Raw genomic sequence first — 57,671 nt, forward strand, 5'->3', positions numbered from 1 at the left:
GCGCCCCGTACTACGACTCCAGCTGGGCGCCCGTCGCCCGGGTCTGGAGCGCCTACCGGGGCGGCGACACCCAGGCACTCATCGACGCCGCGGGCCCCGACATGTCGGACCTCGCGGGCAACGCGTCCGCGGAGAACGGCAACGCCGTGTACACGGCGGTCGAGTGCGCGGACGCCAAGTGGCCCACGAACTGGCAGCGGTGGGACCGGGACAACACCCGGCTGCACAAGGACTACCCGTTCATGACCTGGGCCAACGCCTGGATGAACCTCCCGTGCTCGACCTGGTCCGCCAAGCAGCAGACGCCGCTCGAGGTCAGGACGGGCAAGGGCCTGCCGACCGTGCTGATCGTGCAGGCCACGCGTGACGCCGCCACTCCGTACGAGGGCGCTGTCGAGCTGCACAAGCGCTTCAAGGGCTCGCGTCTCATCACCGAGAAGGACGCCGGTTCGCACGGCGTCACGGGCCTGCTCAACCCCTGCGTCAACGAGCGGGTGGACACCTACCTGCTCACCGGGGAGACCGACCGGCACGACGTGACGTGCGCACCGCACGCCACACCGAAGCCGTAAGCAGCACCGGGAACCGGGGGCGGCCGGGCATCTGTCCGGCCGCCCCTCACCCCGCCCCAGGGGCTCACGCGCCCCTGTCGTACTCCTTCAGCCAGGCGTCCTCCGCCGCGTAGTCGAAGATGTCGCCGTAGTTCCGCGCCATCTTCGGGAAGGCGTCCACCCAGTCCCGGCCGTCGAGCTGCCCCGCCAGCCAGGCCACCGTCTCCGGCAGGGACTCCGCGTAACCGGTCACCGGCCGGTAGCCGAGCTCGCGCTCCGCCGCCGTCATGTCGTACACGATGTCGTGCGCCGCGCTCCACGGGGTCTCCCCGACCCGGCCCGGGGCCGGTGCGCCCGCCAGCAGCACGGTCTCCGTCTCCCTGCCCAGCACCTCGTCCACGGCCGCACCGATCTCGGCGACCGTCGGAGCCTGGGGATCCGCCGCGTTGAGCACACGGCTGCCGGGCCGCAGGGCCGCCAGCCGGATCAGCTCCGCGACGTTCGACACATGGACGGGATGGAAGCGGCTCGATCCCCCGTAGGCCAGCACCCGGCGCGTGCGGCCGTCGACGGCGCGCTTGACGAAGTACAGCTCGCGCGGGGTGCGGCAGTACGGCCCGTGCACGGCCCCCGCCCGCAACAGGGTGACCGGAAGTGAAGGAGCGGCCAGCAGGTCCCGCTCCAGGCGGATCTTGCGCGTCGCATACGTATCGTCCCCCGGAGCCACGGTGGCCAGGGACTCCGGAATCGGCAGTGGGTACTGCGGGCCCCCGTCGGGGCGGTCCTGGGTGTCGAAGCTGCGGCCCCGCTCGTCCTCGTACACCGCCCCGCTGGAGATCACCACCGCCGAACCGATCCGGTCCGCGAGGCCGGTCAGCTGCCGGGCGTGCGCCCCGTCGTACGCGACCATGTCGACCAGGACGTCACAGCCCTCGCCCAGGGCCGCCGCGAGCGCCCCGTGCTCGTCCCGGTCGAGGCGCACGCTGCGCACCCCCTCGGTCCAGGTGGCGTCCCGTGTACCGCTGTGCGAGGCGGCCGTCACCTCCCAGCCGTCCTCGACGAGCGCCGTGACGGCCGCCCGGCCGATCTGGCCCGTCGCTCCCAGTACGTATGCGTGTCCTCTGCTCATGGGGGAGACGCTAGGGCGGGGACCGCCGACGGACCAGGAACCTTCGCTGAGCGCAGATGCGCGGACTCGCGGGTCCGCCGATCCGTGGAACGCGCGGTCAGCGCCGCAGCCGGGGGAACTTCTTCGGCTGGTCCGACTCCGCGGCCTTCACCTTGGCCGCGTACTCGTCGACGTACTCCTGGCCGGACAGGCCGAGGATCGCGTACATGATCTCGTCCGTCACGGCCCTGATCGCCGCCTTCCGGTCCTCCAGACCGGCGTACCTGGAGAAGTCGAGGGGCTCACCGAAACGGATCGTGACCTGCTTGATCCGCGGGACGACCTTGCCGGGCGGCTGAATCTCGAAGGTGCCGACCATCGCGCACGGAACCACCGGCACGCCCGCCCTGATCGCCATCACCGCGACGCCGACCTTGCCCTTGTACAGCCGCCCGTCGTGCGACCGGGTGCCCTCCGGGTAGATCCCCAGGAGCTCACCCTTGGCCAGTACACCGAGCCCTTCGCGGATCGCCGCCTGTCCCGCGTCCTTGCCCGAGCGGTCCACCGGAATCTGCCCCGCGCTGCGGAAGAAGGCGGCGGTCAGCCGGCCCTTGAGACCGGGGCCTGTGAAGTACTCGGCCTTCGCCAGAAAGGTGATGCGCCGCTTGATGATCGCGGGCATCAGGAAGTGGTCGGAGAACGACAGGTGATTGCCGGCGACGATCGCCGCCCCTTCGGCGGGAATGTGCTCCAGTCCCTCGATGCGTGGCCGGAACAACAACCGCAGGAGCGGTCCCAGCACAACGTATTTCAGGACGTAATAGAACACGGAGGGTGCACCTCGCTCTGCCGGTCGGCTCAGGGCTGTGTCGTGCCAGGTCATCGGTGGTGCGGGCAAACCGTCAGTCTAGGGCGCCCCTCGCAAGCGCGAGGCCGTACTGACGGGTCACCACGCCGGTTGCGGACCTCGACCGGTGGTGCGCCGCTCCGTGGAGCGGATCAGTTCTCCTGCGTGGCCGCCATGCCCAGCGTCGCCAGGCCCAGCACCACCCAGCCGAACCACAGCCAGCCGTTGCTCCCCAGCGCCACCGTGTACGCCGTCACGGCGACCAGCGTCCCGAGGGTGAGCACTCCCATGGTCTTCACGGATCCGGACATGCGCGCACGCTCCTCACCGGCCGCGCGGCCGTTGAGCCCATGGTCACCCCGTGGGGGCGCTCCGCGCTACTGTCCGCGCGCCTGCAAAGAGGCCAGGTACGCGTTGTAGGCGGCCAGCTCCTTGTCGCCGTCCCGGTCGGCCGCCCGGTCCGAGCGCTTCGCGATCCGCTGGTCGGAGCGGTACCACTGGAAGACCAGCGCGATCAGCACCAGCACCGAGGGGATCTCGCTGAACGCCCAGGCGATACCACCCGCCCAATTCTGGTCACTGAGCGGGTCGATGCCCAGCGAGGCAGGGGGGCTCTTGTACGTCTCCACCATCGGGGCGCTCGCCATCATCAGCGCGATGCCGAAGAACGCGTGGAACGGCATACCGGCGAAGAGCTCCAGCATCCGCATGAGATAGCCCGGCCGGTGCGGCCCCGGGTCGATTCCCATGATCGGCCAGAAGAACACCAGGCCGACGGCGAGGAAGTGCAGCATCATCGCGAGGTGACCCGGCTTCGAGCTCATCAGGAAGTCGAAGAGCGGGGTGAAGTAGAGCGCGTACAGGCTGGCGATGAAGAGCGGGATCGTGAACACCGGGTGCGTGATGATCTTCATGTACCGGCTGTGCAGGAGCATGAGGAGCACCTCACGCGGCCCGGTCCGGTCCCGGCCGGCGACCGGCAGGGCCCGAAGCATCAGGGTCACCGGCGCCCCGAGCAGCAGCAGGATCGGCGACAGCATGCTGATCACCATGTGCTGCACCATGTGCACGCTGAACATGACCATGCCGTAGTCGTTGAGCTTGGTGCACATCACCAGGGCGATGGAGAGCACGCCGATCACGAAGAAGACGATCCGGTTGACCGGCCAGCCGTCCCCCCGCCTGCGCAGCCGCAGCACGGCGTACGCGTAGAGCACGAGCGCGAGCACGCAGCCGGCCAGGAAGAACGGGTCCGCGGAGAACTCCAGCCCGCGTCCCAGCGTGAACGGCGGCAGATCCATGTTCATGCCGTGCCCGCTGTGCTCCATCTGTTCACTCCCGCTGGGGACATCCCCGTTTCGTGCCGCTTGTCCGGGTACAGAGTAGAACTGCCCCCGGCCGCAGCTGCGGCCGGGGGCAGTTCAGGGAGTCCAACGGGTCAGAGCACGCACTCGGCCTCGGCGTAGCGCTCCGCGGGAACCGTCTTCAGGGTCTCCACGGCCGCGGCCAGCGGCACCATCGTGATGTCCGTGCCGCGCAGCGCCGTCATCATGCCGAACTCGCCGCGGTGCGCGGCCTCCACCGCGTGCCAGCCGAAGCGCGTCGCGAGGACCCGGTCGTACGCCGTCGGGGTACCGCCGCGCTGCACATGACCGAGGATCACCGGGCGGGCCTCCTTGCCGAGCCGGTGCTCCAGCTCGATGGAGAGCTGCGTCGCCACCCCGGCGAACCGCTCGTGCCCGTAGATGTCCTTGGTGCCCTGGGCGAACTCCATGGAGCCCTCACGCGGCTTCGCGCCCTCGGCGACCACGACGATCGCGAACTTCTTGCCGGCGGAGAAGCGCCGGCCGACGAGCGTGGTGAGCTCGTCGATGTCGAAGGGGCGCTCCGGGACGACGATGGCGTGTGCGCCGGCGGCCATGCCCGAGTGCAGGGCGATCCAGCCGGTGTGACGGCCCATGACCTCGACGATCAGCACCCGCTGGTGCGATTCTGCCGTGGTCTTCAGCCGGTCCAGAGCGTCGGTCGCGACACCGACGGCGGTGTCGAAGCCGAAGGTCACATCGGTGGAGGCGATGTCGTTGTCGATCGTCTTCGGTACGCCGACGATCGGCAGACCTGCCTCGGAGAGCAGATTGGCGGCCTTCAGCGTGCCCTCGCCGCCGATCGGGATGATGGCGTCGAGACCGAGGTCGGAGACATGGCCCCTGGCCCGCTCGACACCGTCACGCAGATGGGCCGGCTGGACCCGGGAGGAGCCGAGGATCGTGCCGCCACGGGCGAGGATGCCACCGACGGCGTCGAGGTCGAGCTTGCGGTAGTCGCACTCGAGGAGGCCCCTCCAGCCGTCGTGGAAGCCGATGACCTCGTCACCGTGGTCCACCACCGCGCGGTGCACGATGGACCGGATGACGGCATTGAGGCCGGGGCAGTCGCCGCCGGAGGTGAGCACACCAATTCGCATTGCCCGGGAAACCTTTGCAACGTGGGGCCGACGACCGGACCACGTCGTCCGGTTTGATCCCCGCCACCCTACCGGCGCAGGGTGGCGGGACCGAACCCGGCGTCCGCCTGCTGGACTCCGCTCAGTTGAGCCGAAAAGGCCTCAGGCGGGCTGCGTCGCCGCGGCGATGCGCTCGGAGCGCAGCGCCTCGTACCAGCGGTCGTCCGTGGGCGGCAGCGCGTTCACGTCGAGGGCCAGTTTCAGCAGCAGATCCGCGATCAGCGGATTGCGTGCCATCACCGGACCGTGCATGTACGTGCCGAACACCGTGTCGTTGTACGCGCCTTCGGTGCCGTCGCCCGTGCCGTTGCCCCGGCCGAACTGGACCCGGGCGAACGGCCGTGCCGTGGGGCCGAGATGGGTGATGCCCTGGTGGTTCTCGAAACCGGTCAGGGGCGGCAGACCGAGGTGCGGGTCGATGTCCGCGAGCACGTCGCCGACGCACCGCGCGCCCTCGCCCCGCGTGGACACCACGTCGAGCAGACCGAGACCCGGCTCGCGCTCACCGAGGTCGTTGATGAACTCGTGGCCGAGGATCTGGTAGCCCGCGCACACCGAGAAGATGATCGCGCCGTTCGACGCCGCCCGGCTCAGCCCGCCGTCGCGGCGCAGCCGCTCGGCGGCGAGCCGCTGCGGCCGGTCCTCACCGCCACCGATCAGGTAGATGTCACCGGACGTGGGCACGGGCTGGTCGCTGCGGACGTCGACGCGCTGCACGTCGAGACCGCGCTGCCGGGCCCTGCGCTCCACCACGAGGGCGTTGCCCTGGTCGCCGTAGGTGCTGAGGAGGTCGGGGTAGACCCACACCAGCCGCAGGCTGTTGTTGCTCATGCTTCGTCCTCTCCGGAGGGGGCCGGGGCCGGGGTCAGTTGCCGACACGACGGCGCAGATCCTGGAAGGCGGTGTAGTTGGCAATGACCTCGATACGGCCGGGCGGCGCCAGCTGGACGGCCTCGTCCAGGGTCTCGCAGACCCGGAAGTCGAGACCGGCCACCTCAAGGCGTACCGCGAGGTCCAGCTTGCGGTCACCGAGCACGAAGATCGGGTGGCCGTGCAGCTGGGGGTAGTCGACGTCCCAGAGCCACGAGGTGTCGGTGCCGTCCGCGCCACGGGCGTTGACGGAGAGGATCACCGGCGTCGGCGGGGGATCGATCAGGGAAAACGTTTCGAGCCAGCCCGCCGGGTTCTTCGCCAGCAGGAGCCGCAGCTCACGGCCGAGGAAGGTGACGACGTCGTAGCGGCCCGCCACGGCCTGCACCTGGTACATGCGCTCCAGGGCGACCTGCGGCGGCACACCGAAGACGGCGGCGACCGCTGCCGAGCTGGTGGCGTTCGCCTTGTTCGCGCGCCCGGGCAGCTGCAGATGGATCGGCCAGGCCGATCCGTGCGGGTCCAGGACGTAGTCGCCGTTCAGCGCCCAGCTGGGGGCAGGGCGGCGGAAACCGCACTCGCCACAGAACCAGTCGTCACCGGGGCGCTGCATCACACCACCGCACGAGGGGCAGGACCAGGCGTCGTCCTTCCACGCCTGGCCGGCCGCCACCCACACCACGTTGGGGGAGGAGGACGCCGCCCACACGATCAGCGGGTCGTCGGCGTTGGCCACGATCACGGCCTTCGAGCCGGAAAGGCCCTCACGCCACTTCTCGGCCAGCATCCGGGTCTCCGCGGCGCGGTCCAGCTGGTCGCGCGAGAGGTTGAGCAGCGCGATCACCTTGGGCGTCGTGTCGCGGGCGACCCCGGCGAGGTACTTCTCGTCGACCTCGATCACGCCGTACTTCGCGTCGGAGCCACCGGCCAGCGCGGAGGTGATCCCCGCCGGCATGTTGGCGCCGAGCGCGTTCGAGACGACGGGGCCGGCGGCCCCGAGTGCCTCGGCGATCAGCCTGGTGGTGGTCGTCTTGCCGTTCGTCGCCGACACGAGGATCACGTCCAGGTGCTGCGCCAGCCGCCCCAGCAGGTCGGGGTCGAGCTTGAGCGCCACCCGGCCGCCGATCACCGATCCGCTGCCGCGCCCCGCAGCGCGCGACACCGCCGCCGCGGCCTTGCCCGCCGTCACGGCGAGCTTGGCCCGCGGCGACAACGGCTCCGTGTTGCCTGCCATCGTCCTTGATCCTCCTTGCATCGGTCCGCGCCCAGCCTATCGATGTCCCGTGCCACGACCGCACCGCGGCACCACGGGAAGGCGCGGCCCGCGGCGGAACGTACGCTTGCCGCCATGCGAAACCGCCCGATCCCCGGCAGTTCCGGACTCATTCGTGCCATGAGTCTGTTCGGCGACCCTGTCCTCCACAGCCCCTGCGAGGACGTCACCGACTTCGGGCCGGCCCTCTCCCGACTGGTCGAGGACATGTTCGCCACGATGTACGCGGCGCAGGGTGTCGGGCTCGCCGCCAACCAGATCGGCGTCCCGCTGAAGGTGTTCGTATACGACTGCCCGGATGACGATGATCTTCGTCACCTCGGACACGTAGTGAACCCGAAACTGATCGAGGTGGACGGCATTACCGTACGCGGACCGGAAGGGTGTCTTTCACTTCCGGGCCTGGAGGCAGGCACCGAGCGCTTCGACCACGCCGTCGTCGAAGGGGTCGACCTCGACGGAAATCCGGTGCGGATCGACGGCACCGGCTGGTTCGCCCGGTGCCTCCAGCACGAGTGCGACCACCTCGAAGGCGCCGTCTACACGGACCGGCTCACCGGACTGCGTCGCGCCAGGGCGATGCGCGCGGTCCGGCGGGCGCCGTGGGGGCCGACCGCCTGAGCGGGGTTTCAGAAGCCGGGGCCTCCCGGCCGGTCGCCCGCCTCGGCGAGCCTGCCCCAGAGCAGGTCGGCGAGGCTGTGCACCAGTTGGGCGCGTGAGCACGGACGGTCGCCCAGCCACCAGTCGCCCGCGGCGTGCATCATGCCGACGATGCCGTGGCCCCAGATGCGGGCCATCAGCTCGTTGTCCGGACCGAGGTCGACCCGCTCGGCGATCACCAGGCCCAGTTCCTCGCCGAGACGGCGCAGCAGCGGGGCCGAGTGCCGGCCGACGTCGAAGCCCTGCTCCGGTGAGGGGGCTGCGTCGTCGGAGGGGTGCATCAGGAAGCGGTAGACCTGGGGGCGGGCCTCGATCGCCGCGAGATAGGTGTCGAGCGTCGACTCGACCCGCTCCCGGCGTCCGGCGGGCGCGTCGAGCGCCGCGCGCAGGGCGCTGAGCAAGGCATCGGTGTGACGTTTGGCGAGGGCGCGGTAAAGACCGCCCTTGTCGCCGAAGTGACGGTAGAGAATGGGCTTCGTGATCCCGGCCTCGGCGGCGATCGCGTTCATCGACGCCTTGGGCCCGTCCCTGAGTACCACCCGGTCCGCGGCTTCGAGCAGTTCGCGGCGGCGGCGCTCGGCCGCGCTCCGCTGGCGCTCGGCCTGTCGTGCGGTCTCCATGTCGTGTCTCCCCACCCCTGGCCATGCCTTTTCTTCACGCCCGGGCAACGTAACACCCTGCTCCGCGAAGGAGCGGATCGGACTCCCGGTGGTTGACAGTACTTACTTGTCGGTAACAGACTGTAGTTACCGCAAGTAACGTACGTTTATCACGGCAGTGCATGGAGGGGAACATGGCCGAGTTCACGCTCGATCTCAACGACGACCAGAAGCAGGTCCGGGACTGGCTCCACGGCTTCGCGGCGGACGTCATCCGGCCGGCCGCCTCGGAGTGGGACGAGCGTGAGGAGACGCCCTGGCCCGTCATCCAGGAGGCCGCCAAGGTAGGCATCTACTCCCTCGACTTCTACGCCCAGCAGTTCTTCGACCCCACGGGCCTCGGCATCCCGATGGCCATGGAGGAGCTCTTCTGGGGCGACGCGGGCATCGCCCTGTCCATCGTCGGTACGGGCCTGGCGGCCGTGGGCGTCCTCGCCAACGGTACCGAGGAGCAGATCGGCACCTGGATTCCGCAGATGTACGGCGACCCGGACGACGTGAAGGTCGCCGCCTTCTGCTCGTCCGAGCCGGACGCGGGATCCGACGTGGGCGCGATGCGCACCCGCGCGGTCTACGACGAGGCCAAGGACGAATGGGTCCTCAACGGGACGAAGACCTGGGCGACCAACGGCGGAATCGCCAACGTCCACGTCGTCGTCGCGGTCGTCGACGCGGAGCTCGGCTCCAAGGGGCACGCCTCCTTCATCGTCCCGCCGGACACGGCGGGCCTCTCCCAGGGGCAGAAGTTCAAGAAGCACGGCATCCGTGCCTCGCACACCGCCGAGGTCGTCCTGGAGGACGTACGAGTGCCGGGCAGCTGCCTGCTGGGCGGCAAGGAGAAGCTGGACGAGCGCATGGCCCGGGCCCGTGAGCGGGTCAGGTCCGGTGGCGGCGAGCGCGTCAAGAACGCAGCGATGGCCACCTTCGAGGCCTCACGCCCCGCCGTCGGCGCCATGGCCGTCGGTACGGCCCGCGCGGCGTACGAGGTCGCGCTCGACTACGCGAAGACGCGGACGCAGTTCGGCCGCCCGATCATCGACAACCAGGGCATCGCCTTCCAGCTCGCCGACATGCGTACGCAGATCGACGCCGCCCGGCTGCTCGTCTGGCGCGCCTCCTGGATGGCGACCACGGGCAAGCCGTTCACCTCGGCGGAGGGCTCCATGTCGAAGCTCTACGCGAGCGAGACGGCCAAGAAGGTCACCGCGCAGGCCGTCCAGATCCTGGGCGGCAACGGCTACACCCGTGAGTACCCCGTGGAGCGGATGCACCGGGACGCCGCGATCTACACGATCTTCGAGGGCACCAGTGAGATCCAGCGCCTGGTGATCGCCCGCACGCTCTCGGGTATGCCGATCCGCTAGCGCGGTGAGTGGCGGGGAGGCGGGCCGCACGCGTTCACCGTGCGTGCGGCCCGTGAGCCCGGCGTGATCCGAACGGGAGGTCCTAGCCGAGCTGGGCCTCGATCGCCGCGATGACCTCGGGGGCCTCCGGCTCGGTGCGGGGGCGGATACGGGCGACCGGCTCGCCCGCCGGGGAGATCAGGAACTTCTCGAAGTTCCACTGGACGTCACCGGCGGAACCGTCGGCGTCGGCGAGCTTCGTCAGCTCCGTGTACAGCGGGTGGCGGCCGTCGCCGTTGACGTCGAGCTTCTCCAGCAGCGGGAAGCTGACGCCGTACGTGGCCGAGCAGAAGCTCTGGATCTCCTCGGCGCTGCCCGGCTCCTGGCCCGCGAACTGGTTGCAGGGAACGCCGAGGACGGTGAAGCCGCGATCGCCGTACTGCTTCTGGAGCCGCTCCAGGCCCTCGTACTGCGGGGTGAGCCCGCACTTCGAGGCCACGTTCACCACCAGGAGCGTCCGGCCCCGGTAGGCGCCGAGCGTGGTGGGCTCGCCTGTGAGCGTGTGGAGCGGGATGTCGTGCACAGTCATGGAGCTGCTCTCCTCGGTCACGTGGTGTCGCTCTTCATTGTGCTTCCCCGGGAGCCTCGGGGTCGACCAGTGTCTTGTAGTAGAAGGTGGTCGGCTTGAGTTCACCGGCCGGGTCGGCCGCGTAGTCCGGAACGGATCCGCACTCCGTCCAGCCCGACGAGCGGTAGAGGTCTTCGGCAAGGCTGCCCGACTCGGTGTCCAGGATCAGCAGCGTCAGCCCGGACGTGGCGGCCATCTCCTCGGCCGCCGAGAGCAGCCGTCGGCCCAGACCCCGCCCCTGGGCCGACGGCCGGACCATCAGCTTCGCCACTTCGGCGCGGTGGCGGGCGTTGGGCAGGGGCGGACGGATCAGGCCGATGGTGCCGACCACGCGTTCCCCGTCACGGGCCAGCCACACCAGATGGTGGCCCGCGTCGACGGACGCCGCCCGCTGCCGCCACCAGGCGGCTGCCTCGCCCCGGTCGAGCGGAGCGAGGAAGCCCACCGAGGAGCCCCCGTTGACGGTCTCCACCAGGAGGGCCGCCAGCTCGTCGGCGTACGTGACCAGTTCGGGGCCGTTCACGAGGACGATCTCGGTCATGTCGCAGGTGCCTTTCTCGGCGCGTGGATGGGGCGGGGGCGGGTGGGGGAGGTCAGGGGAGGACGATCAGGAGGGCGTAGCGGACCGGCTCCGGTCCCGGGCAGTGGAAGCGGGAGGGGCCGTGCAGCCGGAACCGCAGGCAGTCGCCGGTGCGCACCGTGTGGACGCTTCCGTGCACTGTGATCTCCAAGGTGCCTTCCAGTACCCAGAGATGCTGTTCGAGGCCGGGGACGGGCGGGTCCTCGTACGAGACGGTTGAGCCCGCGTCGAGCCTGCCCTCGATCACCTCGCCGCGCAGTCCGGCGTGCGGCGGCGAGACCGAACGGCGTACGAAACCGGAGCCCTCGTCGCGCCAGACGGGCTGCCGATCGGCGGGCATCAGCAGCGGAGGCTCCGTCTCCACCTCCATCAGCAGGCGCGACATGGTCCTGCCGTACACCGTGCACAGCCGTCCCAGCAGTGCGGCGGTCGGACTCATCTCGCCGCGCTCCAGCCGCGAAAGCGTCGAGCGGCTCACCCCGCTCCGCCGGGACAGCTCGTCCAGCGACCACCCGTGCCCGGTGCGCAGCTCACCCAGCCGGGCAGCCAGCCGGGCGTCGACGGAGCCGGGCTCCAGGTCCTCTGGCTCTCTCATATGAGAGAGGATATCCCAGATGGGGGACGGTGTTGATCCGGGCACCGTGCGATGCGGCCGGGCGGCGAGGATCCTGACACGATCGGTGCGTGCCGTCCCCCGAACCAGAACCGCTTCCCGCGACCTTCCCCGCCCTCACCGCCGGGCCGGGGGCCGAACCCCCGCCCGGGACCGGCACGGCCGCGGGCCGGCGCCTGGTGCGCTGCAGGATGTGCGGACGCCCCCTCACCGGGTCCGCGTCACGCCGTACCGGCCTGGGGCCCGCCTGCGACGCGAAGCTGCACCCCGCCGGCCCGGACATCCGCACCCGCCGCCACGAGGTCGACCAGGACACGCTGCCGGGCGTCTGAACCGGAGAGGACCGGGAACGGCCCCCTAGGCCGGGTCGGCGGTCCACGGCCAGGCGGCATGACCGCCGGCCTCGATGAGGCCCACCATCCGGAACGCCCCGTCCGTGAGGCCGCCGAAGGTGTGCCGGTGGGGACCCGTGGGGCCGTGGGCGGGCTGATACCCCGCCAGGTTCCAGGTGTAGACCGGGATCCCGGCCGGAACCGGTTCGGCCGGCCCGCCCGCGTCGTGGTACGCCGCCTGCTCGTCGGTCACGATCAGAACGCGGTCGTGCTCCCGGTAGTGGGCACGCACCGCCTTCGTCGAATGGGTGCCGCCGAGACTGTGGAACCGCTTCAGCACGTCGAGCACCGGTTCCCCCGCCGCGAACGGAACCTCCGCGCTGGACCAGCCGAACTCCACCAGGTCCGCCTGCTGGGCACGCAGGGCCAACGCGGCACCGAACACCGCCGCCGCGTCCGCCCGGGTCAGCTTCGACCGCTCGGAGACGGTGTCCCAGAACATCGAGTCGGACCGGTCCACCAGGATCAGTGTGCGGCCGGGCAGGGCCGGGACGTTGGCCAGCGAATGGCTGAGCGCCCGCTCCAGCGGGGCTGCCCAGCGCGGCGACGGCGCGTGCTGATGTGCCGCCAGGTAGCGGAAGGGGAACTGCCGGGACCGGGCGACCTCACCGGCGTCCGAAATCCGTGCCGCGACCCGCGCCGCCACCTCGTCCGAGACCCCGGCCTGGTCGAAGTTCCGCAGATTCCGCAGGAGCGCCATCGACGCCATCGAAGGGATCACGGCCTCCCAGGCGGCAGCGTCCATCGGTCCGTCGAGCCGGCCCGCCAGGGCCTCCCAGGTCATGCCGCCCGCGGCCAGCCGCTCCGCGCCGCCGGGCCCCGTCACCACCGCCCGCCGTTCCTCACTCGGCAGTTCGGTCAGCGCCCGGTGCGCGTTCAGCAGGGGGTCGGAGGCGGGCGGGACCGCCGAATCCGGGTGATGGCGCCGGTCCAGGGCGTACCGGAACAGCGCGCCCTGCCAGGGCTTGCCCGGATCGGGGGAGGCGTGCACCAGGTTGAGGACGTCCCCGAAGCGGAAGTCCTTGGACGCGGTGTCGTACTTGAGCAGGGACCTGGAGGTGTACAGCCGGCGTACGGCATCGGCGATGCCCCGCTTCACGGGCTGCGGCACATTGCGCCCGTACACCGACGTCCAGTGGGCGAGCAGTTCCCCGGGCTCGTCGGCGCGCTGGAGCACCGAGTCGATCACGGACCGGTTGGACGGGCCCCCGCCCTGCCCGGCCGCGAGCCGCGCCCTGACGTACGCCGCGGCGCCCACCAGGGACGCCGTCCGCATGTTGCCCTCGCCGCGGAGCCAGCGCAGCAGGCCGGCCGTCCACACGGGGTCCTCGACGGCGAGCTCGGCCACGAGGCGCGTGTACCGCTCGTCGCGCTCTGCGCCGCTCTCGTAGAAGGTCCGCTGGGAGACGAAGTTGCCGACGGCCAGCAGGAAGAGTTCCTCGCGGGGCTCCCGGGCGAAGGCCGGACCCCCCGCGTGCGTACGCGGGGCCTGTGTGTCGGGTGCGGTCCGGGCGCCCGGACCGGGCGCGGTCCGGGCAGCCGCCGAGACGTGCGGTGCCACGAGCATCTCCGACCAGACCTTGGAGACGCGTTGGGTGTAGCGAGGCAGTGAATCCCCCCGGATCCAAGGAGTGGGCCCCGGCCGACCGTTCCGACGGGGCGAACCGCGGCCGCGCCTCCCGAGATCGGAAAGAGGGCCGCGGCGTCACTTGGGTATCAGAGGAAGTAGCCGCAGCCGGGCGCATCGGAGGCGCGGTCGCGATGCCAACGTATGCGGCCCGGCCGACCGCACGCCAGCGATTTATTCCGAGGATCCGGAACCGCGGACGGGCCTCAGGGCTTGAGCTGCCGGAACAGCCCCTCCTGGACCACCGACACCAGCAACCGCCCCTCGCGGTCGTAGATGCGGCCCCGGGCCAGCCCCCGGCCGCCCGTCGCGATCGGTGACTCCTGGTCGTACAGGAACCACTCGTCCGCCCGGAACGGCCGGTGGAACCACATCGCGTGGTCCAGGGACGCCATGTCGAAGCCACGCGGACCCCACAACGGCTCCACCGGGATCCGGACCGCGTCGAGCAGGGTCATGTCGCTCGCGTACGTCAGCGCGCAGGTGTGGACGAGAGGGTCGTCGCCCAGCGGACCGACCGCGCGCATCCACACGGCGCTGCGCGGGTCCGCGTCCTTGATCTCCTCGTGCGTCCAGCGCAGCCGGTCGACGTAACGGATGTCGAACGGCTGGCGCCTGGCCATCCGCTCCAGGGCCTCCGGCAGGGCGCCCAGGTGCTCACGTACCTCGTCGGCGACCGTCGGCAGCTCGTCGGGGTCCGGGACCACGCGGGCCGGCGGCAGCTGGTGCTCGAAGCCGCCCTCCTCCGGGCGGTGGAACGAGGCCGTCAGATTGAAGATCGTCCGGCCCTCCTGCACGGCCGTGACACGGCGCGTGGTGAAGGACCGGCCGTCGCGCACCCGCTCGACCTCGTAGACGATCGGCACCCCGGGACGACCCGGGCGCAGGAAGTATGCGTGCAGCGAGTGGACCGGGCGGTCGCCGTCGGTGGTGCGGCCCGCCGCCACCAGCGCCTGCCCGGCGACCTGCCCGCCGAAGACCCGCTGGAGGGACTCGTGCGGGCTGCGGCCACGGAAGATGTTGACCTCGATCCGCTCCAGGTCGAGGAGGTCGACCAGGCGCTCGGCGGGGTTCGTCATAGGTTTCTTCTCCACTCTCGAAGCCGGTTCGTCGCTACAGCTGCCCCACGGAGGTGACCCGGACGACCGCCCGGCCCTCCTCGTCGGAAGCGGCCAGATCGACCTCGGCGCTGATGCCCCAGTCGTGGTCCCCCGCCGGGTCGGCGAAGGCCTGCCAGACCCGCCACAGGCCGTGCTCACGGTCCTCGTCGATCTTCAGCAGCTTCGGGCCGCGGGCGTCGGGTCCCGTTCCCAGGTCCTCGTGGGCGTCCCAGTACCCGTCCATCGCCTCGCCCCAGGCGTCCTCGTCCCAGCCCGACTCGCCGTCCAGCTCGCCGAGGTCGCGGACGCGGTCCAGCGCGGCCAGCTCCACCCGGCGGAACATCGCGTTGCGGACGAGTACCCGGAAGGCGCGCGCGTTCGCCGTGACCGGCTTGACCTCGTCCGCCCGCTCCTGCGCCTGCTCGGCGGTCTCCACCGCCGGATTGGCGAGCTGCTCCCACTCGTCGAGCAGGCTGGAGTCCACCTGACGGACCATCTCGCCGAGCCAGGCGATCAGATCCTCCAGGTCCTCCGACTTCAGGTCGTCCGGGATCGTGTGCTCGAGAGCCTTGTACGCGCCCGCCAGATAGCGCAGGACGATGCCCTCCGTACGCGCCAGCTCGTAGTGCGAGGTGAACTCCGTGAAGGTCATGGCCCGTTCGTACATGTCCCGGATCACCGACTTCGGCGACACCGGGTGGTCGCCGACCCACGGGTGGCTGGTGCGGTAGACCTCGTACGCGTGCCACAGCAGCTCGCTCAGGGGCTTCGGGTACGTGACGTCCTGGAGCAGCTCCATGCGCTCCTCGTACTCGATCCCGTCCGCCTTCATCTGGCCGACGGCCTCGCCCCGCGCCTTGTTCTGCTGGGCCGCGAGGATCTGCCTGGGGTCGTCCAGGGTGGACTCCACGACGGAGACCATGTCCAGGGCGTACGAGGGGGACTCGACGTCCAGCAGATCGAACGAGGCCAGCGCGAAGGTGGACAGCGGCTGGTTGAGCGCGAAGTCCTGCTGGAGGTCGACCGTGAGCCGTACGATCCGGCCCTCGGCGTCCGGCTTGTCCAGCTGTTCCACCACACCGCCGTCGAGCAGCGAGCGGTAGATCGCGATGGCCCGCCTGATGTGCCGCAACTGGGCCTTGCGCGGCTCGTGGTTGTCCTCCAGCAGATGACGCATGGCCTCGAAGGCGTTGCCCGGGCGCGCGATCACGGACAGCAGCATCGTGTGTGTGACGCGGAAGCGCGAGGTCAGCGGCTCCGGGTCGGACTGGATCAGCTTGTCGAAGGTGGTCTCCGACCAGGCGACGAAGCCCTCGGGGGCCTTCTTGCGGACCACCTTGCGCTTCTTCTTCACGTCGTCGCCCGCCTTCTTGACGGCCTTCTCGTTCTCGATGACGTGCTCGGGGGCCTGGGCGACGACGAAGCCCGCAGTGTCGAACCCGGCCCGCCCGGCACGTCCGGCGATCTGGTGGAACTCCCGGGCGCGCAGCGTACGGACCCGGGTGCCGTCGTACTTCGTGAGCGCGGTGAACAGCACTGTGCGGATGGGGACGTTGACGCCGACGCCGAGGGTGTCGGTACCGCAGATCACCTTCAGCAGACCGGCCTGGGCGAGCTTCTCCACCAGGCGGCGGTACTTGGGCAGCATCCCCGCGTGGTGCACCCCGATGCCGTGGCGCACGTAACGCGAGAGGTTCTGGCCGAACTTGGTGGTGAAGCGGAAGCTGCCGATCAGATCGGCGATCTTCTCCTTCTCCTCCTTCGTGCACATGTTGATGCTCATGAGCGACTGCGCGCGCTCGACGGCCGCGGCCTGGGTGAAGTGCACGATGTAGACCGGCGACTGCCGGGTGTCGAGCAGTTCGGTGAGCGTCTCCGTGATCGGCGTCAGCCGGTACTCGTAACTCAGCGGGACCGGCCGGCTCGCCGAGCGCACCACCGAGGTGGGACGGCCGGTACGGCGCGTGAGGTCCTTCTCGAACATCGCGACGTCACCGAGCGTCGCCGACATCAGGACGAACTGGGCCTGCGGCAGTTCCAGGATCGGGATCTGCCAGGCCCAGCCGCGGTCCTGCTCCGCGTAGAAGTGGAACTCGTCCATCACCACCTGGCCGACGTCGGCGTACTTCCCGTCGCGCAGCGCGATCGATGCCAGCACCTCGGCGGTGCAGCAGATGACCGGCGCGTCGGCGTTGACCGAGGCGTCGCCGGTCAGCATCCCGACGTTCTCCGTGCCGAAGAGCTTGCACAGATCGAAGAACTTCTCCGAGACCAGTGCCTTGATCGGCGCGGTGTAGAAGGTGACCTTGTCCTGGGCCAGCGCCGTGAAGTGCGCACCGGCGGCGACCAGACTCTTCCCCGAGCCCGTGGGCGTGGAAAGGATCACGTTCGCCCCGGAAACCACCTCGATCAGCGCCTCTTCCTGAGCCGGGTAGAGAGCGATGCCCTGGGTCTCGGTCCATGACGAGAAGGCCTCGAAGAGGGCGTCCGGGTCGGCGGTCGGGGGCAGCTGATCGATAAGGGTCACACCCCCATCTTGCCTGCCTTCCGGCCGGATGAGGGAACCGGACGACCGCTCGAAGATCACGGACGGTACGCTGCCCACTCAACTCGGCCACGCAGCACGGGCCGTGGCCACGCAAGATCTACGGGGGCGGGACGACCATGATGGGACCTGCGCACTCTCTGTCAGGGGCAGCGGCCTGGCTGGGGGTGGGCGCGGCGGCGGCCGCCACCGGTCATCCGATGCCGTGGCCCGTCCTGGTCGTGGGCAGCCTGATCTGCGCGGGTGCCGCGCTCGCCCCCGACCTCGACCACAAGTCGGCGACCATCTCGCGGGCCTTCGGGCCGATATCCAAGGGCCTCTGCGAAGTCGTCGACAAGCTGTCGTACGCCGTCTACAAGGCGACCCGTGGCCCCGGTGACCCGCGCAGGAGCGGTGGTCACCGGACCCTGACGCACACCTGGCTGTGGGCCGTGCTGATCGGCGCGGGCGCCTCCGTCGCGGCGGTCACCGGCGGCCGCTGGGCGGTCCTGGCGATCCTCTTCGTCCATCTGGTGCTCGCCGTCGAAGGACTGCTGTGGCGGGCCGCCCGGATGTCCAGCGACGTCCTGGTCTGGCTTCTGGGCGCGACCAGTGCCTGGATCCTGGCCGGTGTCCTGGACAAGGCGGGCAACGGCTCTGACTGGCTGTTCACCGCCCCGGGCCAGGAGTACCTGTGGCTTGGGCTGCCGATCGTGCTGGGGGCGCTCGTCCACGACATCGGCGACGCGCTGACCGTGTCCGGCTGTCCGATCCTGTGGCCGATCCCGCTGGGGCGCAGGCGCTGGTACCCGATCGGACCGCCGAAGGCGATGCGTTTCCGGGCCGGCAGCTGGGTGGAGCTGAAGGTGCTGATGCCGGTCTTCATGGTGCTCGGGGGAGTGGGCGGCGCCGCCGCCCTCAACGTCATCTGACACCTCGTACCGTCTCCACGGGCGGTGGGCGGTGAGCCGTAGCACCATGACCTCATGCTGCTTGCCCGGCTCGCCCGAGTGTCCCTGGAGGTCGCCGCGACGTCGGCACGGTCCCGAAAGGTGGCCCTGTTGGCCGGCCTGTTCCGGGACACCGGACCCGACGACGTCCCGATCGTCATCCCGTACCTCTCGGGGCGGCTCCCGCAGGGGCGGCTCGGCATCGGCTGGAGCACGCTGGGCGCCCCGGTGCCGCCCGCCGCCGAGCCCGGCCTCACCGTGGCTGAGGTGGACGCCGAGCTGACCGCCGTCGGCGCACTGTCGGGCCCGGGTTCCCAGGCCGGCCGCCGGGAGCGCCTCCAGCGGCTACTCGGCGCCGCCACGGCCGACGAACAGCACTTCCTGCGGGCCCTGCTCACCGGCGAGGTGCGCCAGGGCGCCCTGGACGCCGTCGCCGCCGACGCGCTCGCCCAGGCCGCCGGGGCGCCGCCCGAGGACGTGCGCCGGGCCGTGATGCTCGCCGGGTCGCTCCAGGCGGTCGCGCGGGAACTGCTGGCGCGGGGGCCCGAGGCTCTCGACGCGTTCCACCTGACCGTGGGCCGGCCTGTCCTGCCGATGCTCGCGCACACCGCCCGCTCCGTCACCGAGGCCATCGACAAACTCGGGTCCTGCGTCGTCGAGGAGAAGCTCGACGGCATCCGCGTGCAGGTGCACAGGGAAGGCGACGAGGTCCGCCTCCACACCCGCACGCTGGACGACATCACGGAGCGCCTGCCGGAAATCGCCGCAGCCGTACGCGACTTCCCCGGCGCACGGTTCATCCTGGACGGCGAGGTCATCGCCCTCGGCGCCGACGGCCGCCCCCGCCCGTTCCAGGAGACCGCCGCCCGGGTGGGCTCCCGGCGCGACGTGGCCGGGGCGGCGGCCACCGTCCCCGTCGTCCCCGTCTTCTTCGACGCGCTGTCGGTCGACGGCCGGGACCTGCTCGACCTGCCCTTCACCGAACGCCACGCCGCACTGGCCGCGCTCGTCCCCGAACGGATGCGCGTCCGGCGCCTCGTCGTCGCGGAACCGGCCGGGGCGCAGGCCCGCGAGGACGCCGAGGCCTTCCTCGCCACCACGCTGGCGCGGGGCCACGAAGGTGTGGTGATCAAGAGCCTCGACGCGCCCTACAGCGCCGGCCGGCGGGGTGCCTCCTGGCTCAAGGTGAAGCCGGTGCACACCCTGGACCTCGTCGTCCTCGCGGCCGAGTGGGGGCACGGCCGACGGACCGGGAAGCTGTCCAACCTGCATCTCGGGGCACGGGGGCCCGACGGCTCGTACGTCATGCTCGGCAAGACCTTCAAAGGGCTCACCGACGCCATGCTCGCCTGGCAGACGGAACGGCTCGGGGAACTGTCCACCGGCGACGACGGACACGTGGTGACCGTCCGCCCCGAACTCGTCGTCGAGATCGCGTACGACGGTCTGCAGCGCTCCACCCGTTACCCGGCCGGGGTCACTCTGCGGTTCGCCCGGGTCCTGCGCTACCGCGAGGACAAGCGGCCGGACGAGGCGGACACCGTGGAGACGGTCCTCTCCCGGCAGACCTGAACGGACGGGCCGCCGGGTCGGCCGGGAGAGGCAGCGGCCGGGTCAGTGGCGGATCACGGTCGCGGCCGTGTGCGCCCGGACCTGCTCCGGGGTGAGGTAGGAGTCGGTGTGCTCGAAGTCCTTCAGCGTCGCCGGACTGCGCAACTGGAATCCGGTCCGTACGAAGTCGTCGCCGGCGACCGCGTTCAGCATCCAGTTCGTCAGGACACGGGTCTTGGCGACGTTCGTGCGCAGGGCCGACCAGTGGTAGCCGCGGGCCACCACCTGGGCGGGCATCCCCTTGAGCTCGACGCCGAGCGGCTTGGAGACGGCGTCGCGCCCGCCGAGGTCGACGACCAGACCGAGGTCCTTGTGCTCGTACGGCATCAGCGGCATACCGCGCAGGGTCGCGATGAGGTTGTCGGCCATGGTGCGGCCCTGACGCATGGCGTGCTGGGCGGTGGGCGGGCAGACGGCCCCGTCGCCCTTCGCGAGGTCCGGCACCGCGGCCGCGTCCCCGAGCGCGAAGACGCCGTCCGAGCCGCGCAGCGACAGCTCGGGCGTCACGGCGAGGCGTCCGCGCACCGTCTCCGCGCCCAGCGTGGCGATCAGCGGGCTGGCGGCGACACCCGCCGTCCAGATCAGGGTGCGGCAGGGCAGGATCCTGCCGTCGGTGAACGTGACCCGTTCCGCTGTCGCCTCGGCGATCGAGACGCCGAGCGAGACCTCGATCCCGCGCCTGCGCAGGATCTCCAGGGCGTCCAGTCCGAGCTTGTCCCCGAGTTCGGGCATGAGCTTGGGCGCGATGTCGATCAGGTGCCACTTGATGAGCTTCGGATCGAGCCTGGGGTAGTGCTTGAGGGCGTTGGTGGTGAGGCGTTGCAGACAGGCCGCGGTCTCGGTCCCGGCGTACCCGCCGCCCACCACGACGAACTGGAGCCGGGAGGCCCGCTCCTCCTCGTCCAGGCTCGCGTCGGCCAGGTCGAGCTGAGCGATCACGTGGTCGCGGATGTAGGCGGCCTCCGCGAGCGTCTTCATCCCCCGGGCGTGCTCCACGAGTCCGGGGATGTCGAACGTCCGGGTGACGCTGCCCGCGGCGAGCACGATGTAGTCGTACGGCTCGTTCACGATCTCGTCGGTGATCTTGCGGACGACGCAGACCTTCGCGTCGGTGTCCACTCCGATGGCCCCGCCCGGCACGATCCGGGTGCGGTGGCGGCGGCTGCGGCGCAGCGAGACGGCGACCGACTGGGGCGTCAGTACGCCGGCGGCGACCTGCGGCAGGAGTGGCAGGTACAGCTGGTACGAGAACGGGGTGACGAGCGTGATCTCCGCTTCGCCGGGAGCGAGCCTGCGCTCCAGCCGGCGTACGCACTCGACCCCGGCAAAGCCGGCGCCGACAACGAGAATCCTGGGTCGTGCCACGGTGTGCGTCCCTTCTCGGGCTTACGCGGTCCTGTCCTCGCCTGCCCCTGATTCCGGGTGGGTCACTCCTCATCCTTACCGGCCGCATCCGAGTTCGCCTCCTGACGGCGCGCGCCGAACGGGCGCACGACGAGGGCGGCCCCCTGACCACGCCACCAGGCGCGCGGGGCCGTCGCGTATCAGCGGGTACGGACCGGCCGGTACGACAGGCGCCCGGGGCGAGACGCTGCGCCCCGGGCGCCGTCCGGCCGGTGGTCCCCCGGGGCCCGCCCTCGTGCGGGCTCCGGGGGCCGACCGGCGGCCCGGATCAGCCGTGCCAGGACCGCCACAGCGCCGCGTAGGCGCCGCCCGCCGCCACCAGCTCGTCATGGCTGCCCAGTTCGCTGATGCGGCCGCTCTCCACGACGGCGATCACGTCGGCGTCGTGCGCGGTGTGCAGCCGGTGGGCGATGGCCACCACCGTGCGGCCGTCCAGCACCTTGGCCAGGGAACGTTCCAGATGCCTGGCCGCCCGCGGGTCCAGCAGCGAGGTCGCCTCGTCCAGCACCAGCGTGTGCGGATCGGCGAGCACCAGCCGGGCCAGCGCGATCTGCTGCGCCTGCGCCGGTGTCAGCGCCAGCCCGCCCGAACCCACCTCCGTGTCGAGCCCCTTGTCCAGGGCCTTGGCCCAGCCGTCCGCGTCGACCGCGGCGAGCGACGCCCACAGCTCGGCGTCATCGGCGCCGGTACGGGCCAGCAGAAGGTTGTCCCGCAGCGAGCCCACGAAGACGTGGTGCTCCTGATTGACCAGGGCGACGTGCTCGCGCACCCGCTCCGCCGTCATCCGCGACAACTCCGCGCCGCCGAGCGTCACCTCTCCCGTGCGTGGTGCGTAGATCCCGGCCAGCAGCCGGCCGAGGGTGGACTTGCCGGCCCCCGACGGGCCGACGAGCGCCAGGCGCGTACCCGGAGCCACGTCCAGGGTCACCTGGTGCAGCACGTCGACCCCGGCCCGGTAGCCGAACCGCACGTCGTCCGCCCGGACCGCACGGCCGTCCGGGCCGACCTCGTCGTCGCCGGCGTCCGGCTCGATCTCGCGTACGCCGACCAGTCGCGCCAGCGAGACCTGGGCGACCTGCAACTCGTCGTACCAGCGCAGGATCAGACCGATCGGATCGACCATCATCTGCGCCAGCAGCGCGCCCGTCGTCAGCTGGCCGACGGTGAGCCAGCCCTCCAGGACGAACCAGCCGCCGAGCATCAGCACCGCGCCCAGGATCGTCACGTACGTGGCGTTGATGACCGGGAAGAGCACCGAGCGCAGGAACAGCGTGTACCGCTCCCAGGCCGTCCATTCCTTGATCCTCCGGTCCGACAGGGCGACCCGGCGCTCACCCAGACGGTGCGCCTCCACGGTCCGGCCCGCGTCCACGGTCTCGGCGAGCATCGCCGCGACGGACGCGTACCCGGCTGCCTCGGAGCGGTACGCCGAGGGCGCCCGCCGGAAGTACCACCGGCAGCCGATGATCAGGACCGGCAGCGCGACCAGTACGGCCAGGGCCAGCGGCGGGGCCGTCACGGTGAGCGCGCCGAGCAGCAGCCCCGCCCACACCACACCGATCGCCAGCTGCGGCACGGCCTCACGCATCGCGTTCGCCAGCCGGTCGATGTCCGTGGTGATCCTGGACAGCAGATCGCCCGTGCCGGCCCGTTCCAGGACCCCCGGAGGCAGCCCGACCGAGCGCACGAGGAAGTCCTCGCGCAGATCGGCGAGCATCTCCTCGCCGAGCATCGCCCCGCGCAGCCGCATGGTCCGCGTGAACACGGTCTGCACGACGAGCGCGAGCGCGAACACCGCCGCCGTGCGTTCCAGATGGAGGTCGGTGACCCCGTTGGACAGGTCCTCGACCAGCCCGCCCAGCAGGTACGGACCGGTGATCGAGGCGATCACCGCGACCGCGTTCACGGTGATGAGCACGGCGAACGGCTTGCGGTGACGCCGCAGCAGTTCACGTACATAGCCGCGCACGGTCGTCGGTGTGCCGACCGGCAGGGTCGTCGCCGACTCCGGGGCGGCCGGGTCGTACGTCGGTGGTGCGACGCCGATCATGCCCTCTCCTCGATTTCCTCGATCGCTTCCATCACGTCGGCCGGTCCGGTCCCCGTGAGTTCGTCCTGTGCGGTCTGAACCGCGATCTCGTCCTCGGTCTCGCGGGTGACGACCGCCCGGTACCGGGGTTCGGTGCGCAGCAGCTCGCGGTGCGGTCCGACGGCCACGACGGAGCCCTCATGGACCAGCACCACGCGGTCGGCGAGGTCGAGCAGCAGTGGTGAGGAGGCGAACGCCACGGTCGTACGGCCCTGGCGCAGCCGCTTGATCCCGGCGGCCACCCTGGCCTCCGTGTGCGAGTCGACGGCCGACGTCGGTTCGTCGAGCACGAGCGCCTCCGGGTCGGTGATCAGGGAACGGGCCAGCGCGAGCCGCTGCCGCTGTCCACCGGAGAGCGAACGGCCCCGCTCCGTGATCCGGGTCCCCATCGGGTCACCGTCCGTGTCGGGCGAAGCCTGCGCCAGCGCGTCCAGCACATCACCGCACTGGGCCGCCGCCAGGGCGTCCTCGGCACTCACGAGCCCGGAGGACGGCACGTCGAGCAGCTCGCGCAGGGTGCCCGAGAGCAGAACCGGGTCCTTGTCCTGCACGAGCACCGCCGCCCGCGCGAAGTCCAGCGGCAGTTCGTCCAGCGCCACGCCGCCCAGCAGTACGGACGGTGCCTGCGGCTTCGGCGCCGGGCGAGCCGAGCCGTCGTCCCCCGTCGCGTCGCCCGTACCGTCTGTTCCGTCCGTTCGGTCCGTGCCCTCCGTGTCGTCCTCGGCCTGGACGTGGCCGCCGAGGCGGTCGGCCAGCCGGCCCGCCTCGTCCGGATCGCCGCAGACCACGGCGGTGAACAGCCCCTGCGGAGCCATCAGACCGGTGACCGGGTCGTACAGGTCGCCGGCCGGGGCCACGCCCTCGATCGTCGACGGCTGGACACTGCGGTGCAGGGAGAGCACCCGGACCGCGCGCTTCGCGGACGGCCGGGAGAAGGAGTACGCCATGGCGATCTCCTCCACGTGCCGCAGAGGGAACAGCATCAGCGTCGCGGCGCTGTACACGGTGACCAGCTGGCCGACCTCGATGCGGCCGTCCCGTGCCAGCCCCGCCCCGTACACGACGAGGGCGATCAGCAGGATGCCCGGCAGCAGTACCTGGATCGCCGAGATCAGCGCCCACATCCGGGCACTGCGGACGGCGGCCTTGCGTACCTCCTGGGAGGCGCGCCGGTAGCGGCCGAGGAAGAGCTCCTCACCGCCGATGCCGCGCAGCACCCGCAGGCCTGCGACCGTGTCGGAGGCCAGCTCCGTCGCCTTTCCCGCCTTCTCGCGCTGGATGTCGGCGCGCCGGGTGGCCCGGGGGAGCAGGGGCAGGACGGCCAGGGCCAGGACCGGCATGGCGATCGCCACGAGCACACCCAGCGTGGGGAGATAGACGACGAGGCCGACGCAGATCAGCACGAGGGCGGTGGCGGCGGCGAGGAAGCGTGAGAGCGCCTCGACGAACCAGCCGATCTTCTCGACGTCGCCGGTGGAGACGGCGACGACCTCACCGGCGGCGACCCGCCGTGTCAGCGCGGAGCCGAGCTCGGCGGTCTTGCGGGCCAGCAGCTGCTGCACGCGCGCCGCGGCGGTGATCCAGTTGGTGACGGCGGTGCGGTGGAGCATCGTGTCACCCACCGCGATGAGGACGCCGAGCGCCAGGATCAGTCCCCCGGCCATCAGGAGGCCGCTGCCCGAACGGTCGATGACGGCCTGCACGGCGAGACCGACGGCCAGGGGGAGACCGGCGATGGCGCACTGGTGGAGGAGGCCCCAGGAAAGGGACTTCAGCTGTCCGGCGAGCTGACTGCGCCCGAGCCAGAACAGGAACCGTGGACCTGACCGGACATCCGGATCGCCAGGATCTGAGTACGGAAGATCGCGAATCTGCATGACGTCCCAGGGCTCGGAAGGGCGGAGGTCCGTGGACCTCGTGGAATCGTTGGACGGGTGGGGGACCAAACCGTGCAAGGTTCGCGTCCTGCCCCGGTCCGAGGCAAACGGTTTTTCCGTTCCCCGGCTGCCAGGGGCACATATCCGGCCGCCGCCTCCGAGGCTCCGGGAACCTCCGGGATCTGCGGGCTCCGCGGGCTCTTCGGGCCCTCCGGGACTTCTCGGATCTCTGCGGGGCCGCGGGGTTACGGGGCTGCCGCTCCCCGGGTCACGGGCCGCTGGGCCACGGGGCACGCCCCGCTGGTCCACGGGGCACGCCTGTCCACGGGGCTGCTGGACTACGGCCGGGTCGCCCGCTCCAGCTCCATCAGGACCGACCGGTACCGGTGGCCGGTCGCCCGGTCCATGCCGATCTCGCACATGCGGTTCGCCGACAGGTAGACGTCGTACGCCCGGGTGTTGACCTCCGCCGCCTCCTTCGCGGTGGCCGACGCCGTCAGTTCCTTGTGCAACATGCCACGGTCGCCCGCGAAGGCACAGCATCCTGCGTCGTCGGGCACGGACACCTCGTCGGCGCACGCCTCGGCAACCCTCCGAAGATGCTCCACGTCGCCCAGGTGTTCCATCGAACAGGTCGGGTGCAGGACCGCCGAACCGGCTGTGCGGAGCACCGTCAGTCCCGGCAGCAGCTCGTCGGCCGCCCACACCAGCGAGTCGACGACGGTCAGTTCGCCGTGCAGCTCCCGGTTGTCCTCGGTGAGGTACGGCACCACCTCGTGCGCGATGCCCAGCGTGCACGACGAGGCGTCGACGACCAGGGGGAGCCGCCCGCCCGCGGTCCACCCCCAGGCGGCCTCCACGATCCGGTTGGCCATGACGGTGTTGCCCTCGTCGTAGCCCTTGGAGTGCCAGATGGTCGCGCAGCACGTGCCCGCGACGTCGTCCGGAATCCACACGGGCTTCGCGGCCCGTGCGGAGACGGCGACGACGGCCTCGGCCAGGGACGGTTCACGCCGCGGGTCGGGACCGGCGAAGACGCGGTTCACACACGCCGGGTAGTAGACGGCGTGGGCGCCGCTCCGGGACGTCCGTGGCAGCTTCCGGGCGGCCGCGCCGGGGATCTCAGGCAGCCACTCGGGGACCAGCCCCGGTCGTACGGCCCTGCGGGCCAGCCGGGTGACGGACTCCAGGACGCGGTCGCCCGCCCGGTTCCGGACCCTGTCGGCAGCGGCCACCGCGACCCGCGCCGCCGCCTCCACCGAGGCGAAGTTACGGGCGGCCAGCGCCGCGATCCGCTCCTCGCGCGGTGAGTGCCGGCGGTGGCGGAAAGACTTCATCATCGCCCCGGTGTCGATGCCGACCGGGCAGGCGAGTCTGCAGGTGGAGTCGCCCGCGCAGGTGTCCACCGCGTCATAGCCGTACGCGTCGAGGAGACCGGCCTCCACCGGGGCACCGTCCTGCTGCCGCATCATCTCCCGGCGCAGCACGATCCGTTGGCGGGGTGTGGTGGTCAGGTCCTCGCTGGGGCACGTCGGTTCGCAGAAGCCGCACTCGATGCACGGGTCGGCGACCGCTTCCACCTTCGGGATCGTCTTGAGCCCGCGCAGATGGGCCTTCGGATCGCGGTCGAGGACGATCCGTGGCGCCAGTACCCCGTCGGGGTCGATGACCTGCTTCGTACGCCACATCAGTTCCGTCGCCTTCGGTCCCCACTCCAGCTCCAGGAACGGCGCGATATTGCGTCCCGTGGCGTGCTCGGCCTTGAGCGAGCCGTCGAACCGGTCGACGACGAGCCGGCAGAAGTCGTCCATGAACGCGGCGTACCGGTCGACGTCGCTCGCCTTGGAGGCGTCGAAGGCGAGCAGGAAGTGCAGGTTGCCGTGGGCCGCGTGGCCTGCCACGGCCGCGTCGAACCCGTGCTCCGCCTGGAGCTCCAGGAGCGCCCGGCAGGCTTCGGCGAGGCGTGCGGGCGGTACGGCGAAGTCCTCCGTGATGAGGGTCGTACCGGCCGGGCGTGAGCCGCCCACCGCCGTGACGAAGGCCTTGCGCGCCTTCCAGTAGCCGGAGACGGTCGCGGCGTCCCGGGTGAAGGCGTTCGTGACCGACAGGGCGGGTACGACCAGCTCCAGGCCGGTGAGCACCTCGTCGGCCGCTCGCTCGTACGCCCGGAGACCGGCGTCGTCCGGTGCGCGGAACTCCACCAGCAGTGCGGTCGTCTCCTTGGGCAGCGTCGCCCAGTCCGCCGGGACGCCCCGGACGCTGACGGAGGCGCGCAGGGTGTTGCCGTCCATGAGTTCCACCGCGATCGCGCCCGCCTCGTTGAAGCGGGGCACGGCCGCCGCGGCGGCGGACAGCGAGGGGAAGAACAGCAGGGCCGACGAGATCCGCCGGTCCAGGGGCAGTGTGTCGAAGACGACCTCGGAGATGAATCCGAAGGTGCCCTCGGAGCCGACCATCAGCCCGCGAAGGATCTGTACGGGCGTCGAACCGTCGAGGAACGCGTCGAGGCGGTATCCGTTGGTGTTCTTGATCTCGTACTTCGTACGGATCCTGGCGGTCAGCCGGGCGTCCGCCTCGATCTCCGCCTTGAGTGCGAGCAGCCCCTCGCACAGGCGCGGCTCGGCCCGGGCCAGCAGCTCGTCAGCCGCCGGGTCGGCCGTGTCGACGACGGTGCCGCTCGGCAGGACGACGGTGAGGGAGGCGAGGGTGCGGTACGAGTTGCGGGTCGTCCCCGCGGTCATACCGGACGCGTTGTTGGCGACGACTCCGCCCACCGTGCACGCGATCGCGCTGGCCGGGTCGGGCCCCAGCAGCCGGCCGTGCCTGGCCAGGGTGGCGTTCGCCCTCATGACGGTGGTCCCGGGACCGATCCGGGCCCGCGCCCCGTCGTCCAGGACGGTGATCCCCGTCCAGTGCCGCCTTACGTCCACGAGGATGTCCTCGCCCTGGGCCTGGCCGTTGAGGCTGGTGCCCGCCGCGCGGAAGACCACCTCACGGCCCTTGCCGTGGGCGTAGGACAGGATCGCGGAGACGTCGTCGACGTCCTCCGGCACGACCACCACCTGGGGCAGGAACCGGTAGGGGCTGGCGTCGGAGGCGTACCGCACGAGGTCGGAGATCTTCCACAGCACCTTGTCGGCCCCGAGCAGGGCCACCAGCTCCGAGCGCAGCGGCTCCGGGGTGCCCTGTGCCATGCGGTCGGGGACACGGTCGTGGGACGGCGGGCGCGCCGTACCAGGACGGAGGGATTCCGGCTTCGGCTCCAGCAGCGGCATGGCGGGTCCCCTCGGAGGTACGGCGCTCCGGCGCCGTGTCAGCAGTGGCGCTCCGGCATCCCGTCGACCAGAGCGGACAGCAGGCCGCCGAGCACCTCGCGCTGTTCGGCGGTCAGTGGAGCAAGGATCTCCTCCGCGGCGGCGCGGCGCGCGCTGCGCAGGGACCTGAGCGTGGCGAGGCCCTCGTCGGTGATCTCGACGCGCACCACCCGGCGGCTGGCCGGGTCGGGTGCGCGGCGCACACGGCCGCTCGCCTCCAGACCGTCGACCAGGCTGGTCACGGCACGCGGGACGACGTCCAGGCGCTGGGCGAGATCGGCCATCCGGGGCGGGCCCTCGTACTGGGCGACCGTACGCAGCAGCCGGAACTGGGCGGGAGTGATGCCGATCGGCTCCAGCTGGCGGCTCTGGATGCGGTGGAGCCTGCGGGTGAGCCGCAGAAGTTGCTCGGCCAGCAGGCCGTCGGAATCGTGGGAGTCCATGAGGGAACAATATCAGGACCATGTTCATTGTGAGTATAGGTAACAATCAACTATGCTCTCCCAAGCAGCATGACCGCACGCCTGTCGAAGGAGCCCATGAAACCCGACGAACCCACGTGGAGCGCCCCGCCCAGGGATGACGGCCAGCCGCCCGCAGAGCTGCGCCGCATCTTCCGTCTCTTCCGCCCCTACCGCGGCCGGCTCGCGCTGGTCGGCCTGCTGGTCGGAGCCTCGTCCCTGGTGTCGGTGGCATCCCCGTTCCTGCTGCGCGAGATTCTGGACACGGCGATCCCGCAGGGGCGCACCGGTCTGCTCTCGCTGCTCGCTCTCGGCATGATCCTCACCGCCGTGATGACCAGTGTCTTCGGTGTGGTGCAGACCCTGATCTCCACGACGGTCGGCCAGCGCGTCATGCACGATCTGCGCACCGCCGTCTACACCCAGCTCCAGCGGATGCCGCTGGCCTTCTTCACGAAGACCCGGACGGGTGAGGTGCAGTCCCGTATCGCCAGCGACATCGGCGGTATGCAGGCGACGGTCACCTCGACGGCCACCTCGCTGGTCTCCAATCTCACCGCGGTCATCGCCACCGTCGTCGCCATGCTCGCACTCGACTGGCGGCTGACCGTCGTCTCCCTGCTTCTGCTGCCCGTCTTCGTGTGGATCAGCCGCAGGGTGGGACGGGAGCGCAAGAAGATCACCACGCAGCGCCAGAAGCAGATGGCCGCCATGGCCGCCACCGTCACCGAGTCCCTCTCGGTCAGCGGCATCCTCCTCGGCCGCACCATGGGCCGCTCGGAATCGCTCACGAAGGGCTTCGCCGAGGAGTCCGAGCGCCTGGTCGGTCTCGAAGTGCGTTCCAGCATGGCCGGTCGCTGGCGGATGTCGACGATCGGCATCGTCATGGCCGCCATGCCCGCCGTCATCTACTGGGCGGCCGGCATGACGCTCCAGTCGGGCGCCACCGCCGTCTCCCTCGGCACCCTCGTCGCGTTCGTCTCGCTCCAGCAGGGCCTGTTCAGGCCGGCCGTGAGCCTGCTCTCCACCGGAGTGCAGATGCAGACGTCCCTCGCCCTCTTCCAGCGGATCTTCGAGTACCTCGACCTGACCGTGGACATCACCGAGCCCGAGAAGCCCGTGCGGCTGGAGAAGATCCGTGGGGAGGTCGCCTTCGAGGGCGTCGACTTCAGTTACGACGAGAGGAGCGGACCCACGCTCACCGGCATCGACGTCACCGTGCCCGCGGGCAGCAGTCTGGCCGTCGTCGGGCCCACGGGCTCCGGCAAGTCGACCCTCAGCTACCTCGTCCCCCGGCTGTACGACGTCACCGGCGGCCGCGTGACGATCGACGGCGTCGACGTGCGGGACCTGGACTTCGACACCCTGGCCAGGGCCGTCGGCGTGGTCTCCCAGGAGACCTACCTCTTTCACGCCTCCGTCGCCGACAACCTTCGCTTCGCCAAGCCGGAGGCCACCGACGAGGAGATCGAGGCGGCGGCCCGCGCGGCACAGATCCACGACCACATCGCCTCCCTGCCCGACGGCTACGACACGCTCGTCGGCGAGCGGGGCTACCGCTTCTCCGGCGGCGAGAAGCAGCGGCTGGCGATCGCCCGAACGATTCTGCGCGACCCTCCCGTGCTGATCCTCGACGAGGCGACGAGCGCCCTCGACACCCGTACGGAGCACGCCGTGCAGTCGGCGATCGACTCGCTCTCCGCGGGCCGCACCACCCTCACGATCGCGCACCGGCTCTCCACGGTCCGTGACGCGGACCAGATCATCGTCCTGGACGGTGGTCGTACGGCGGAGCGCGGAACCCATGAGGAGCTGCTCGATCAGGACGGCCGGTACGCGGCCCTGCTCCGCCGGGACACCCAACTGGCACCCGTCGCTCCCTGAACGGGGGAGCCTGTTGCCGGGCGTGGCGCGCGGCCGGGGGTGGGGCCGCGATGCCCGGCGCCGCACGTACGGTGGGATCGCCGCTCATGACAGCCCTGCGCGGGGTCCAGCTCCGGATTCCGGCCCGGCGGCAACGACGCGTGGAGAACACCCGGATCCGGCGGCAGACCGATGAGGTGCAGGACGATGGCCCCGCACTCCGCAACACCCTCCCGCACCGCACCGCCCGGGCCCACGGCAGCGCCGCCGCTCCCGTGGGACGGGGAGCGGCGGCGCCGGTGGAGCGATGGTCAGACGAGCCAACCCACGAAGTGGACGACGCCGGCGAGCAGGTTGGTGAGGAAGTTCATCTGGTGCTTCTCCTTGTGCGTGGTGCATCTTCGGGACTGCGCAGTCGCGGTCTGCAGCCCGCTGCTTGCGCTCTGTAATCATCAGGCTCCGTAGGGGCGCTGAGCAACCAAAGCTCGTACGATCACGCGTTCGAGCGAACACCCGATTGCCTGTTCGTGTGTTCTGGTGCGAGGGGGCGCGGCTCGTGTCGTCTGCCGCCAGGTACCGAAACAGGGCATATGTCCGGGTTAACGTGCCCGCATGGCAAACGAGTCCCCGGACGCTCCGCCCCGCCGCAGACTCCGACCGACCAGGCGTGGGCGGCTGGTGCTGCTCATCGGCGCCGTCCTCGTCGTGGCGGCGGCCGTGCTCGTGCCGTTTCTTCTCCTCGGGCCGCAGGAGAAGAAGCAGGAACAACCCCGCCTCCTGGTGATCCCCGAGGGGTGGCGGGCCTCCCAGGTGTACGTCGCGGCCGACAAGGCACTCCGTCTCGCGCCGGGCAGCACCGAGAAGGCCGTGCCCGGCGCCGAACTGCCCCTGCCGGCCGCCGCGAAGGGCAACCCGGAGGGCTACCTCTTCCCCGCCACGTATCCCGTCGACGACGAAACGACCCCGGAGAGCCTGCTCCGCTACATGGTGCGGACGGCGTCCAAACGCTTCGGCGCCGACCGTGTCACCGCCGGTGCGCAACGGAACGGCGACTCCGTCTACCGGACGGTGACGATCGCGTCGATCGTGCAGGCGGAGGCCGACACCGCCTCCGACATGGGCAAGGTGGCCAGGGTGATCCACAACCGGCTGGCCCAGGACATGGCCCTGCAGATGGACTCCACGATCAACTACGCGCTGAAGCGGTCCACGCTGGACACGAGTACGGGCGACACGAAGATCGACAGCCCGTACAACAGCTACGAGCGCAAGGGGCTGCCGCCCACACCCATCGGCAACCCGGGGGAGCAGGCCATGCGGGCGGCCGTCGGTCCGCCACCCGGGCCGTGGCTCTACTTCGTCACCGTCGGCCCGGGGGACACCCGCTTCACCGACAGCTACGACGAACAGCTCACCAACGTCGAGGAGTTCAACCGCAACCGCCGCTCCGCCGCCACGGACTGACCGGCCGTCAAGCGTCGGGCGGCCTCCCGTCAGACCGCGACGGGCGCGGGCTCAGGATCTCCGGTGCGGTCCAGCAGCCGCTTGAGCGACCGGACCGCGGCCCGCCCCGCGCGGTTGGCGCCGATCGTGCTGGCCGACGGCCCGTAGCCGACGAGATGGATGCGCTCGTCCCGTACGACCTGAGTGCCGTCGAGCTTGATGCCGCCCCCGGGCTCGCGGAGCCGCAACGGCGTCAGGTGCTCGACCGCCGCGCGGAAACCCGTCGCCCACAGGATGACGTCGGCGTCGACGGTCCGGCCGTCGTCCCAGGCCACACCGGTCGGAGTGATCCGGTCGAACATCTCGATCCGGTCGAGCACGCCCCGCTCACGGGCGTCCCGGACCGCCTCGGTGAGCGGCAGCCCGGTCACGCTCACCACGCTCCGCGGCGGCAGCCCCTGACGCACACGCTCCTCCACCAGCGCCACCGCCGCGCGCCCCTCGTCCTCACCGAACGGCCCCTCGCGGAAGACCGGCGGCCGGCGCGTCACCCAGAACGTCGCCGCCGCCACGTCCGCGATCTCCATCAGGTGCTGAGTGCCGGAGGCGCCACCTCCGACGACGATCACCCGTTGTCCGCTGAACTCTCCGGGGCCCGGGTAGTCCGCCGTGTGCAGCTGTCGCCCACGGAAGATCTCCTGGCCCGGATAGCGCGGCCAGAAGGGCCGGTCCCAGGTGCCGGTGGCGCTGATCAGGGTGCGTGTGGCGTACGTGCCCTCGGAGGTCTCCACGAGCAGCCTGCCCTCGTGCCCCTCGCGTACGGCGCTCACCTCCACCGGCCGGTGGACGCGCAGGTCGAAGCGCCGCTCGTACGCGTCGAAGTACTCGCCGATCACCGCGGACGAGGGCCGGCCGGGATCGGCTCCGGCCAGTTCCATGCCGGGCAGGGCATGCATCCCGTGGACCTTGCCGTACGTCAGCGAGGGCCAGCGGTACTGCCAGGCACCGCCCGCGCGGGGAGCGTGATCCAGGACGACGAAGTCGCGGTCCGGCTCCAGGCCGGACCGCCTCAGGTGATAGGCGCTGGAGAGGCCCGCCTGCCCGGCGCCCACCACGACGACATCCAGCTCACGCGTCCCGAAGTTGTTCACCCTTCTACCAACCGCGCGCCGGTCCGGGATCTTCCCGGCGCCGGACCGGCGTACACGCACTGGCTCACCGGCCCCCGGCGACGAGTAGCGGGGCGCCACCCGGGGCGGACGCCGGGCGTCCGTTGGCCGCGGGCACCGAGAGCAGTGGTGAAGCCGGCACGGTCGACAGCAACCCGCGCGCCGCGAGCTGCGGGGTGACGCCCTCACCGAACCAGTACGCCTCCTCCAGATGCGGATACCCGGACAGCACGAAGTGCTCCACACCCAGCTCGTGGTACTCCTCGATCCGGTCGGCCACCTCCGCATGACTGCCCACCAGGGCCGTTCCGGCACCGCCTCGCACCAGTCCGACACCCGCCCACAGGTTCGGCGAGATCTCCAGCTTGTCGCGCGAGCCGCCGTGGAGCGCCAGCATCCGCTGCTGGCCCACCGACTCGCTGCGCCCCAGCGCCTGCTGCGCGGCGGCGATCGTCTCGGGGTCGAGATCGCCGAGCAGCCGGTCGGCCGTCGCCCACGCCTCGCGTGAGGAGTCGCGCGAGATGGTGTGGAGGCGTATCCCGAAACGGACCGTGCGGCCCTCCTCCTCCGCCAGCCGCCTGATCCAGTCGATCTTCTCCTTGACCGCGGCCGGGGGCTCACCCCAGGTCAGATAGACATCGGCGTGCGCGGCGGCCACCGGCCCCGCCGCGGCCGACGACCCGCCGAAGAAGATCTCCGGCAGGGGATCGGGCGGCAGCGCGGTGAGTGCCCCGTCGACCTGATAGTGCTCACCCGCGAAGTCGAACGGCCGCCCGCTCCACGCGCCCTTCACCACCGAAAGGAACTCGGCGGTCCGGGCATAGCGCCGGTCGTGGTCCAGATGGTCACCGAAGCGTCGCTGCTCCGTGGAATCGCCACCCGTCACCACGTTGAGCAGCAGCCGGCCCCGCGTGATCCGCTGGTACGTGGCTGCCATCTGCGCGGCGAGCACCGGGGAGATGACCCCGGGCCGGAAGGCGACGAGGAACTTCAGCCGCTCGGTGTGCTGGGCCAGCGCCACCGTCGTCAGCCAGGCGTCCTCGCACCAGGTGCCGGTCGGCGTCAGCACCGCCTCGAAGCCCAACTGCTCGGCCGCTTTGGCGATCTGGGTCAGGTACTCGATGTCGGGTGCGCGTACCCCGCTCACCGGGGTGATGCGGTCGCGCTTGATCCCACCGTCGGTGTAGGCATGCCGGTCGACCAGCGTCCGGCCGTCACCGCCGGTCGGCAGGAACCAGTGCAGGGAGACGGTCATGTGAATGCCTTTCCGTAGGAGCGGGGCACAGGAAGTGGGCAGCGGTGGAGGCCGGGGGAGAGCAGTGTGAACAGGTCGGCGAAGGTATCGGCGACCGGGACACATGAGCGGCATCCGCGCTGCGACGCCGATGCGCGGACCGCTAGGAGAGGCGGACGCGCGGACGCGACGGCAGGCGCAAACGGGGGAGTGCGGTGAGGAGGTGCGCGGGCACATACGGCAGGAGCGGGCGCTTCGCGCGCCGGGTCACCGCGGAAAGAGGTGCTGAGAGAACGTCAGCAGCCGCGACAACACGCGGCGGAAGCCACTCGCAGCAGGTCGATGTGACCGCGCGAAGTGAGCAGCGCTGAACGGAACATGGCGCCGAACGTAGCGACGAGGAACAGAGCCGGTCAATGCCGTCTCGTTCCGTGGACGGGCGATCCCACCGCTCAACCGGGAGAATGGGAGCCATGCCGGAAACCTTCACCACACGCGTCCTGAACATCGCCACCGGAGCGACCGAGACCGTCACGGACCTGACGGCTCGGTGCGAACACTTCCTCAGCGCCGCAGCCCAGGGCCGGGACGGCCTGCTCAACATCTTCGTGCCGCACGCGACGGCCGGGATCGCCGTCCTGGAAACGGGGGCGGGCAGCGACGCCGACCTGCTGGCCACGCTCCACACACTGCTCCCCGCCGACGACCGCTGGCAGCACCGCCACGGCAGCCCGGGCCACGGCCGCGACCACGTACTCCCGGCCCTGGTACCCCCGCACGCCACGCTGCCGGTGATCGGCGGACGCCTGGAACTGGGTACCTGGCAGTCGGTGTGTCTGGTGGACACGAACGTCGACAATGTGGACCGGCGGGTGCGGTTGAGCTTCCTGGGCTGACCAAGATCGCTTCCAAGGCGTGCAAACTGGACGACCCGGCCGACGAGAATCGGTTCACCATGGAAGCCTGGGGCGCGCAGATGGAACTCCGCGCGATCCAGCGCCGGAACCGCGACGCCACGATCAGGATCAGGGCGGCCGGCCGGCCGACGGGCAAGCCGTCGTATGGCTTCCAGTACGTGCGAAACGTCATGGGGGCGCAAGGTCGACCATGTGGAACTGCATCCGTATGCCTCCGAGGTGCTACGAGATGTCGCCCGTCGCTTCCTGGCCGATCCCGAGAACGTCACCACCAGCAGTGAGGCGGCCCGCCTCAACCGCGCAGGCGAGGCGTCGCCTGCGGACCACTGGGCCGCGATGTACGGAAAGCCGCCCGGAGGTCGGCCGTTGGCCCCGCAGAGTCTGAGGAGCATCCTCATATCCGAAGCGACGCTCGGCTACCTGATGCACCAGCACAAGCCGGTTCTCGGCAAGGACGGGAATCCCGTAAGGCTCTGTGAGGGGCTATGGGACCGGGCGACCCTTCAGCAGCCGGCGGAGCCGGATCTCGGGTGTCACGTGATTGTTCCGCTCGCCAGCGGCTACCGGTTGGCGCTCTGGGCCTGGCGATTCCATCCCACCCTGTACCCCGACGTGCCCGACGAGGTCTTGGACCAAGCCGGCGCGCGGTTCCTCTCCGGCCGCGAGGGCTACGCCCACCTCCGTGTGCCGGTCGGTGGCGCATCCGCCCCGCAGGCCGGCCGCGCGCCGGGGCAGGCAGGTCACTTGTCGAACGCCTCGTTATGCAGAATCGATTCATCGCGTCAGGATTTGCCACCCGCTCAACCAGTGACATCCGGGGCGGTCGGGGGTTACGGTGCCAACGAACAGAGTGACAACGTTGTCAGTCGTGTCAGGACTCGAAGGGAAATACCCCATGCGGTTTGCTTTCAGACCGTTCCGTCCCCGTGCTTCCGGTATAACAGCCGGTCTGATGGCCGCCGTACTCGTGAGTGGTGGCGTGGTCGGCATCGCCCAGCCCGCCGCCGCCTCCGACGCGGAACCGATCGATCTGGTCAATCCGTTCGTCGGAACCCAGAACTTCGGCAACACCTTCCCCGGGGCGAGCGCGCCGTTCGGCATGGTCCAGGTCAGTCCGGACACCGGCGGCCAGGGCGGCTACGACTACAAGCAGGACTCGATCTACGGATTCAGCCAGACGCACCTGTCCGGTGTCGGCTGCGGCGTCATGGGCGAGCTGCCCATCATGCCGACCACGGGCGCGGTCGACTCCGTGGACCCGAACGCCTACCGCTCCCCGTACAGCCACGACGACGAGCAGGCCAGTCCCGGTTATTACCGGGTGGGGCTGAAGAAGTACGACGTCGACGCGGAACTCACCGCCACCGAGCGCACCGGGTGGCAGCGCTACACCTTCCCCTCCACCGGTTCGGCCAACGTCCTGTTCAACACGGGCAAGGCCAACCAGTCCGTGCTGGACTCCGAGGTGCACGTCGTCGGTGACCGCACCATCGAGGGCCGGGTGCACGCCGGGGGCTTCTGCGCCGGCCACGACGAGCACACGGTGTATTTCAGCGCCACCTTCGACCGGCCCTTCAAGGCCTACGGCACGTGGGACGGCGCAGACCCCGAGCCCGGCACCCGCGACGCGGAGGGAAGCGGCCAGAACGGCGCATGGGTGACCTTCGACGCGACCACCGACCGGGACGCCGTCCTCAAGGTGGGGCTGTCCTACACCGGTGTGGAGGGCGCCCGTAAGAACCTGGCCGCGGAGACCAAGGAGTCCTTCGACTTCGACGGCACGCGCAAGGCGTTGCAGGACACATGGAAGAAGCAACTGGATTCCATCCGGGTCGGCGGAGGCGCGGCGGACCGGCAGAAGGCCTTCTACACCGCGCTCTACCACAGCCAGTTGCACCCGAACCTCGCCGGTGACGTCGACGGCATGTACCAGGGGTTCGACAACAAGACGCACACGGCAAAGGACTACACGCCGTACCAGAACTTCTCGCTCTGGGATACCTACCGGCCGCAGAACCAGCTTCTGCAGATGCTGGAGCCGAAGGTCGCCCGGGACGTCGCGCTGTCGGTCGTCGCGGCCGGCCGGGACGGCGGCTGGCTGCCCCGCTGGGCGCTCGCCAACAGCGAGACCAACATCATGACCGGTGACCCGGTCACGCCCTTCCTCGTAGAGGCCTGGTCGAAGGGTCTGCTCGCCGGACACGAGGCAGAGACCTACGCGTTGCTGAAGAAGAACGCGACCAGCACCCCGCCCGCCGACTCTCCGTACAACGGACGCTCGGGATCGGACCACTACACCGAGCGCGGCTACATCCCGTCAGGACTCGAGCTCGGCAAGGACTGCGCGGACAAGGGCGGCGACAACGACTGCAAGCACCCGGCGTCGGCGACGATGGAGTACTCCGCCGCCGATGCGTCGCTCGCGCTGATGGCCGACCGGCTCGGACACAAGTCGGACGCCCAGATGTTCGCCGCGCGCGGGCAGTGGTACCGGAACCTGTGGGACTCCTCGATCCAGCAGTTCCGGCCGCGGACGGCCGACGGCACCTGGCTCACGCCGTACGACCCGGTCGAGGCGGCGCACCAGTTCCACGAGGGCGGCGCGTACCAGTACCAGTGGCTGGTACCGCAGGACCCGGCTGGTCTCGTCAGCCTGATGGGCGGCCGGAGCGCCACCGAGAAGCGGCTCGACTCCTTCTTCGTCCACGACAAGCTGCTCACCGACCCGGCGGGCACCGCTCGGAACGACTGGATCTCGCAGCCGTACGACTACTACGGCAAGCCGACGTACAACCCGAACAACGAGCCGGACCTGCACGCCCCGTACATGTACAACTGGGTCGGCGCCCCGGCGAAGACCGCGACCGTGGTGCGTGCGGCGATGACGCTGTTCACCAACGGGCCGGACGGGATGACGGGCAACGACGACCTGGGCACCATGTCTGCCTGGTACGTCTTCTCCTCGCTCGGCATCTACCCGACGATGAGCGGCGGCGACTTCCTGGCCGTGTCCAGCCCGCAGTTCGAGTCGGCGACCGTCCGGATCGGCAGCTACCCCAAGGCGTCCGGCACCAAGGGGCAGGGCGGCACGCTGACGATCGAGGCACCCGGAGCGAGCGACACGAAGCGGTACGTGCAGAGCGTGGCCCTGAACGGCCGGGACGTACCCCAGACCTGGCTGAGCTGGAACAAGCTCGCGCACGGCGGAACCCTTGCCCACCGGCTCGGGACCTCCCCCTCCTCATGGGGTACGGGCAAGGGCGCCCAGCCGCCCTCCGTCAACCAGGCATCCCCCGACAGCCGCAAGCACGTCGACGCGTCGCTGCGTCCCGCCTCGGCGGTCGTCCCCACGGGTGACGCCGCACAGATCGCGAAGTTCACGCTGGACGTCCTCGGGCAGGCACCCGGCAAGCTGAACGTGTCGGTCACGGCGAAGGTGCCCAGCGGCTGGAAGGCCACGACGGCACAGCGTTCACCGTTGGTGATCGATTCCGGTCATCTCCCGGTGCAGAAGAAGGTGTCGCTCGACATCACCGTGCCGCCGGGCGTCGCGGCCGGGTCCTACCCGGTGGAGGTGAAGGTCGCGGGCCGGGGGACGAACTCGGTCACCCGCAAGGCCACCGTCGCGGTGGGAGCCGCCACGACCTGCGCGAGTGAGGCGAACGGGCAGTGTGCGGTGGACCTCCGCGCGGACCTCGGCCACGACGGCACGGCCACGGTGGCGAACCCCGACGAGGGCGACTTCGACGGGCACGGCTGGAGCTATGACGGCGACCTGCTGCCCAAGGCGGGGCCGGTCACGTGGGACGGGGTGACGTACCACGCGCCGGACCCCACCGGCACGGCGAACAACTTCCTCGAAGCAAGCGGGCAGGCCCTCCTGCTGCCCGCCGGACAGCACAGTGCGCTGCGGCTGGTCGGCTCGGCGCACAACGGTCCTGTGACCACCACACTGACCGTGCACTACACGGACGGCAGCAGCACGGAGGCACCGGTGACGTTCGGCGACTGGGCGGGCTCCGCGCCGGACGGCGGCACGGTCGTCCTCGACATGCCGCACCGCATCAAGCGGGGCAGCGGTGTCGACGGGCCGTCCATTCGGCTCTTCGGTACGGCCGCCGAGCTCGACGGGGGCAAGACGGTCCGTTCGGTCTCGCTGCCGGACGACTCCCGCGTCGAGATCTACGCGATGACGCTCGTTTAGAGAGGGGCGGCGGACCGCCGAAACCCAGCCTGGGTGCGCCGTTCCGGATCGGCGCACCCATCTCATCAGGGCCTCGGCGCGAAAGCGCCGGGGCCCTTCGCGTGCTCGCCCACCCCGACATCCGGCCCACCGTCCAACTGGCGCCGACGCCTGCCCGAACGGGACGGCCACGGCTGCCGTGCCGTCGGCACCTCCGGGTACGACGCCGGCCACGGACACCGTGACGACCTTCCGGTCCTCCTCCCCGTGACAGGAGCCGCCCGCGGGATGACAGGAACCGCCCGGGTGTACGCGGTGAGCGGCCCACGGCAGTACGGGCACGGCCGGTCGAGCGAGGTGGGCTGCCCGTCACGGCCGAGGGCCCGCTCGACGCGGCCGCGGCGGCGGGTGATCGCGGCGATCTTGTCGGCGAGCAGTGGCCGGACCGCGGTGAACAGGTCGCCGTCGGCCTCCTCGCCAAGAGCGCGCCCCTCCAGCCATACGGCGGCCCGTTCAGCCCGTACGCACGGCTGCCCGGGTCGGCGGGGGACGCGTAGCTCCAGAGCGCGGGGTCGGCAAGGTCGGCCGCAGCAAAAGAGACGCCGTACGGATCGGTGATTGCCTCGGGGGAGGTTCGCGCGTTCACGGACGGCGTTCCTGGAGGGCGCGGTCAACTCTGCTTAGCGGCGGGCGTCGATGCTCGCGATGAGCCGGCCCAGCGGGTGCTCGAGTCAATCCCGTTCGGCCGGGCTCGGGTCCTTGACGGTGGCCTCTTCCTGGGGCGTCCGGATCCGGTTCACGCAGGGCGCGTCCTTCGTCGGTGAGGCCACAAGCAGGAACCGGCAGTCCTGGGGGCGTTTCCGTTCGACTGGCCCGGCGGCCACGGTGGGCGCTTCAAACCACGGTGCCTCCGTCAGTTCTTGAACGAACCGTCAGGGTCGCGCAATGGCAGCAGTCGCCCAGGTCAGTTGGACACCAAGGCTTGCCGGTAGCGTGAGAAGGCCATCTGACGACTCCGGAGACGAACGCACGCTGCTCGGCGCCATGTCCTATGGATGATCTTAAGGAGACATGGTGTAGCGGTCCCGAACGCCAGGACGAATGACTACGCTGCAGGTCGGGGCCGTTCCGCGGCCTGCCGGCGACGGCCGTCGGGGGTAAAGGAGCAGGTCAGTGGCGTGGGACGAGTGGGACCAAATGAAGACTGAAGCATTGGAGAGCCAGCAGGCGGGCTCGACGCACATGCAGCTCAACCAGTACCCCGGTGACTCCGGCCCGGGCCCGGTCCCGACGACGCCCGGCAGCACGGGTGACCTCAACGTCAACCAGCAGGAACTCTCCAAGATCGGCAACCACGCGCATACGCTCTACGACCAGCTCTGGGACCAGGCCCGTCTGGACAGGACGAGCGTCGACAAGGCGGCGAGTGACCTGGCCTCCCAGGGATTCGCGCTCGGCTCCGGGCTCCAGCATGTATCGAACCGCTGGTCCGCGCAGCTGAACACCGTCCTCGACGCCTGCGCGCACATCTCCAACCACATGCAGGTCACCAAGAAGATCCATAACGGTGACGAGGCCTACATCCAGCGGCAGATGAGCAGCATCGCCACTCTCGACGCCGGTTTCGACGAGCGGGTCGGAACGGCCGGGGACAAGAACCCGATCTACGGCGAGAAAAAGTAACCGCACAACGGGGGCCACTCATGGATTTCGACACTCTGCGCCACGCCAACCTCAAACTGCTCGACGACGCAGTCGAGGACTGGTCGGTCATCGTCCGCAGCCTCCAAACCCTCGCAAGGGACGCCGAAAATGGCCTGCACCAGGCGGCCAACAAGGCGAACTGGGCCGGTGAGAACTCACAGGTCACCAAGGAGTTCATCGGCAAGACGGCCGGCGAGATCAAGGACGCCCACACCCAGGGCAAGTCCATCCATGGCATCCTCAAGGACACCGCCGGGGAGCTGAGGGGCTACCACACTCAGCTGAAGGAAGCCATCGACCGTGGCCTGAAGAAGAACCTCACCGTGATGAACACCGGTGACGGCGGTTTCACCGTTACCGTGAACGTCCACCCGGACCGCGCGGCGGAGGGCCATACCCCGCCCTCACATACCCAGAGCGACGTCAACGCCCTGCGCGACGAGATCCAAGGCATTCTCGGCAGGGCCACCGAGAGCGACAACTCCGCCAGCAAGGTCCTCAAGGCGCTTGCAGACCAGGCCAACTACGGTTTTGGTGAAGCCAGTTACAAGGACCGGGACGCAGCCGCTGAAGCACTCAAGACAGCCGACGACCTGGCGGCACTCGCCAAGAGGGATCCGGAGAAGCTCTCCACCGCCGAATTCGACCGGCTCAACGCGGGGCTGAAGCAGTATTCAGCCGACCCGCTGTTCGCCGAACGCTTCGCCACCACGCTCGGACCGCAGAAGACACTGGACTTCTGGGCCGGCGTCACCGACCCGCATGCGGGGTGGGACCTGCGCCGTGACCGCAGGGAGCAGTTCGGCGACCTCCAGAAGAACCTGAGTCTCGCACTCGCCAACGCCACCCAGAGCGACAGCGCCGCAATGACCTCCTGGAAGGGCAACATGGTGGCCCTGGTCGACCAGCCCGTGGGCCGCGGCGGAGGCTTCCCTCTGGGGGGACAGGTGATGAGCAACCTGATGCGCTGGGGCGACTACGACGACCAGTTCTTGAACAGCTATGGCGACAAACTCATGGCCACGGAGAAGAAGTTCACGGGCAACGGGCAGCACGGAGCCTGGCAGCGTCTGGGACCCGACGCGACGGTCAACCACACGGGCACGGATACCGGCTGGGACCCGATGACGGGTTACCTCAAGGCCCTCGCCAACAGCCCGGACGCCGCGACATCCTTCTTCAACGACACCTTCCTCACCAAAGATGAGGACCATGACTTCACCGAGAAGAAGGACGACAAGGAGGTCAAGAAGTCACTGACCAACTTCGACTACCTCTTCGAGGAGCGCGACTGGCCCACCGACTTCGACTTCGAACACGAGGAAAGCATCGCGGGACGGAACAACCTGGCGATGGCCCTTGAGGCCGCCACCACAGGTCACCCGGCAGGTGAGCGGCCGACGCTGGACACGCTGCACCACAATGCTGAGCAGACCAAGCTCATGGAACGACTCGTGTCGTCCATCGGTGAGGACCCGGACAAGCGTCTGCTGGAGCACGGACACATGCTCGACAGCGTGGGGCAGATCACCTCCGAGTACCTGCCGGACATCAATCGGTCCATCAGCGGCGCTGATCGGACCGACCCCGACTCGACGTCGTGGGAACAGACGCAGAAGATGTACCCGATGTATGGGGAAGAAGCCGTGCTCGAGCCGCGAGACGTAACCAAGCTCCTCTTCGCCGTGGGACAGAGCCCGGACGGCTTCGCGGCGGTAGAGGTGGGCCAGAAAGCCTATATGAGCCAGTTGATGGAGCACCACCTCAACCCCGATCTGCCTGCCGGACAGGTCGTGGACGACGACACGGAAGGCGTTGTGCGGCGAATCGCAGAGAAGTCGGGGGAGATCTCCGGAACTCTCGCCCTGGGACGCCAGGAGGAATTGGCGGCTGCAGGGAAGGAGGGGGATGAGGCGTACAAGGACTCGATGGATCTGGTCAAGAGCGGCATCTCGGGTGGTCTCGGTACAGCGGTCGGCGTAGGAACCTCTTTCGTCGCCACCCCCTGGATCGGAGCCGTCGCGGGTGGAGCCACCACTACCATCACCGGCACCGTCCTCGAATCCATGTTCCAGGACTTCAAGAGGACAGAACTTGAGGATTCCGAGGACGCGAGGGGCGAGCTCTGGCAAGAGGGCCTGAAGAGCGACGGCAACCGCTCGGGCCAGGCGGCCCGGCTGGCCGCGGAAGAGCATGGCATGGTCGACCCCGCCGACGCCGAGACCTGGGCCCGGGAAAGCGGCGCACAGGGCTTCTACAACGCCCAGGCGATCGTCGACGGCCGTACCCCGGGCAGCCGGACAACGTCCTGACAAAGTCGCCAAGCTCCACCCAGATACCAAGCAGCCCTCGAGAGGTACCACCATGACCCGCCGTCGACCGCTCCCCGGAACACACTCCGGTCCTGCCTTCGCCGCCATCGTTCTCGCCGTCCTGGCCACGACGGTCACAGGATGTGGCGCCGACAAGGAGACCAGGGACTATTCCGTGCCCGGCACCCTCTGCGGCATACGGTTCGACACCAAAGAGCTCACTCCGTTCCTCCCGCCGGGAAAGAAGCTTTCCGTCAAGCCCGACGTCAGCCCTTCGGCGACATGGTGCGATGTGTCCGTGGACGGAAAGCTCATCGTCAGAACGGTCCAGACTTGGTGGCAGGGTGGCCGTGACACGGCGTACTTCCTCCGTAGCCAGACCCTCGAGCGGGTGGAGGAGACGGCGGACGCGGGGCGGTATGTGTATTCCGACACCCAGGCCTTCGGTAAGACAGAGGACTGCGTTGACGAGAAATACAAGCAAGAGCTCTACACCGGAGTTCAGGCCTACGGTTCTGATCACGAGGACGCCGACGCGATGAAGCGTCTGATCGTCTCCTTCACCAAGACGGTCGAGAAGTCGGATGCGTGTGACAGGCAGGTGTCATGAGGGAGACGTTGCCTGACGTTGGTGACACTTCCTGTGCCGTCGGCCCATCTCCGAGGCGCACGGGCAGGAGCGCTGCCCGGCAGGAGGCCTAACGGATCAGCTCGCGGGCGCATCTCCTTGTGAAGATGTGTATTCGCCGTCGTGCGGTCGGCGTCCTAGCGGGCGAAAGTCCGTCTGGAGTAACTGCGTTGGCCTGGTCGAGACAGCTCGGGCATACGCTTGGCCTGGGTGGAGGATCCCGAGACAATGCTGCCAGCAGATGTGTCCGCTGCCGGCGATCAGCAGGCCGACATAAGGTCGCCAGGCCGGCTCAGGGGCAGTGGCCCGGCAGGCGTAGCCGGCGGCGGCACCCGGCGTCTTACGAGTGGGGCGGCGCTGGTGAACAGGCGGAGCACGATCCGTTTGGGCACCCACCGGCGGGAAGCACGGTGAGGGCGAGCATCGGCGGACTACTTGGAGTCGCGCTGCCGGCGCGCGCGCTCGAAGTCAGGGGCATCCGATATCCAAGGGCCGTGCTGTTCGAGTGCGGCGCAGCCGCCGCGGACGAAGGCGCTGACCAGGGTCCGGTACCCGCTGAATCCGTCGACCAGGCCGTACTCGACCTGGTACTCCGGATCCGACTGGCCTTCACCCTCGCGCACCGTCGTGATCCGGGCGATGGAGTCCGCGTAGAAGTGGAGCTGGATCCCCTCGCCCATCTCCTCGTCCTCGATGGTGAACACTTCGTTGTCCGCGGCCGAGCGATCGCCGACGAACTCCCAGAACTCCGCGGTGGCAGTGCGGGGATTGTCCTGGATCCACTTCTTCTCGACGCCCTTGTCGTCGGTGAACGACAGGATCGTCTTCCTCGCACTCTCGCCGAAGTCGGCGCGGTCGCCGGCAGCATCCTCGTCCTCCTCCATGGGCATGCTCCTGGAGCGGTCCGTGGCCTCCGAGCACATCAGGAAACTCACGGTACGCACCGCGTCATCGACGAGTTCAGGGTGTGCGCGGCGCACGGCCGCGTCGACTGCCGTCGCCATCCGGTCCCATTCGCGCTTGTCCGTGGCGCGCTTTCCCCTGCGCGGATCGCGGCCGATCCGCATCCCGGCACATGCCTGCTCCGCGGTGGCGATCACACGCATGACCTCCGGCAGCAGCGCGGGGTCGACGGCATCGGGCGTCCGCTTCGGAACCGTAGCGCCGTGCAGGTACTGGCCCGTGTACCTCAATATCGCGGCGTCGAGTGGACCGAGCGTTGCTCCGCGCTCGGCGCGACGGCGGTTCGCGTGGTACTCCTGAGCTCGTTTCACGTTGGACGTTTCTGTCGCCGCGCCCATCGCCGCGCAGACCTGACCGCGCTCGAGCAGATCGATGTCAGCTCCGTGGGCGATGAGTCGACCTCTGTCCCACCGGATGCGCTGGAAGAGAGCGTCGACGTCCGCGGGCGAGGAGAGGAGGATCGGGTCCAGGAGCGCGACGGCAGCGTTCTCGTCGAGCCTGTCCCGGGTTCCGGCGGCGTCGCACAGCGGAAGGACCGCACTCCACAGCAGTAGGTGTCTGGCCAGATCCTGCCGGATCACCGCGAGATGGGCTTCCCCGATCGAGAACGTGAACGTGCGAGGCTCATGGTTGGCGTCGGCCCCGGCACCGAGCATCAGCTTCAGCTCACCGGCCTCGCGGATCACGTTCGGGATCCAGCCGCTCCTGCGCGTGAAGACTATGTCTTTCATGGAGTCAGTCTTCCTCATCAGAAGAGACCAGAGACTCCTGCCTGCACCGATCTGACCGGCCGCTTTCGTGTACACCCTCGCAGCCCGGAGCGAGCGGGCCCGTCGGCCTTGGGCCCACGGAGAGCATCACGTCGATGTTGCAGCCCCATCCTGAACCAACTGTTCATGACCACCGTTCAAATTCGACGTCGAGGCGCGTGTCGGTGCGCACCCAGACTTCGCCATCGGCGGCCTCGGCCGGGGCGTTGACCCGTTCGATACCGAGGAATTCGATCAACTTGAGAAGTTCGGCTCGTTCAGCTCGGTCATCGCTGACACCGTGCGAGTCGAAGAAGACGTAGTGCTGGTCGCTCGGGTCCACGGTGCCCGAATCTGCCCAGATCCGAGCGATTTCTTCAATTGCCGCGGATTCTGTCGTGATGGTGGCGGCGCGAGTAGCGCCGCGAGTCTCCGGTGACGCGTCGAGGTCCGCGAGGTCCGAGAACCACTGGCCGAAGTAGTCGAGGCCGGAATATCCGTTCTCGAAAAACAGCATCGCGCTCGGCAGGTAGCGATTGGCCCCATCTACCTGGAGGTATTCCGACCGAGGCCGATCCGCCACCTCGATCCGGGCGATCACACCTTGACCTGGCATGAGCACCAAGCTTTGGCTCGCCGGTTCATCTTCGATGGTGTAGGTATCAGAATCTCGATTCCGGAAGAACGCGGAGAATTCTACGTACGCTTCCTGAGGATCGCCTACCGAGACCTGCTGGTCGTTGCCGTCACCGACAGCGAAGACGAACTGTTTCGGTCCGGGCTTGTAAGGGCGAGCCATAGGTGTCCTTCTTTCAAGTGTGATACCTCCATCAGCGTAGTCGCATCAGGACAGACGGGCCTGCCGTCCATCCCTGACGAAATAATCAGAGAGCTGGCGTCCACCGGAGCTACAGCCCCGTGCGCCGGTAGCCTGTTCGGCACGCTCACGCCCGACTCCGACCAGGTCCCGGGCACGGCGAAGCCGCCGACATTCCCCCTCCTCCCGTAACACCCGAGCACTACCGGCGGCCGGCCGACACACGGCGGGCGTCGTTCGCCGCCGGGGGCGGAGCCTCCGTGCAGGTCCCCGAGCCCGAGTTGCTGGCCGTGCAACCGGGAAACCCGCGATCGGTTACCTTGCGGGTTGCCTTGACCGAGGTTGGTGGACGCGAACGTCGACAACACGGACCGTCGGGTGCGGTTGAGCTTCCTGGGCTGACCAAGATCGCTCCCAGGGGTTGTGCCGCCGATTCTCCGTACCATGCGGGCGTGAACGGGGAATCTCGCACCGCCCCAGATTCGACACGCGCACGCCGCGCGGATCGTGCGGATCCGGCACCGGAGTCAGCCACTCCAGCAGGCCGGGCACCTCCCGGGCCCGACGTCGGACTGCCGTCGGAGCCCGTCAAGGGCAGTCGTCCCCCGGCTCACAGCAGCGCCGAAGCCTCGCCTGCCACCCAGGTCTGCCAGACACGACGGGTGTTCGGCAGGTCAGGGCGGTCAAGGAGCCAGAGCACGTAACCGGCATGACGCCGGGCCCACGGACTGTCCGAATCGGCTGCCTGGTCGAGCCTGCCCCGTAGAGCAGCGCTGTCGACAGCCCGGGCAACCCGCACGTATTCGCGATCCTTGCAGCGATACGCCCGGTGGACAACGATCTCGACCAGGTCGGTCAGTTTCGTCCCGAGCGCCTCTTCCTGATCGGCACGGGCCACGGCCCGGATCAGGCTCTGCTTCGTACCCCACTCCTTCGCATGGTGCGTCCACTCCAGCGGGTACCTCGCCTCCCACTCCAGGAAGAGCAACAAATAGGGCAGCCCTGGCCACGCCGCCAGATCCCCGTCCTCAGGACCACCCCACACCCCGTCAGGCAGCGAGCACTTCTGAGCTTGCCGATGCCTCTGGCGCGCCTGCAGAAAGGCTCGCTCCCGGTATTGCTCGTCCGCTCCCAGAGGCCGCGTCAGCTGCCACATCTCGTTGGAATATGCGAGTGCGTCCGCGACCTTCCTCCGGGCCTCCGCCAGATGGGCGAGCGCTGCACCTCTCGCGGCCGGATCCTCCGCTATCAGTCCGAACGTCCAGCCCAGTCGCTCAGCCCATGCGCAAGCGCCGTCCGCACCTGTACCTGCCTCTTCAGCCACGGACGGGATCATCTCCTGGGCAGTCGGCTCGCCAACCCGGCGGGGTGGGAATACGCAAGGGCTCCGTGGCGCACCAGACGTGAGCAGCCGCCCGACCGCTCTTCAGCTCAAGGGATCACGAAACGGACGCCCGCCGACTACGCCGAAGCCCTGAACCGATGCCGGACACCGGCTCCTGCCCCGCCCTTCCTGGGCCGCCGCGAGCTTCGTGACGACGTCCCTCGACCACCGCCCGCCACGGGCGAGCCAACTCCTCAGCCATGAAGGCGAGATGCCCGAGAGGCACTCGTGAACACCTGAATGCACGAGAACTGTCCCACTGACCATGATCGCCACATCGGGATCATGCCACCCACCAGCAAGAACACCTCACCGGCAATCACGGCCCAGCTCGTTGGCCGAGACCATGGATTTCACGGTTCTCTCACATAATCGCTTGGGCTGGTGCGAGAATCGCCCGGGGTACCACGGTGGTCTGATGGCACTTCTCTTGTTGTCGTGCAGAACATGCGAGATTCAATCTGTCGGGGGGCAGGATGAGCGACCGGCTGAAGAACAGCCCGGATGCCGAGAACGAAGTCCATGGTTTGAACTCATTCGAGGACGACGGCCAGTGTGTTATCACTCCTGTGGTCAGTCTTGATGAGGAGACGGCGCAAGGAGTGGTCGAGGCCCTGTCGAAAATCGTTCAGGACGGGCACGAAGCGGCATCCAACAGTGCTCCGGATGCGGACGGAATAGTTCGAGCTCAGCAATTTGAGGAGGGTGACGTTCTCATGCTGACTCCGCCAAATGACAATTTTGCAGCCGACCGGTATTTGATGGATTTCTACGACGTCAGAACGAAGGATCTCTGCTCAAGAATGCATATGCACACCGGAATGCGCTACGTAAGGATCATGACCGGGAAGTGTACGCGTGTCCGAATATCCACACTGGCCGAACCGAAGATACTGACGAAGGTCGTCGGGGAGAAGGTCGTGATCGCCACATTTGTTGATGAGATTGCGGATGAGAACGGAAGGAAGAGAGCGAGGTTCAACGCGGTGGTGCCGCCTTGTGCTTGGGTCGACATGCAAATCCCGCGAGGGACGTCGCATCAATTCAATGCAATCGGCAAGAATGCGGTCATAGATACCGTTCACCCGGAGGAGTCGATCGAGATATTTCGGGAGAAGGTAAAAAGGATCAATATGATGGCGCAGACCATATTCCTTGAAGCTGAGCAGGAGCCCGGAGATGCCTGTGATTTTCCATCGGGTGAACCTCCGGCCTCCGAGCGGCTCAGTTGTCAATGAAGGTGGTGAAGTTTTCATCTCCCTGACCGCGGGCCAATGCTGACTGCAGATCCTCATGCAAGAGCTCCAGGTAAGAGATCTCTGCGCCGTCAAATGATTTCAAGATATTGAAGGCATATTCGATGTCCTTTGCGGCGAGTTCAAGGCGAAAATGTGCCGTATGGTCGCGCGAGGCGATTTCGGTGCCAAAGCGATCCAACATCGCGGAAGCCGCACTCGCGTGGCGCAGGCTCTCGATTATGCGGTCACGCGGAAGGTCGAGGGCCTGAGCCAGCTTGAGACCCTCTCCTATGGCTGCGACATTCAGGACGTGAATTATCTGATTCACTAATTTGGCGGAGAAGCCGGCTCCGACCCGACCCATCCAGAACTGCTTACAGGAAAGGGAGTCAATTATCTGCTTGCACGGCTCGCTGGCCGATGACCTTTCACCGCCGATCCACATCGTGAGACTTCCGTTCCTGCCGTGATCGGTCGAACCGGAAACAGGGCAGTCGATGTAGCCGGCGCCACGCGCCTGTGCAGCGGACAGAAGGCGCGATGCCTGTTGGGGATCGCCCGTAGAAAAATCCAGCACCTCGACCCCAGCTCTTGGTGGGAAATCTTCCATCGTTTGAGCAACGTCCGTGGACCGAGGCAAGCAAAAACCATAGACATCAACGTCGCCGCCGCTCCACCAATGCGCCCCGGATTCTACGAGCGCGGCTGCGCTGTCCGTGCTGTGTCCGGACCGTGGAAGATGAACGGCGAATCCCTTCTCCAGCAACCTGGACACCATCGGCGAGCCAAACCTGCCGGCCCCGAACCACAGAATGCTATACATGCTGATTTCCTTGGTCTGTCGAATCGGCAACTGGGGTCATATCGTATCGCCGGCACGAAGCTACCGGCGCGAGAAGGGAAGAATATGAACGATTCAAGCCCTACCAGGTCCCATGTCGGGCAGGAGGCCCTGCCCACGCACTTGATGGGGCGGGTCGTCGCGGTTCGCCGAATGAAGCGGAGCACGTTCTTCGACGTGCGCGACGCGCTGCAGGACCATCAATGTCTCGCAGACACTGCGGAATATGACCGACTTGGCATAGGCGTTGGAGACGTCGTCGAAATGGAAGGAATGCTTGGCAGGTCCAGGACCGGTGACGCAATCATTGAGGTTGACACGTTGGTGTGTGTCGCCCAGCCTCACGAGCAAGGGTCACTGACCGAGGACTTCCGCGCAGGGACACTGCGCAGGACTGGACGCTCCGTAAGGCGGGACCGTGCCAGGGAGTTACTCGTCGATTCACAGTTGCGCGCGCGTCTGAAAGTGCGGATCCGGGTCATGAGATCCATCCGCGAGTCGCTGCTGGAGTTCGGGTTCGATGAGGTCGATGTCCCGGCGATCGTTTCTTCACCGTTCGCCGGCACCGCCAACCTCTTCAGGTTGGATTCTGCTGACCTCGGTTCAGTTGATCTCTACCTGCGTGGTTCGCTCGAGAGTCACCTGAAACAGCTCATGGTGGCAGGGCTTGAAAGTGCATACTGCATGGGGCCGTCGTTCCGTAACGAGTCGGCAGAGCTTCACGAATTCCTGATGGTGGAGGGAATTACGTCCAGATTCTCTCAGCGTGAGCTGATAGGCATCGTGGAAAAGATTGTGCAGGATGCGGCACTGAGTGTTCGGGGCTTTCCGGCGGCACCGGAGGGTAATGTCGAGGCTCTGGCCATGCCATGGCGCCGTGAGACATTCTCTTCTGCCACGGGCGTGTCCGCGCGTGAGGAAGCCGCAGTCAAGGGCGCCTATGGCGAGCTGCGCGGTCCTATCTCCGACAGGTTTAGATCGCCGGTCTTTGTCGACAAATTTCCTGAAATTCTGTCTCCGTTGGCAAAGCGGGATGAATCGATGCCGGGCGATGCCATGCGGGGATTCATGTTCTTCTCCGGGTTCAGGATCTGCGAGGTTGTTCAAGAGCAGGTGGATGCGGAGGAGCAGCGCGCCGTATTCGAATCCCAGAGGATCGCGATGGGAGAGCACCACGATCGGCAGGGTGACTCATGGGGCTACGACAGCGCGTTGCTCGAAGCGCTGAAGCTCGGCTGCCCGCCGCTGTCGGGATTCGGCCTGCACGTCAACCGCCTGGTGGCCGCGATCACTGGCGCAAGGCGCGTGAGCGACGTGGTTCCGTTCCCCCTGGCCTCAGGTCCCATAGCCCGCTAACGGCTGTCCCGTAACCCCTGGCGGGCGTACGACGACAGCTACGCACCTCGCGTCGTGGACGCCGACGATGCGCAAACCCGGAAAGCTCGATGCCGACAAGGGCTACGATTACGCCCACCTGCGGCGATGGTCGCGTCGGCGTGGCATCACCCACCGCATCGCCCGCAGGGGCACCGAGAGCGTGCGGCGACTTGGCCGCCATCGCCGGACCGTCGAACGCACCGAGCCTGGCTCGCGGCTGCCGACGCCTCCACCGACGCTACGAACGCAGAGCCGAACACTTCCTCGCCTTCACCGGCATCGCCTGCTCCCTCATCTGCTACCGCAGACTCGCGTCCTGACCCGTTGGCGTGGCACAGGACAGGTTGATTCCCGTCACGAGCCCTCGACAGGCAGCCCCGACACAAATGTTGAGAGATCGGATGCTTCAGGGGGCGCCTGTCGACGGAGAAATCGCCGGTAGTGGTCGGCGACCAGACGACGCAAGTCCGCCTCAGCCGACTCATCACCCTTGAGTTCGAGAGTGACCTGGTGTGGCTCACCCGTCATGCGCAATGGCCTGGCCAAGGCATCGAACCCGCAGGCGTACTCGTCGGGCATCTCCCACCACGCCTCCGCGGAGGCCCGGTTCTGGAGGACATACATGTGGTAATCGTCATCGAAGAGGATCACGGGGCCGACCGGCATAGTCACTCGTGGAGTATCGCGCACACGCCGGCTCCCCACCGGCCGCCGACGGCGCGCGTGTGCTCCCCGGAGTCCCGCCGTGTGCCCGCAGGCCAGGCGGGACTTCGCGGGAACGGCCGGGGAGCGCCAGGCGGTGCTTCAGCGGCGCTTGACCAGGGCGCGGGCGGCCTCGGCGATGTGGGAGCGGGAGATGCCGGCCGCGTCGAGGAGTTCTCCGGTGGTGCCCGATCCCGGCAGGCTCGTGACGGCGAGGTGGGCGAATCCGGGGTGACTACCGGACGCCGCGAGGGCCGAGAGGACCGCTTCGCCGATGCCTCCTTCGGGATGGTGGTCCTCCACGACGACCAGAGCGCCCGTGTGCGAGGCGGCGCGGACGAGGGCGTCGGTGTCGATGGGCTTGACCGAGTACAGGTCGATGACGCGGGCAGGGATGCCGTCGGCGGCGAGTTCCTCGGCGGCGGCCAGGCACTCGTGCAGGGTGACACCGGCGCCGATCAGGGTCACCTGGTCGTCGTCTCCGCCCCCGCGCAGGGTCTTCGACCCTCCCGGCGCGAAGGTTTCGTCCCCGGCGTACAGCACCGGGTATGCGCCTCGCGTGGTGCGCAGGTACGAGATGCCTTCGATGTCGGCCATGGCGGCGGTCAGGGCGGCGGCCGAGGTCGCGTCGGACGGATACAGGACGGTGGACCCGAGGACCGCGCGCATCATCGCGAGGTCCTCGACGCCCATCTGGGAGGGGCCGTCGGCGCCGATCTCCACGCCGCTGTGGGTACCGCACAGGGCCATGGTGATCCCGGAGACGGCGGCCATCCGGATGAAGTCGTGCGCCCGGGTGAGGAAGGCGGCGAAGGTGGTGGCGTAGGGGCGGTAGCCGCGGACGGCCATACCGACGGCGGTGGCGATCATCTGCTGTTCGGCGATGTACGTCTGGAAGTACCGCTCCGGATGGGCCTTCCTGAAGTCCTCGGCGTGCGTCGAGTTGCCGACCTCGGCGTCCAGGGCGACCACGTCCGGACGGGCGCCGAGGGCTGCAAGTGCCTTGCCGAACGCGACCCTGGTGGCGACTTCGTCCCCGACGTCGTAGCGAGGCAGCTCCACCGGGCCCGCCGCCGGGGCCGTCACAGGGGCGGCCTCGGGTGGGCGGGGGCCGCGCACCCGCAGGTCGCGGACGCCGCCCAGTTCTGCCACGGCGCGCTCGGCCATATCCTCGGGAAGCGGTTTTCCGTGCCAGTTCTCCTGGTCGGCGACCTCGCTGACGCCCCGGCCCTTGACGGTCCTGGCCACGATGACGGTGGGTGCCTGACCGTCGGCGGCGGTGGTCAGGGCCCGGTCGACCTCTGCGAGGTCATGGCCGTCGACCACGAGGGCCCGGCAGCCGAATGCCTCGGCACGCCGCGCGTAGGCAGCAGTGTCCCACTGGAGCTCGGTGGGTCCGCTCTGGCCGAGCCTGTTGACGTCGACGATCGCGGTGAAGTTGGCCAGCCGGTGCCGACCCGCCTTGTCGAGTGCCTCCCAGACGGAGCCTTCGGTCATCTCGCTGTCCCCGCAGAGCACCCATACCCGGTAGGGCTGCTTCTCCAGGTCGCGGCCCGCCAGCGCGATGCCGACGCCGTAGGCGATGCCCTGGCCCAGCGAGCCGGTGGCCAGGTCCACCCAGGGCAGAACAGGGGTGGGGTGGCCCTGGAGGCGGTGGCCGAACCGGCGGTAGGTGGTCATCAGCTCCTCGTCACCGATGACTCCGGCCGCCTTGAACATGGCGTAGAGGAGGGGTGACGCGTGTCCCTTGGAGAAGATCAGGTGATCGCCGGCGGGATTGTCCGGGGTCGACCAGTCGTAGTGGAGATGCCGGGCGAGCAGTACGGCCATCAGGTCCGCGGCCGAGAGGCTGGAGGTGGGGTGACCGGATCCCGCGGACGTGCTGGAGCGCACCGAGTCCACGCGGAGCTGCTGGGCCAGCTCGAAGATCTGGGACAGGTCGGTGCTGGAATCGAGCGTGGTCGGTCGGGTGGACATGGCCAGGCCTTTCGTAAGGGACGGCGATGCGACGGCAGAAGGGTTCCCCGGATTCGGGCGGTCCATCACGCCCCGGCGCCTCTTGACCTCATTCGGCCGTGGCCGAGGCGAGGCCGCCATGGCGACGATCACACGGCGCAGGTCCGGCCCCGACCGGCGTGACGCTCACCGGGCCCGGCCTCCGGCAGCTCGCGCTGAGGGACGGGGTGCTCCATCGGGCGCGGGCCTCCCGGGCCTGTACCGATACCGGCCGACTCCTCGGTCCGGACCGGTAGCGAGACCAGGACCTCCACGGCCGGTCCGGGCCGGCTGCCGGGCGACCCGCGGGCCACGGCATCCGGCGGTCGGAAACGCCCGCACCGTCCGTTCCTCCGCCCGAATCCGCCTGGTCCTTCGTGCGTTTCTCAACTCACCTGTCTCGTAAGGGTTTTCGGGGGCACCCGGAGTACAGGAAAGGAGGACCACTGGATGACGACTCCCGTTAGGCACCTGCCCGGACGCATGCCCGCCTGGGCGAAGGTGGTGACCGCCTTCGTGCTGGTGCTCGCGGTGCTGTTCGCCGGAATCAGGCTGGCCGTGCTGCCGGGCATCAAGGATCTGTTCGGAACCGAGACCACCGACCGTTCGGGCCCCGCTCTCCTCAAGTCCATCAAGGACATGAGCCGCTTCGAAGCCGCCTCCGGAAACTTCCAGGTGGTCGTCGACCTCGAGAAGGACGCGAAGTACCTGCCGGACGCTGTCAGGGGCTCCCGCACGCTGTACGTGGGTGCGGGCACAGTGGACGCGTACGTCGACCTCGGCAAGGTCGCCAGGGACGACGTGACGGTGAACGAAGACCGCACATCGGCCACACTGCGGCTCCCGCACGCCCAGCTCGGCAAACCCGCCCTGGATGCGGACCACTCCTACGCCGTCTCCAAACAACGCGGCCTGTTCGACCGCCTCGGAGACCTGTTCTCGGACAACCCCAACAGCGAACAGGCCGTGCAGAAGCTCGCCGTCTCGCACATCGGCGATGCCGCCAAGGGCAGTGGACTGACCAAGAGGGCCGAGACCAACACCACCAGCATGCTGGAGGGCCTCCTGCGTTCCCTCGGCTTCAAGGACGTGCGCGTCTTCTACGGGACCTGACGGAAGGCACACCCCGGTACGCCGCACGTCGATCCCACGCTCCGTCCTCTCAGCTCCCTGGGTTACGGCGCGGCAGCGGGCAGCACGCCAGCCTCCGGCGCGTCCGCGATCACCACCTCGGCCGATGGCGCGGACGCGTTCGAGGTGCGCCACGGGCTCGTAGTCAACAGAGTGGAACGCGGAGAACGCATTCCATTCCTGTGACAGTGAGCGACGAAGATCAGGGGGAGATGTCTCATGGCCAAGGACAAGAAGCTTGACAAGGGTGACGAGGTCTCTTGGCGGAGCCACGGACAGAGCGTGCCGGGCAAGGTCAGGAAGAAGATCACGAAGCGTACGGAAGCGGCCGGACGGACCGTGGACGCCTCGCGGGATGAACCGCAGTACGAGGTGGAGAGCGATAAGTCCGGGCGCACAGCGGTGCACAAACCGGAAGCCCTGCGTGAGAAGGGCAAGGATTCGTGACCGGGGATCGGAATGCGGACCGCGAGAAGACCGTCGGCGCATTCGGTGAAGCGGTCGACATGACGGCCGGCGAACTCGAGGAATGGCTCAGGACGGACGCGTCCAAGAGTGTGGGCCAGTCGGACGGCGGAGCCGAAAGCGTCGGCCATGCCTCGGGGCGTCGGATCGTGGGGCTGCTGCGGACCAAGGAAGCTGATCTCACCGACGACGACGTCGCGCACATGCGGAAGGTCGTCGGTTACGTACATCGGCACATCGAGCAGCGGCCCGATGGCGACCCGACGGACACCAGGTGGCGGTACTCGCTGATGGACTGGGGCCACGACCCCAACCGGTGAGGAGCGCCACCGGCTGCCGTGCTGAGCCGTCCTGCGCCGAGCCGGTATGCCCGCGAAGCCCGAGTGAAGACCCTGGACCGTATGTGGGAGCGCGATGACGGACAAGGACCAGCCGGACGAGTGGCATGTGCGGCCGGACGGGGTCAGTGACGCGACGGTCGAGGCCCTGGGCACCCTGTCGGAAGCGCTGGAGGCGGTGGAGCGGGCCCGCGGACATCTGTACGCCTTCCATCAGCTCACCGGCGGTGCCGACCTGAAACTGGGCAGGGCGGTGGAGGAGTTGCGGGCGGCCGGCCACGCGAAGCAGGCGGATCTGGTGGACCGCGAAATCGTCGGGCGCAACGTCATTCCCGGCTGCTGGACCTTCCAGATCGTCGAGGCGTACAACGCCACCTACTACCGGCCGTTCACCGGCGTCGAGGCGCAGGTGCGGCAGGAGCTCGCCGGGGGCCGTGAGCATCTCTACGAGGCGGAGATGAAGGAGAGGCGCCGTACTCGCGGTCACCCTGACCACACGGCCCAGCCCTGAGAGCTGCGGTGTGCGTCGCTCCTTCGGCCCGGGTCGGCGGCGCCTGCGACGGAGGCTCGCCCACTTGCGCTGAGCACAATCCGCCACGGCGAGCCCGCCCGCGAATTATTTTGTCAATATTCTCCGCCGGATGTTCATCCGAACGGGGTGCGTCGCGCGAAGACATTGATGTGACGGGCAGCAGGACATGCCGCCATTCCTCCCACCAGTAAAAGGGTGAAGGTCATGATCATCAACCACTTCAGGGGTGTTGCTCTCACCGGAGCCGGTGCGCTTCTCGCCCCCCTCGCCCTCTTCGCCGTGGCCCCCGCAGCGAACGCGGGCCCCGCGGCGGAGCCGTTCGGGCCGGCGTGTGCGTCCCTGCCGGCCAGTGGCGAAGGCAGCGCCGCCGGTATGGCCGACGACCCGGTCGCCACCGCTGCGTCGAACAACCCCGAACTGTCCACCCTTGTCACCGCCGTCAAGAAGGCGGGCCTGGTGGACACGCTGAACAACGCCGAGAACATCACCGTGTTCGCGCCCACGAACGCTGCCTTCGAGAAGATCCCGAAGGCAGACCTCGACAAGATCCTCAACGACAAGGAGCAGCTGACCGACCTCCTCACTTACCACGTTGTCGATGAGAAGGTGACCGTCGACGAGCTGCCCGACGGGTCGTTCAAGACCCTCCAGGGCGGCATGCTGACGACGTCCGGGTCCGGGGAATCGTTCGAGGTGAACGAC

48 protein-coding genes and 2 pseudogenes (2 of these 50 running past the window's edge) are annotated in these 57,671 nt (G+C 69.0%); 21 read left to right on the forward strand and 29 right to left on the reverse strand.

The features are described 5' to 3' along the window. On the forward strand, positions 1–572 hold the 3' end of the coding sequence (locus tag AB0C82_RS26630) for an alpha/beta hydrolase (RefSeq protein WP_362846472.1). The gene continues 1,006 nt to the left of window position 1, outside the view; the window shows 572 of its 1,578 coding nt (coding positions 1,007–1,578); its start codon lies off the left edge, out of view; its stop codon occupies positions 570–572. 64 nt (positions 573–636) lie between these two features. Here the strand turns inward: AB0C82_RS26630 and AB0C82_RS26635 are convergent, their stop codons facing one another. From AB0C82_RS26635 to AB0C82_RS26665, 7 genes are all read right to left on the reverse strand, one after another. After that, a complete protein-coding gene (locus AB0C82_RS26635) occupies positions 637–1,680 on the reverse strand; it encodes an NAD-dependent epimerase/dehydratase family protein (protein ID WP_362846474.1) in 1,044 nt (347 codons plus the stop codon). A gap of 97 nt (positions 1,681–1,777) precedes the next feature. After that, positions 1,778–2,488, reverse strand: a complete 711-nt coding sequence (locus tag AB0C82_RS26640; protein WP_362846476.1) for a lysophospholipid acyltransferase family protein — start codon at positions 2,486–2,488, stop codon at positions 1,778–1,780. Between the two features lie 170 nt (positions 2,489–2,658). Next, positions 2,659–2,817: a hypothetical protein gene (locus tag AB0C82_RS26645; protein WP_362846478.1), complete on the reverse strand. Its 159-nt coding sequence runs from the start codon at positions 2,815–2,817 to the stop codon at positions 2,659–2,661. Between the two features lie 66 nt (positions 2,818–2,883). Then, positions 2,884–3,834 carry a cytochrome c oxidase assembly protein gene (locus tag AB0C82_RS26650; protein WP_362846480.1) on the reverse strand — a complete coding sequence of 317 codons (951 nt, stop codon included), beginning with the start codon at positions 3,832–3,834 and terminating at the stop codon, positions 2,884–2,886. A gap of 110 nt (positions 3,835–3,944) precedes the next feature. After that, complete coding sequence (locus AB0C82_RS26655; protein WP_362846482.1) at positions 3,945–4,970, reverse strand: 6-phosphofructokinase; 1,026 nt, start codon at positions 4,968–4,970, stop codon at positions 3,945–3,947. Between the two features lie 141 nt (positions 4,971–5,111). Further along, entirely contained in the window at positions 5,112–5,840 is a 729-nt protein-coding gene (locus AB0C82_RS26660) for a glutamine amidotransferase (protein ID WP_362846484.1), read from the reverse strand. Positions 5,841–5,874: 34 nt separating this feature from the next. Next, complete coding sequence (locus tag AB0C82_RS26665) at positions 5,875–7,113, reverse strand: MurT ligase domain-containing protein (protein ID WP_362846486.1); 1,239 nt, start codon at positions 7,111–7,113, stop codon at positions 5,875–5,877. A 114-nt stretch (positions 7,114–7,227) separates the two neighbouring features. Between AB0C82_RS26665 and def the strand changes: the two genes are divergently transcribed. After that, on the forward strand, positions 7,228–7,773 hold the full coding sequence (gene def / locus AB0C82_RS26670; protein ID WP_362846488.1) for a peptide deformylase: 546 nt from the start codon (positions 7,228–7,230) through the stop codon (positions 7,771–7,773). Between the two features lie 8 nt (positions 7,774–7,781). Here def and AB0C82_RS26675 read toward each other — a convergent pair whose 3' ends face one another. Next, complete coding sequence (locus tag AB0C82_RS26675; RefSeq protein ID WP_362846490.1) at positions 7,782–8,432, reverse strand: TetR family transcriptional regulator; 651 nt, start codon at positions 8,430–8,432, stop codon at positions 7,782–7,784. Positions 8,433–8,605: 173 nt separating this feature from the next. Here AB0C82_RS26675 and AB0C82_RS26680 point away from each other — a divergent pair, with 173 nt between their 5' ends. Next, positions 8,606–9,835 carry an acyl-CoA dehydrogenase family protein gene (locus tag AB0C82_RS26680; RefSeq protein ID WP_362846492.1) on the forward strand — a complete coding sequence of 410 codons (1,230 nt, stop codon included), beginning with the start codon at positions 8,606–8,608 and terminating at the stop codon, positions 9,833–9,835. Between the two features lie 82 nt (positions 9,836–9,917). Here AB0C82_RS26680 and AB0C82_RS26685 read toward each other — a convergent pair whose 3' ends face one another. The 3 genes from AB0C82_RS26685 to AB0C82_RS26695 are packed head-to-tail and all read right to left on the reverse strand — an operon-like array spanning position 9,918 to position 11,617. Then, complete coding sequence (locus tag AB0C82_RS26685; protein ID WP_362846494.1) at positions 9,918–10,403, reverse strand: glutathione peroxidase; 486 nt, start codon at positions 10,401–10,403, stop codon at positions 9,918–9,920. Positions 10,404–10,437: 34 nt separating this feature from the next. Then, the gene (locus tag AB0C82_RS26690; protein ID WP_362846496.1) at positions 10,438–10,983 is read right to left on the reverse strand and encodes a GNAT family N-acetyltransferase; all 546 of its coding nucleotides are present in this window, start codon (positions 10,981–10,983) and stop codon (positions 10,438–10,440) included. Between the two features lie 52 nt (positions 10,984–11,035). Next, entirely contained in the window at positions 11,036–11,617 is a 582-nt protein-coding gene (locus AB0C82_RS26695) for an XRE family transcriptional regulator (protein WP_362846498.1), read from the reverse strand. A gap of 89 nt (positions 11,618–11,706) precedes the next feature. Here AB0C82_RS26695 and AB0C82_RS26700 point away from each other — a divergent pair, with 89 nt between their 5' ends. Then, a complete protein-coding gene (locus AB0C82_RS26700) occupies positions 11,707–11,967 on the forward strand; it encodes a DUF6011 domain-containing protein (protein WP_362846500.1) in 261 nt (86 codons plus the stop codon). 25 nt (positions 11,968–11,992) lie between these two features. Here the strand turns inward: AB0C82_RS26700 and AB0C82_RS26705 are convergent, their stop codons facing one another. The 3 genes from AB0C82_RS26705 to AB0C82_RS26715 form a co-directional block, all read right to left on the reverse strand. Then, entirely contained in the window at positions 11,993–13,594 is a 1,602-nt protein-coding gene (locus AB0C82_RS26705; RefSeq protein WP_362846502.1) for a TROVE domain-containing protein, read from the reverse strand. A gap of 266 nt (positions 13,595–13,860) precedes the next feature. Beyond that, complete coding sequence (locus tag AB0C82_RS26710) at positions 13,861–14,733, reverse strand: acyl-CoA thioesterase II (protein WP_362846504.1); 873 nt, start codon at positions 14,731–14,733, stop codon at positions 13,861–13,863. Between the two features lie 34 nt (positions 14,734–14,767). Next, entirely contained in the window at positions 14,768–17,281 is a 2,514-nt protein-coding gene (locus AB0C82_RS26715; protein WP_362846506.1) for a DUF3516 domain-containing protein, read from the reverse strand. 137 nt (positions 17,282–17,418) lie between these two features. Here AB0C82_RS26715 and AB0C82_RS26720 point away from each other — a divergent pair, with 137 nt between their 5' ends. Then, entirely contained in the window at positions 17,419–18,210 is a 792-nt protein-coding gene (locus AB0C82_RS26720) for a metal-dependent hydrolase (protein WP_362846508.1), read from the forward strand. A gap of 54 nt (positions 18,211–18,264) precedes the next feature. Next, positions 18,265–19,800, forward strand: a complete 1,536-nt coding sequence (locus tag AB0C82_RS26725; protein ID WP_362846510.1) for an ATP-dependent DNA ligase — start codon at positions 18,265–18,267, stop codon at positions 19,798–19,800. A 42-nt stretch (positions 19,801–19,842) separates the two neighbouring features. Here the strand turns inward: AB0C82_RS26725 and AB0C82_RS26730 are convergent, their stop codons facing one another. The 5 genes from AB0C82_RS26730 to AB0C82_RS26750 form a co-directional block, all read right to left on the reverse strand. Further along, positions 19,843–21,204 (reverse strand): NAD(P)/FAD-dependent oxidoreductase, encoded by a 1,362-nt coding sequence (locus tag AB0C82_RS26730; RefSeq protein WP_362846512.1) that lies wholly within the window; start codon positions 21,202–21,204, stop codon positions 19,843–19,845. Between the two features lie 307 nt (positions 21,205–21,511). Next, positions 21,512–23,293 (reverse strand): ABC transporter ATP-binding protein, encoded by a 1,782-nt coding sequence (locus AB0C82_RS26735; RefSeq protein WP_362846514.1) that lies wholly within the window; start codon positions 23,291–23,293, stop codon positions 21,512–21,514. Beyond that, positions 23,290–25,209: an ABC transporter ATP-binding protein gene (locus tag AB0C82_RS26740; RefSeq protein WP_362846516.1), complete on the reverse strand. Its 1,920-nt coding sequence runs from the start codon at positions 25,207–25,209 to the stop codon at positions 23,290–23,292. The genes AB0C82_RS26735 and AB0C82_RS26740 overlap by 4 nt, the downstream gene beginning before the upstream one ends. A gap of 338 nt (positions 25,210–25,547) precedes the next feature. Continuing rightward, the gene (locus AB0C82_RS26745) at positions 25,548–28,484 is read right to left on the reverse strand and encodes an FAD-binding and (Fe-S)-binding domain-containing protein (protein ID WP_362846518.1); all 2,937 of its coding nucleotides are present in this window, start codon (positions 28,482–28,484) and stop codon (positions 25,548–25,550) included. Between the two features lie 38 nt (positions 28,485–28,522). Continuing rightward, positions 28,523–28,966: a MarR family transcriptional regulator gene (locus AB0C82_RS26750; protein WP_362846520.1), complete on the reverse strand. Its 444-nt coding sequence runs from the start codon at positions 28,964–28,966 to the stop codon at positions 28,523–28,525. A gap of 96 nt (positions 28,967–29,062) precedes the next feature. Here AB0C82_RS26750 and AB0C82_RS26755 point away from each other — a divergent pair, with 96 nt between their 5' ends. Both AB0C82_RS26755 and mltG read left to right on the forward strand, forming a co-directional pair. Further along, positions 29,063–30,868 (forward strand): ABC transporter ATP-binding protein, encoded by a 1,806-nt coding sequence (locus tag AB0C82_RS26755; protein WP_362846522.1) that lies wholly within the window; start codon positions 29,063–29,065, stop codon positions 30,866–30,868. A gap of 591 nt (positions 30,869–31,459) precedes the next feature. Then, positions 31,460–32,311, forward strand: a complete 852-nt coding sequence (mltG, locus tag AB0C82_RS26760) for an endolytic transglycosylase MltG (RefSeq protein ID WP_362846524.1) — start codon at positions 31,460–31,462, stop codon at positions 32,309–32,311. A gap of 29 nt (positions 32,312–32,340) precedes the next feature. Here the strand turns inward: mltG and AB0C82_RS26765 are convergent, their stop codons facing one another. The 3 genes from AB0C82_RS26765 to AB0C82_RS26775 form a co-directional block, all read right to left on the reverse strand. Further along, the gene (locus AB0C82_RS26765) at positions 32,341–33,441 is read right to left on the reverse strand and encodes an NAD(P)-binding domain-containing protein (protein WP_362846526.1); all 1,101 of its coding nucleotides are present in this window, start codon (positions 33,439–33,441) and stop codon (positions 32,341–32,343) included. Between the two features lie 64 nt (positions 33,442–33,505). After that, the gene (locus tag AB0C82_RS26770) at positions 33,506–34,714 is read right to left on the reverse strand and encodes an LLM class flavin-dependent oxidoreductase (RefSeq protein ID WP_362846528.1); all 1,209 of its coding nucleotides are present in this window, start codon (positions 34,712–34,714) and stop codon (positions 33,506–33,508) included. 275 nt (positions 34,715–34,989) lie between these two features. Next, complete coding sequence (locus AB0C82_RS26775) at positions 34,990–35,073, reverse strand: putative leader peptide (protein ID WP_311307964.1); 84 nt, start codon at positions 35,071–35,073, stop codon at positions 34,990–34,992. A gap of 93 nt (positions 35,074–35,166) precedes the next feature. On the opposite strand from AB0C82_RS26775, the gene AB0C82_RS26780 reads away from it, so the two are divergent. The 5 genes from AB0C82_RS26780 to AB0C82_RS26800 all read left to right on the forward strand — a co-directional run bounded on the left by AB0C82_RS26780 (position 35,167) and on the right by AB0C82_RS26800 (position 44,419). Then, positions 35,167–35,589: a YjbQ family protein gene (locus AB0C82_RS26780; protein WP_362846530.1), complete on the forward strand. Its 423-nt coding sequence runs from the start codon at positions 35,167–35,169 to the stop codon at positions 35,587–35,589. A gap of 973 nt (positions 35,590–36,562) precedes the next feature. Then, complete coding sequence (locus AB0C82_RS26785) at positions 36,563–39,814, forward strand: GH92 family glycosyl hydrolase (protein WP_362846531.1); 3,252 nt, start codon at positions 36,563–36,565, stop codon at positions 39,812–39,814. 1,152 nt (positions 39,815–40,966) lie between these two features. Continuing rightward, a complete protein-coding gene (locus AB0C82_RS26790) occupies positions 40,967–41,476 on the forward strand; it encodes a hypothetical protein (protein WP_362846533.1) in 510 nt (169 codons plus the stop codon). 20 nt (positions 41,477–41,496) lie between these two features. Next, the gene (locus tag AB0C82_RS26795) at positions 41,497–43,809 is read left to right on the forward strand and encodes a DUF6571 family protein (protein WP_362846535.1); all 2,313 of its coding nucleotides are present in this window, start codon (positions 41,497–41,499) and stop codon (positions 43,807–43,809) included. Positions 43,810–43,861: 52 nt separating this feature from the next. Continuing rightward, positions 43,862–44,419, forward strand: a complete 558-nt coding sequence (locus tag AB0C82_RS26800; RefSeq protein WP_362846537.1) for a hypothetical protein — start codon at positions 43,862–43,864, stop codon at positions 44,417–44,419. A 449-nt stretch (positions 44,420–44,868) separates the two neighbouring features. On the opposite strand, the gene AB0C82_RS26805 is transcribed toward AB0C82_RS26800, so the two are convergent. The 4 genes and pseudogenes from AB0C82_RS26805 to AB0C82_RS26820 all read right to left on the reverse strand — a co-directional run. After that, complete coding sequence (locus tag AB0C82_RS26805; RefSeq protein ID WP_362846539.1) at positions 44,869–46,131, reverse strand: DUF6357 family protein; 1,263 nt, start codon at positions 46,129–46,131, stop codon at positions 44,869–44,871. A gap of 163 nt (positions 46,132–46,294) precedes the next feature. Beyond that, positions 46,295–46,948 (reverse strand): DUF6357 family protein, encoded by a 654-nt coding sequence (locus AB0C82_RS26810; protein ID WP_362846541.1) that lies wholly within the window; start codon positions 46,946–46,948, stop codon positions 46,295–46,297. Positions 46,949–47,576: 628 nt separating this feature from the next. Next, positions 47,577–48,290 (reverse strand): hypothetical protein, encoded by a 714-nt coding sequence (locus AB0C82_RS26815; RefSeq protein ID WP_362846543.1) that lies wholly within the window; start codon positions 48,288–48,290, stop codon positions 47,577–47,579. Positions 48,291–48,445: 155 nt separating this feature from the next. Continuing rightward, positions 48,446–48,617 (reverse strand): annotated as a pseudogene (locus tag AB0C82_RS26820) (IS5/IS1182 family transposase); the annotation flags it as partial. Between the two features lie 209 nt (positions 48,618–48,826). On the opposite strand from AB0C82_RS26820, the gene AB0C82_RS26825 reads away from it, so the two are divergent. Further along, on the forward strand, positions 48,827–49,588 hold the full coding sequence (locus AB0C82_RS26825) for a hypothetical protein (protein WP_362846545.1): 762 nt from the start codon (positions 48,827–48,829) through the stop codon (positions 49,586–49,588). Here AB0C82_RS26825 and AB0C82_RS26830 read toward each other — a convergent pair. Beyond that, complete coding sequence (locus tag AB0C82_RS26830) at positions 49,575–50,411, reverse strand: NAD(P)-dependent oxidoreductase (RefSeq protein ID WP_362846547.1); 837 nt, start codon at positions 50,409–50,411, stop codon at positions 49,575–49,577. The two genes, AB0C82_RS26825 and AB0C82_RS26830, sit on opposite strands and share 14 nt — an antisense overlap. Before the next feature lie 84 nt (positions 50,412–50,495). On the opposite strand from AB0C82_RS26830, the gene AB0C82_RS26835 reads away from it, so the two are divergent. Together AB0C82_RS26835 and AB0C82_RS26840 are read left to right on the forward strand one after the other, a co-directional pair. Then, entirely contained in the window at positions 50,496–51,785 is a 1,290-nt protein-coding gene (locus AB0C82_RS26835) for an amino acid--tRNA ligase-related protein (protein ID WP_362846549.1), read from the forward strand. 41 nt (positions 51,786–51,826) lie between these two features. Next, positions 51,827–52,126 (forward strand): annotated as a pseudogene (locus AB0C82_RS26840) (IS5/IS1182 family transposase); the annotation flags it as partial. Between the two features lie 34 nt (positions 52,127–52,160). Here the strand turns inward: AB0C82_RS26840 and AB0C82_RS26845 are convergent. Both AB0C82_RS26845 and AB0C82_RS26850 read right to left on the reverse strand, forming a co-directional pair. After that, the gene (locus AB0C82_RS26845; RefSeq protein ID WP_362846668.1) at positions 52,161–52,472 is read right to left on the reverse strand and encodes a hypothetical protein; all 312 of its coding nucleotides are present in this window, start codon (positions 52,470–52,472) and stop codon (positions 52,161–52,163) included. A 138-nt stretch (positions 52,473–52,610) separates the two neighbouring features. Further along, complete coding sequence (locus AB0C82_RS26850; RefSeq protein ID WP_362846551.1) at positions 52,611–54,485, reverse strand: transketolase; 1,875 nt, start codon at positions 54,483–54,485, stop codon at positions 52,611–52,613. 468 nt (positions 54,486–54,953) lie between these two features. On the opposite strand from AB0C82_RS26850, the gene AB0C82_RS26855 reads away from it, so the two are divergent. The 5 genes from AB0C82_RS26855 to AB0C82_RS26875 form a co-directional block, all read left to right on the forward strand. Continuing rightward, a complete protein-coding gene (locus AB0C82_RS26855; RefSeq protein WP_362846553.1) occupies positions 54,954–55,616 on the forward strand; it encodes a DUF4230 domain-containing protein in 663 nt (220 codons plus the stop codon). A gap of 237 nt (positions 55,617–55,853) precedes the next feature. Continuing rightward, complete coding sequence (locus AB0C82_RS26860) at positions 55,854–56,081, forward strand: DUF2945 domain-containing protein (protein ID WP_362846555.1); 228 nt, start codon at positions 55,854–55,856, stop codon at positions 56,079–56,081. Beyond that, complete coding sequence (locus tag AB0C82_RS26865; RefSeq protein WP_362846557.1) at positions 56,078–56,419, forward strand: DUF3140 domain-containing protein; 342 nt, start codon at positions 56,078–56,080, stop codon at positions 56,417–56,419. Before AB0C82_RS26860 ends, AB0C82_RS26865 begins: the two co-directional genes overlap by 4 nt. Before the next feature lie 94 nt (positions 56,420–56,513). Then, entirely contained in the window at positions 56,514–56,948 is a 435-nt protein-coding gene (locus tag AB0C82_RS26870; protein ID WP_362846559.1) for a hypothetical protein, read from the forward strand. Between the two features lie 225 nt (positions 56,949–57,173). Then, positions 57,174–57,671: the 5' portion of a fasciclin domain-containing protein gene (locus AB0C82_RS26875; protein ID WP_362846561.1), read on the forward strand. 84 nt of this gene lie beyond the right edge of the window; 498 of the gene's 582 nt are visible here — the first part of the coding sequence; the start codon lies at positions 57,174–57,176; its stop codon lies beyond the right edge, outside the window.

It is taken from the genome of Streptomyces sp. NPDC048560, assembly GCF_040650955.1.
Lineage (GTDB): Bacteria > Actinomycetota > Actinomycetes > Streptomycetales > Streptomycetaceae > Streptomyces.

Bases quoted from the DNA above. Each gene is read 5' to 3' on its own strand.
- AB0C82_RS26635 (WP_362846474.1), bottom strand. From the start codon at position 1,680: ATGAGCAGAGGACACGCATACGTACTGGGAGCGACGGGCCAGATCGGC.
- AB0C82_RS26645 (WP_362846478.1), bottom strand. From the start codon at position 2,817: ATGTCCGGATCCGTGAAGACCATGGGAGTGCTCACCCTCGGGACGCTG.
- AB0C82_RS26650 (WP_362846480.1), bottom strand. From the start codon at position 3,834: ATGGAGCACAGCGGGCACGGCATGAACATGGATCTGCCGCCGTTCACG.
- AB0C82_RS26655 (WP_362846482.1), bottom strand. From the start codon at position 4,970: ATGCGAATTGGTGTGCTCACCTCCGGCGGCGACTGCCCCGGCCTCAAT.
- AB0C82_RS26660 (WP_362846484.1), bottom strand. From the start codon at position 5,840: ATGAGCAACAACAGCCTGCGGCTGGTGTGGGTCTACCCCGACCTCCTC.
- AB0C82_RS26665 (WP_362846486.1), bottom strand. From the start codon at position 7,113: ATGGCAGGCAACACGGAGCCGTTGTCGCCGCGGGCCAAGCTCGCCGTG.
- def (WP_362846488.1), top strand. From the start codon at position 7,228: ATGCGAAACCGCCCGATCCCCGGCAGTTCCGGACTCATTCGTGCCATG.
- AB0C82_RS26675 (WP_362846490.1), bottom strand. From the start codon at position 8,432: ATGGAGACCGCACGACAGGCCGAGCGCCAGCGGAGCGCGGCCGAGCGC.
- AB0C82_RS26680 (WP_362846492.1), top strand. From the start codon at position 8,606: ATGGCCGAGTTCACGCTCGATCTCAACGACGACCAGAAGCAGGTCCGG.
- AB0C82_RS26685 (WP_362846494.1), bottom strand. From the start codon at position 10,403: ATGACTGTGCACGACATCCCGCTCCACACGCTCACAGGCGAGCCCACC.
- AB0C82_RS26690 (WP_362846496.1), bottom strand. From the start codon at position 10,983: ATGACCGAGATCGTCCTCGTGAACGGCCCCGAACTGGTCACGTACGCC.
- AB0C82_RS26695 (WP_362846498.1), bottom strand. From the start codon at position 11,617: ATGAGAGAGCCAGAGGACCTGGAGCCCGGCTCCGTCGACGCCCGGCTG.
- AB0C82_RS26705 (WP_362846502.1), bottom strand. From the start codon at position 13,594: ATGCTCGTGGCACCGCACGTCTCGGCGGCTGCCCGGACCGCGCCCGGT.
- AB0C82_RS26710 (WP_362846504.1), bottom strand. From the start codon at position 14,733: ATGACGAACCCCGCCGAGCGCCTGGTCGACCTCCTCGACCTGGAGCGG.
- AB0C82_RS26720 (WP_362846508.1), top strand. From the start codon at position 17,419: ATGATGGGACCTGCGCACTCTCTGTCAGGGGCAGCGGCCTGGCTGGGG.
- AB0C82_RS26725 (WP_362846510.1), top strand. From the start codon at position 18,265: ATGCTGCTTGCCCGGCTCGCCCGAGTGTCCCTGGAGGTCGCCGCGACG.
- AB0C82_RS26735 (WP_362846514.1), bottom strand. From the start codon at position 23,293: ATGATCGGCGTCGCACCACCGACGTACGACCCGGCCGCCCCGGAGTCG.
- AB0C82_RS26740 (WP_362846516.1), bottom strand. From the start codon at position 25,209: ATGCAGATTCGCGATCTTCCGTACTCAGATCCTGGCGATCCGGATGTC.
- AB0C82_RS26745 (WP_362846518.1), bottom strand. From the start codon at position 28,484: ATGCCGCTGCTGGAGCCGAAGCCGGAATCCCTCCGTCCTGGTACGGCG.
- AB0C82_RS26750 (WP_362846520.1), bottom strand. From the start codon at position 28,966: ATGGACTCCCACGATTCCGACGGCCTGCTGGCCGAGCAACTTCTGCGG.
- AB0C82_RS26755 (WP_362846522.1), top strand. From the start codon at position 29,063: ATGAAACCCGACGAACCCACGTGGAGCGCCCCGCCCAGGGATGACGGC.
- mltG (WP_362846524.1), top strand. From the start codon at position 31,460: ATGGCAAACGAGTCCCCGGACGCTCCGCCCCGCCGCAGACTCCGACCG.
- AB0C82_RS26770 (WP_362846528.1), bottom strand. From the start codon at position 34,714: ATGACCGTCTCCCTGCACTGGTTCCTGCCGACCGGCGGTGACGGCCGG.
- AB0C82_RS26775 (WP_311307964.1), bottom strand. From the start codon at position 35,073: ATGTTCCGTTCAGCGCTGCTCACTTCGCGCGGTCACATCGACCTGCTG.
- AB0C82_RS26780 (WP_362846530.1), top strand. From the start codon at position 35,167: ATGCCGGAAACCTTCACCACACGCGTCCTGAACATCGCCACCGGAGCG.
- AB0C82_RS26785 (WP_362846531.1), top strand. From the start codon at position 36,563: ATGGCCGCCGTACTCGTGAGTGGTGGCGTGGTCGGCATCGCCCAGCCC.
- AB0C82_RS26795 (WP_362846535.1), top strand. From the start codon at position 41,497: ATGGATTTCGACACTCTGCGCCACGCCAACCTCAAACTGCTCGACGAC.
- AB0C82_RS26800 (WP_362846537.1), top strand. From the start codon at position 43,862: ATGACCCGCCGTCGACCGCTCCCCGGAACACACTCCGGTCCTGCCTTC.
- AB0C82_RS26805 (WP_362846539.1), bottom strand. From the start codon at position 46,131: ATGAAAGACATAGTCTTCACGCGCAGGAGCGGCTGGATCCCGAACGTG.
- AB0C82_RS26810 (WP_362846541.1), bottom strand. From the start codon at position 46,948: ATGGCTCGCCCTTACAAGCCCGGACCGAAACAGTTCGTCTTCGCTGTC.
- AB0C82_RS26825 (WP_362846545.1), top strand. From the start codon at position 48,827: ATGAGCGACCGGCTGAAGAACAGCCCGGATGCCGAGAACGAAGTCCAT.
- AB0C82_RS26830 (WP_362846547.1), bottom strand. From the start codon at position 50,411: ATGTATAGCATTCTGTGGTTCGGGGCCGGCAGGTTTGGCTCGCCGATG.
- AB0C82_RS26835 (WP_362846549.1), top strand. From the start codon at position 50,496: ATGAACGATTCAAGCCCTACCAGGTCCCATGTCGGGCAGGAGGCCCTG.
- AB0C82_RS26845 (WP_362846668.1), bottom strand. From the start codon at position 52,472: ATGCCGGTCGGCCCCGTGATCCTCTTCGATGACGATTACCACATGTAT.
- AB0C82_RS26850 (WP_362846551.1), bottom strand. From the start codon at position 54,485: ATGTCCACCCGACCGACCACGCTCGATTCCAGCACCGACCTGTCCCAG.
- AB0C82_RS26855 (WP_362846553.1), top strand. From the start codon at position 54,954: ATGACGACTCCCGTTAGGCACCTGCCCGGACGCATGCCCGCCTGGGCG.
- AB0C82_RS26860 (WP_362846555.1), top strand. From the start codon at position 55,854: ATGGCCAAGGACAAGAAGCTTGACAAGGGTGACGAGGTCTCTTGGCGG.
- AB0C82_RS26870 (WP_362846559.1), top strand. From the start codon at position 56,514: ATGACGGACAAGGACCAGCCGGACGAGTGGCATGTGCGGCCGGACGGG.